Origin of the sequence: Xanthomonas cissicola (assembly GCF_008801575.1) — a bacterium.
GTDB classification, from domain to species: Bacteria; Pseudomonadota; Gammaproteobacteria; order Xanthomonadales; family Xanthomonadaceae; genus Xanthomonas; species Xanthomonas cissicola.
Genome location: NZ_VZPL01000011.1, coordinates 57672 through 103950, shown reverse-complemented (window position 1 = coordinate 103950; position 46279 = coordinate 57672). Strand labels below are relative to the sequence as shown.

Here is a 46279-nt window from a genome sequence, read left to right as displayed (position 1 = left end):
CGGCCTGGCCAAAAACACCGCACACGTGCTGACCTTGTTTGCGCTCTCCAATCTGTGGATGAAGCGAAAGCAGTTGCTGCCGGCTATGGGGAGCGTGCGCCTGTAAACCAGGAAATTCCCACGGAAAGCGCCAGAAATGGCGAAATTCCAAAGATTCAAACGCCACTCTTCGGAACGACGCGACATCCCGCACTCTCAGGCCTCGTTATTCAGACCTTCCCTAACTCTCTGTAAGAGAGAGTATTAGTAAGGAATTTCAGCCAACCCTCAATATCGACCGCAGACCTCTCATTCTAGCTGGCATTGAATTGTGGGGGAGTCGACAGGAGGAATGTATCCCATGTACCCGACCATTGATCGCTACCCTGGCTGTTACGTGGATTACGGCACAGGCGCCGGTTGGTACGAAGTACTAGACACAGCCAGGTCCTGATACGGAATACGTTTGGTCAAGGGAGTGTGGCCGTATCCAAGTTTACGGGCCAGCGCGGGAAGGGCCTCGAAGCTTGCATTCATGCCCTTGACAATTGCCGTTCCCACATGACGAAGGAACTCTCTTCTGGGAGCCAAAATCTGATGCAATTCTTCCGCGGTAATTTCCCGTGCCCCGCTTTCCATTTCCTCGCTTGCTCGCGCCAGAATGGTTTGCACAATCCGTGCGTGCTTTGCATTGTCTGATTCAAATAGCCCAGGAACATGAATGCGCGCTCCAAGCGCCAGTGCGTTCAGAGCGATGGCTTCGATCGGATTAAAGACGGTGCTCCGGAAGATGCGCAGCACCTTTTCAGAGAGCAATCCTGTGGCTTTACTGCCGGCGATCAGCGGGATCATCCCGACAATGGATGCCAGCCCCATAGACTTGACAGCTGTGCTTTCGCCGGGTGCAACATCGAGCGCATGACGCGTCATCTGTTCAATCGCCTCTTCCGGGTCCATCTTCTCGCCAGGGTGCGCCATGACGCCATCCTTCATGCTCTGGAACAATCCAGCTCGCATCAGCTCTTCGCTTTCCTTGACTTCGGGTGGAATGCCAGAGGCAGCGCCAAAAATGGCCGCTTCGGTTGTCGTCGCATTGGCAGCAAGATCACCTAAGCCTGATTTAAAGCCTGTGTACTGCAAGACGTTATTGGGGAATGACACAACTGAGGAGATGGCGCCGGCTTTCATTGCCTTGGGGAGCAGGTCGCGCAAGGACCAGTCCTCACCCTTCATACCCTTGATGATTGCAAGCACACACATGGTGTCCATGGTTTCGATTATCAAAGGGGGAACTGAATCGATTCCGGCCAATTGCAGAGCATACTGACTGGGCGAGAAATTCTTGCCGAAGATGGCTTTTTTCAACAGTTCCGAAGCGCCGAGTTCCCATACGGAGCCGATTACGCTGCTAACGCCGATGCTACCGGCCAAGCCGCCGAGCTGAAACTCTTTCTTGGTCGCCACATATAGCAATTCCTGTGCCCCCAGACGGACCTGGAGGTCCTCATCCCCTTTCAGTTTCTGATTGATGAACGCCGACAGGACATCGTCATTGGACATGACATCGGGGGCACACGAAGCGAGGAACGCTTTCGCACTGATCTGGCTGCCGTCTGCCATCTCGATCAAAGCGCTTGGGCCAAATGCTGCGGAGCCCCGCTCGATCGCCTTAAGCAACAAGGGGATATGAATGTCAGCGTCGATTTGCTCAGCTGTCCGCTCTGAGGAGTTGGCGGCGGGCATTAATTGCGCCGTCTCAACCGTGAATGCGTCCTTGAATTCCTCGAGCGCTTTCTCCGGGTCTCGACGGGACACCAGCTCTAGTCGGACCCCGTCAGTGCTCGCGACCTGTGGTGGAAATGGCTGGTCAACCTGCGCGAAAGATAGCAGCGCGTGCACTACCGGGTCGGCAGAAACAAGTCGGCTCGACTCCCTGCGCACCAATCCCATATGCCTGGGCTTTTGCAAACCTGTTAACGAGATCAGTAGCGGAGTTTCTAACCCACTGTTATCGGTGTGACCGGAACCTTGCACAGTGGACTTGGGGCTAGTAGCCCCGCTACTTGTGCTGCGCCGCCGGGGGGGCCTGGTGGTTGGCAATCTGCTATCTTCGGACTGACAGAAGCCGCTATGTTTGGGCTGTGCGCCAACTTCTAGATCACAGTCGTTACCCATATCAGATTCGGGGTGACGTATGCGCTCGAGTGACGACAGGGAATGGGATCGTGTGAGCTCTGCCTTCATGCCTTCCTCTTCTTTTTTATAAATTGGTTTAAAATTCAGGATCTCTAGAGCGGCTAAAAAACTCCTGCGCGGCCGTTATGCGGGCGCGGCTGGTGATCGGAATCGGCATGTACGACTCGTAAAATCCGGTTCTGCTCGCCGCCCGCAACCATCTGACGATCGCCGGCTACGTTTCATTAGCCGCATTTGGTGTTGGTGAAACCTCGAAATCAATTTTAGAATTATTTCTAAGGATGGTCTGATCAATCTGCCCTATGACGTGGTCGCATAATGTTCAGCTGAGCCTGCACGCGCGGCTTTGAACTACATAGACCCATGTTGATCTCCTGCAGTGAGCATTTAAGAAAGTTTGGCGCAGAGCTCTCTGAATTTCGTTGTTTTCCCGAAGTCATGGTTGGGACGGCGAAGCATTGCGGGGTGAACCGCCCCGCGAAGTAGTCAGCTCGCGATGGGCGATCGAATCGATTCCCGGGAAAAAAATTGGCTGTTCGTCGCAGACGCTGTGTAACTTGGTGCGTCAGGCCGAGCGTGATGCCCACAGCGTCAGGGGGCTGACGACGGACGAGCGGACGCGGATAAAAGCGCTGGAACGCGAAGTGCGCAAGTTGGAGCAAGCCAGCGAGATCCCGCGCAAGGCCAGCGTACTTCACCCAGGCGGAGCTCGACCTAAGCTTCACGCCCTGACCCAGGGTCAGCAACTTGGTCAACCGCCGCTTCGGTCCACGCGCTGCGCGCCACGTTGCCTGGTGCGGGTTCGCGCTGGCGGTGCTGCTGTCGATCTGGCTGGCGACGCCCCGCATCGCGGTGGCCTCGTGCAGCGCCTTCATCGCGGCGCAATTGCTGGACATCAGCGTGTTCGACCGCCTGCGCGACGGCAGCTGGTGGCGCGCGCCGATCGTGGCCACCACCTGCAGCGCCACCCTGGATACCACCCTCTTCTGGAGCATTGCGTTTGCCGGCACGAGCCTGCCGTGGGTCAGCTGGGCCGCAGGCGATCTGGCGGTAAAATTGGGCATGGGCGTGTTCCTGCTCGGCCCGTTTCGCGCCCTGCTGTGGCGGAGTGCGCCGCGTCGGTAGAACGCATGACGCGCATGGATGCGTGGCTTCCCGCCAGGACAGCCAGGCACCGTTGCCGCCATTTGCCGCAGCTGCATCGAAAGCGGCGCACTCACCAGAGCCGTTACAGCGCTGTTTCATCCTTGCCCAGCGGAAACGTCAGGCCCTGCCCGCGTGCTGCGTTGAAGATGATGCCGCGCGCCTGCTGGATGGCCGGCGTCGGTGCGAGCAGGCGTGGGCGGCGGTCCAGCGTGCAGCTCAGGCCGGCATCGACCAGCGTTGCGTGCGCCTGATGCAGTGGTGCGCCGCTCTCGTCCGGGAGCCAGTGCGTGCGCGCCAGTGCGTCGATCAACGCGGGCGTGTCGCAGGCGTCCAGCAGCTGCGGCTGCTGCGCTGCCAGCCCGAGCACGCCGGCCTGCAGCACGAATTCCAGATCCACCAGGCCGCCGGCGCCCTGCTTGAGATCCAGCCGGGCGGCATCGCTGCGATCCAGTTCGGCGCGCATGCGCGCCCGCATCTTGCGCACGTCTTCGTGCAACTGCGCGATGTCGCGCACCCGCATCAGCGTGTCGCGACGCACGTGGGCAAACGCGTCGCAAAGCGCCGCGTCGCCGGCCACCGGGCGTGCACGCACCAGGGCCTGATGCTCCCAGTTCCAGGCGCGATCGCGTTGGTATTCGCGGTAACTGGCCAGCGAGGACACCAGTGCGCCCTTGCCGCCATCCGGGCGCAGTCGCACATCGATGTCGTACAGCCGGCCGGCGCCGGTCTCGGTAGCCAGCAATGCCATCACTTTCTGCGCAAGCCGCGCAAACCAGCGCCCGGCTTCCAGCGGGCGCTTGCCGTCGGAGGCGTCCACCTCAGGCGGATGATCGTAGAGAAACACGAGATCCAGATCCGATCCGAACCCCAGTTCCAGCCCGCCCAGACTGCCGTAGCCGACGATGGCAAAGCTGCCGCCGGGCACGTGTCCGTGTGCGGCCGCCATGTCGCTGCGCGCCAGCTGCAGCACGGTCTGCACGACTGCTTCGGCAAGCCAGGCCAGTTGCCGGGTGCTCTCCACCGCCTGTTGGCGGCCATCCAGCGTGGCCAGCGCAATACGAAAGCTCAGTGCAAGCCGGCGCTCGTTGAGTTCACGCAGCGCCGCTTCGGTGTCGTCGATCTGCAAGGTCTCGGCGCAGGCCGCGTGCAACGCTGCGCGATCCGGTACCGGGCCGCTGATGCGGGTGTCGAGCAATTGGTCCAGCAGCAATGGATACGCCGCCAGCCGCTCGGCCAGCAGCGCACTGCGCGAGAGCACATCGACTAGGCGCGCCAGCGCGCTGGGTTGCTCATCGAGCAAGGCCAGATAGCTGGTGCGGCGCAAGGTGGCCTGCAGCAGGCCGAGCATGCGACGCACGGCCGCGTCGGGCTGGCTGGCGCGGGTGGCCGCGTGCAGCAGTGCCGGCATCACCCGATCCAGCCGCGCACGCGCGCTATCGGACAGCGCGCGCACGCCGGAAGACTGCGCGAAATTGGCCAGCGCCTGATGCGCGCCATCGGGATCGTGCAAGCCAATCCCCGCCAACGGCGCAGCATCGCCTTCCGGCAGCGCGCGCCAGTAATCGGCAAGCGCGTCCGGTGCGGTGGCGCGCACGCGCGGGGCCAGCAGTTCGGCGAATTCCGCGGCCACGCGTGTGCGCTGCGGTGCCAGCGCGTCCAGCAATGCCGACCAATCCGCATACCCAAGGCCCAACGCAATGCGCTCGCGATCCAGCGGCGCCTGCGGCAGTGCGTGGGTCTGCGCATCGCGCAACATCTGCAGGCGATTTTCCAGCCGGCGTAGAAAACGATACGCCGTCGACAGCGCCTGGCCGTTCTCCTGGTCAATCTGGCCTGCGGCTACCAGCGCCTGGAGCGCGGGCAGCAGCCGGCGTTCGCGCAGACCCGGTTCGCGTCCACCACGAATCAGCTGCAGCGATTGCGCCAGGAACTCGATTTCGCGAATCCCGCCGGGCCCGCGCTTGATGTCGTCCAGACGATCGTGCCGCGCCACTTCGGCGGTGATGGCGGCCTTCATTTCGCGCAAGCCATCCAGTGCGGTGAAGTCCAGATACCGCCGGTAGACGAAGGGGCGCAGCGTTTCCAGCCAGGCTTCGCCGGCGTCGATGTCGCCAGCCACCGCGCGCGCCTTGAGCCAGGCATAGCGCTCCCAATCGCGACCTTCGCGCTGGAAATACTGGTCCATGCCGGCGAACGACAACGCCACGCGGCCGGCGGTGCCGAACGGACGCAGGCGCAGATCCACGCGATGGCTGAAGCCGTCGGCCGTGGTTTCGTCCAGCAACCTGGCCAGCTGCTGGCCCAACCGTGCGAAATACTCTTCTGCTGCCAATGGACGCGCGCCATCGGATTGGCCGCCCTGCGGATAGGCGTAGACCAGATCCACGTCCGAGGAAAAATTCAGCTCGCCACCGCCCAGCTTGCCCAGCCCGAACACCACCAGGCGTTGCACGCTGCCGTCTGCAGCAACGACCTTGCCGTGGCGGGTGTGGAACTGCTGCTCCAGCGCTTGCAGGCCGCATTGCAGACAGTGCTCGGCCAGCTGGGTTGCGCCGGCCAGGGTGGCCTCGACGCTGTCCAGACCGAGCACATCGCGCCACACCAGGCGCGTGGACTCGGCGCTGCGATAGCGTCGCAATTGCGCAGGCCACAGCTGCGGCTGCGCCGGATCGAGCAGTGGCGGTGGCAGCGGCGGCGGATCGGGTTGTGCCAGGTGCTGCAGCAATGCCGGTTGCCGCGCCAACGTATCGAGCGCGAACTCGCTGGCCAGTGCCACCTGCGCGAGCTGCCGATCGAACTCGCCGCCCGGCCACGCCTGCTCGACAGGCAACGATTGACGGACACGCGCCACGGCCCGCTCGATCAGGGCGGTGAGCGCAGGAGACATGGAAACGGTCGGCATCGGCATGACCGGATTTTGGCATCCCTGCCGCGCAGGGAGTGCACGCGTGCGCGACATCCCGCATAGCGACTGCAACAGGGCGTGCAGCATTTCGCCGCTTTGAACATCTCGCTTACGCAGCCCTGACGAAACCCATGCTGCACTGCGGCTTTCGCCCGAGGTCCCGCCATGTCGCCCACCACCTTGCCTGCCCACCTGCTGCCCTCGCAGATCCCGCTGGAAACCGATGGCAACGATCCTGCACTACCGCCCAGCCTGCCCTTTCTGCATCTGTGGACCGGGCCGGATGGCAACAGCCGCCTCGACCTCTCGCAGTTGCCCGGCTTCGGCAGCAAGAGCGTGGGTGGCGGTGCGGCACCGCAGTGGTTACGGCCGTTTCCGGGCGAGGTGCTGGGCATCCAGTTCGCGGTGCTGCCGGTGGGCTGGGTCGGCGATTGGCATGAGAGCCCGTACCCGCAATGGGTGATTCCGTTGCGTGGCCGCTGGTTTATCGAAACCGGCGACGGCACCCGCGTGGAGATGGGTCCGGGCGACATCCACTTCGGCCAGGATCAGGGCACCACCGATCGGCGCGGCCACCGCTCCGGCCAATTGGGCGAGACGCCCTGTCTGCAGATGATGGTGCAGTTTGCGCAATCGCCAGGAGCGGCCACCGCGCATCCGTTCGGCCATCCGGCGCCGCGTTGATGGGCCGCCACTGCCGCCTTCGCGCGCCCGGCGCCGCCCAGCCGGCCGAGTGCCCGCCACCCACCACGCATCACGCATCACGCATCACGCCGCGCTGGCAGCGCGGCTGGGCAATGCGCGCCTGCAGACCCTCTACGACCAGGCCACCTGGAGCGAGGGCCCGGCGTGGTGGGAGGCACAGCGCACGCTGGTGTGGAGCGATGTGGTCGGCCGCCGCGTGCTTGGCTGGCGCGAGGACGGCGCGGTGGACGCGCTGCTGGATGCCACCGCCTTCACCAATGGCAATGCGGTGGATGCGCAGCAGCGACTGGTGCACTGCGAACACGGGCGCCGCGCGATCACCCGTAGCGATGTCGATGGCCGGGCGCATCTGCTGGTCGGGCGGTTCGAGGGCAAACGGCTCAATTCGCCGAACGATCTGATCGTTGCGCACGACGGCGCGATCTGGTTCACCGACCCGCCGTTCGGGCTGCTCAAGCCCAGCCAGGGCTGCCCGGGCCCGCAGGAACTGGACCATCACGGCGTCTACCGGCTGCCGCCCGATGGCGGCGCCCTGCAGTGCATGGTCAGCCTGGATCACCCCAACGGGCTGGCGTTCTCCCCCGACGAACGTGTGCTGTACGTGTCGCAGACGCCCGAAGGTGGCCCGACCACGCCGGAGATCACCGCCTTCGACTGGCGCGATGGCGCATTGCACAACCGGCGCCGCTTCGCGGTGGTGCCGGACGGCCTGCCGGACGGCTTTTGCGTGGATCGCCAGGGCTGGCTATGGAGCAGCTCCGGCGCGGGCGTGTGCATCTTCGACAACGACGGCCACTGGCTCGGCCTGGTGCCGACGCCGGAGACGGCATCCAACTGCACCTTCGACCTAGAGCAACGGCGGTTGTTCATCACCGGCGGCAGCACGCTGTGGCTGCTGGAGTTGCAGAAATAGGAACGGCATGACAGGCCAGGCGGACGCGGCCGGTGATCGGTACGGCATGGATCACTCGTACGAATGGTTCCGAGCACCCCGTACACATCCAGCGGCATGATCGCTTGCCGGGTTTTGGGCGCGGCTCCAAGCCATGCAAGTCCGCTCGCCACGATGCGCGCGGCAGCCACCGCCTACGGCACGAGCTTCATCTGCGGCGGATCTTGCGCGGGGTTGGCGCTTGACCCGGCAATCGCCAGGCATAAAAAAGCCCGCTTGCAGCGAACTGCCAGCGGGCTTTGCTCCCTCCCCCACGTCGGGATGCAGGACCATAGTGCGCGCCCCGAATCGGACTTGCACGCTGCACTGCAAAACAATACCAGGCAGTACAGAACTGGTGCTTTTTCTTCACTCCAGCGCGTTCGATGCGGGCGTCAGCGCAATAGCTCCGGCTGCGCGCGATACCACTCCGGAGCGCGTAGCAGATGCCATTCGGGTGTGTCGCCGCGCAAGCCCACTGCCGCGCTCAGCATTCCCCAGCGGGCCAGCAGACTGCCGCTGCGTTGATTGCCCTGCAAGCGCAGGCGCGCATCGACCTGAAAGCGTTCGTTGCGTGCCTGCAACCGATCGACGATGACCGTCTCGCCTTGCCAGTGCGCGCGTGCGGTCAGCTGCGCCTGGCCTGCATCCACCAGCCGGAGCATCCAGTTCGGAATCGAGCGGTCGCGCGCATACAACGCCACCAGAAATGCCAGATCGCGCACCTGGATGCGTACACGCCCATCCACACCCACCGGTTGTCGCCATTGCATGCGCGCATCGTCCAGCACGACGCGCGCCCACCAGCCATCGCGATGTTGTCCATCCGGGCCGGTGAATCCGACATTGCGCAGCTGGATGCTGCTGGCATCGAGACTGAACTGTTCGGCGCGTAGATCGCCGCGCTGCAGGCGTAGATCCGCATCCACATCGCCGCGCAACGCCAGGCCGGCAAACTGCAGTCGCGCTGCACGCGCCCCGATGCGCACACCGCCCTTGCCGATGCGCCCACCCGGCTCGATCTGCAGATCGCCGCTGAGCACGCCGTTGCCGCCGTCGAAGCGCAGTTGCTGCTGCGGCAGATAGCGGTTGTAGGCACGCAGATCCGGCACGCGCGCATTGGCGAACACCAAGTGCGCGCGCGTGGCATCGCGCAGGCTGGTCAAGTTGCGCGCATCGGCGCGCGTTTTCAGATCCAGGCGCAAATCGCGGCCTTGCACGAACGGGCGCGTTGGCGCGTCGGTATGCGCGATCGAAAACTGCTGCATCTGCAGTGCAAGCGCCGGCAGCAACTGTCCGTTGGCATCGGCGTCCACGCGCAGATCTGCACTGGCTTGTCCCGTGATCGCATGCCCCATCACGCCTACCTGCGCTTGCACGTGCGGTACCTGTAGGCGGCTGCCGGCGCCGAGCTGGCCGCGATCGATCCGCAGATCGGCATCGACCAGGCCCTCGCCCTCCAGGGTCAGCCAATCCACATCCGGAAACAGCGCAGCAATCCAGCTCAACGAAGACAATTGCCAATGCAGCCGCGCATGCCCGGAGGTGCGCGGCAACAGGCTGCGCATGGATTGCACTGGCAATTGCCTGCCTTGCACGCGCACGTCGGCGTCCAGCGTCAGTCCGGCATCGGCCGGCTCGGGCATGCTTACCGTCAGCCGCATGTTATGATCGACCTGTAACTGCGCCGTCAATTCGCCCAGCAATGCGGCCTGCGCGCGCGTGCTGTCGTGCAGCGGCGCGCGCCATTGCAGTTGACTCCCGGGCTGCAGGGCACCGCGTATCCAGCGCAGCTCGCCATCTGCACGCCCCTTGCCGGGACGCGTCGCCAGCGTGTGCCGGCCCTGCGCATCACGGGCGACATCCAACGCTGCGGTGTCGCCATGCACGGCGATCAGCGCATCGGTGAACTGCAGCACCGCTTGTCCACTTGCCTGATCCGGTGCATGCCGCGCGATGCTCGCTTCGATACGCAGCTGCCCGTTGCGCATCACTTCGTCCTGCCCCCACCGCACGCGCGTCGATTCGAACACCGCACGCGACGGGAAGATTTCCATCGGCCCGCCACGCAGTCGTTTGAACAGACCCAGTTGCAGTTGGCCCTGCCCTTCGATGTGCAGCTGACGCAGCGACACGGCCTGCACCTGCTCGGCAACGATGCGGTCGAACTGCAGGGTCCAGGCGGCTGGTGGGATGGGTGCGCTGGCGTGAGCGTCGGCGCGCTTGGCTGATTGCGGCGTACTGGTTGTGGGCGTTGTGGGCTTCGCGTTGGTTGCAGTGGTTACGCGCAGATGCTGCGCGGGCGGCTGCGTCGTCGCCGTTTTTTCGACATCGGGCGCTACTGTAGGCGCCTCCTCGTTCGCTGAAGCGGCCGGCGTATCAGCGGCGCCCTTCATCGGAACAACAGCACCCCGCGCCGCTTGCGTCGCCGCAGGCGATGGCGTTGTCGCCGTCCCGGGCGTCACGACCGCAGCCTGCAGACCGCCACGCACACCGCGCGCGTGCAACTCCGGCACCAGCAGTTGGCGGTGCAGCAATGGCAGCAGCCGAATCTGCCCGCTCATCCGCTGCGCGCCGACATTCCAGTTCGTGCGCGTCCAATGGCCTCGCAGATCGACATCCCACAGCACCACACGCCCAGGCCACCAGGTCAGCGCCGGGCCCCAGTGCATCGTGAACTTATCGGGCGAGCGATTCAGCGCAGCCGGGCCGAGCGGCGTGTTGAGCAACAGATTGCCCAGCAGCACATAGCTTGCGTACAGCGCAATCAGTGCCACTAGCGGCCATCGCAGTACGCGTGGCAAGGCGCGCCAGCGGGCGCGAACAGGCATCGTCATGACGGCAGGCTCCTGAAAACCGCGCACGCGGCTGGGCACAGTGTGCCAAGCCAGCCGTGAGCACGGCGCAGCACGATCACGCCAGCGGCCGCATCACTTGGTTTTGGAGACCGCCGGCAACAGTGCCGGCCGCGCGTCATACCACTCGCGTGCGCCCGCCAGATGCCACTGCCGCTGCTTGCCATCGAGTTCGATGCCGACACCCAGCACGCCCCAGCGCAGATACAGATCGCCGCGCCGCTGCGCATCGTTCAAGGCCAGCCGCGCACGCAGCGATAAGCGCGCATTTTCCGCATGCAGGTCGTCGATCAGCACCCGCTGCTTGCGCAAACGCACTCGACCAGTGGCATCCAGTTCGCCCGAATCCAGCAAACCCAGCACCCAGCGCGGATAGTCGGCGCGCTGGGCGAACACCGAGAGCAGTGGGGCGATATCGCGCATACGAAGGGCTGCGTCGGCATCCACCTGGAACGGTGCTTCGGCCTGGATCGTACCGGCACCCACCTGCAAGTCGCCCCACCAATTCGTATCGCTGACTTCGTCCCCCACGCGCATATTGCGCAGGCGTATGCGCGTGCCGCTGAGGTCGAAGAACTTGTGCTTGAAGTCGGCGCGCTGCAGCGTTGCCTGCAACTCGGCATCGCCGCGCATCTGTACGCCAGCCAACGCAAGATGCGCGCCCTGCCCGCGTAGGTTCGCACGCCCATTACCGACCTCGCCGGACGCATTGAGCGCCACATCGCCGGTCAGGCTGCCGCTACCGCCGAGCAGGTGCACGTTATTGCCCGGCAGATAGCGGTTGTAGGCGGTGAGATCGGGCACACGCGCATCGCTGAAACGCAGCTGCGCCTTGAGCGTATCGCTCAGGCGGGCTAGCTCGGCATCGCAATGCATGGCCAGTTGCAGATCGCGGCCATCCAGCAGGAGCTGTCTGGGCGCATCGCGCGGCGCCGCCTTGAAGGTGGGAATGCTCACATCCAGATGCGCCTGCGCCGTGGCGGCATCGTCGATGCGCCCGTGTGCCTTGGCAACGCCGGCCAGGCGCGTGTCGAACACCTGTGCCACGGCCTCCACGCGCGGAATATCCAGCGTGCTGCCGGCACTCAGCCGGCCATGTGCAAGGCGCAGGTCCGCTTCGACCAGACCGCCGCCTTCCAGCTGGAACCACGGCTTGCGCACGAACAGCTCGGCGATCCAGTTCAAGGATTCGAACTTCCAGCGCCCACGCACCTGCCCCGACAGACGCGGCAACAGCTGCGCCGGCTGTTCGAACGGAACGCTGCGCCCGGCGATGCGCAGATCGGCGTGCAGCTCGCTGCCGGTCTTCTCGTCGCGCGGCAGCCGCGCCTGCACGCGGATGTCCTGTGCCACATCCAGCTGCAGCGCGAGCATGCCGCGGTCGGTGGCGCCCACGCCCGCAAGCAATGGCAACCGCCACACCACGCGGCTGCCCGGCTGTAGCGCGCCGCTGGCCAGGCGGATATCGGCCTCCACGCGGGCTGCCGATGGCCCGCTGCCGATGTCCACATGCGGCGCGCCGGTATCGATCTTCAGCGCCACGGAATTGGCCTTCAGCTGTAGCCGGGCGGCAGTGATGCCGAGCTTGCGCAAGCCCGGCGCCTGGTCGCGGTAATGGCGTGGAAACTGGAACTGCGCATCCAGCTGTGCACCGTTGAACACCTGCACCCCGTCGTAGCTGACCACCGCATCGGTAAAGCCCGCTTCGGAAGGAAACAGTTCCGACGGCCCGCCCTTGAGTTGCTTCAGAAAACCGACCTTGCCGTGCCCCTTCCCGGCGATCAGTAATTTGTCCAGGCGGGCACTGCGAATGCTGTTGCTGGTGATTGCATCGAAGCGCAACGTCCAGCCTTGGTTGCCCCGCGGTGGCGGCGGAATGGGCGTATCGGAGGTTTCCACTTCTGCGCTCACGCCGGTGGCATGCAGCCACGGCAGGCGCACTTCGCGCCGAAACAAGGCCAGCAGGGCGATACGCGCATGTGCGCGGTCGGCATGGAAGACATACACGGTACGGTTGGCCTGCCCGCGCATGCGCACGTTCCAGGCGATGACCTCGCCCGGGAACAGCGTCACCTCCGGGCCGGTCTGCATGGTGAACTTGTGCGGCTGCCGATTGGTGCTGGCGTCGAACAGCGGGGTATTGAGATAGAGGTTGCCGGCCAGCAGATACAGCGCGTAGAGCGCCACCACAATGCCCACTGCACGACGCCACGGCCGTGGCCAGCGCTGGAAGCGGTCGCGAAGTGAGAGCATGGGCGCAGGCAGGAAAGAGTCTGCCGCCACTATCCCGGTTGCGCTGACCGCGAAGCGTGAACAAGGCTGATGCCGTTGCGGGAATCGGGCATTGGGAATTGGGAATCGGCGGCGAGCTTGGAGATTGGCGGCCGGCTAATGCCTTAGTGCTGCAAACATCGCAATTCCTGCGGTGCTGCACTGGATACGCTGAACCGCTGCGATTACGCAATCCCGGCATTTAACGCTTCTCGAACTTCATTGCTGCGCACGACATGCAGCGACATCGCAGGGTCACGCGCAGGGCGGATAACGGTCCTGCCCGCTCGCTCCATGTGACAGGAAGGCTCTCTCCCCCTGCTGTCGCTGAGCGAAACGGGCCATCACTGGGTGGTGTCCAATCCGTCGGGCCGGCTCCCTGCGCCGGCCCGACGTTCTTGGTCTGCAGCGGCCCGCAAGACGCCTTCGCGCACGGCCAAGCCGATCGTTGTATCGGTTGGTCGTCGCTGATGGCACCGCTGCGCGCCATGTTGGACGTGCTGCACCTGCGCGACAGCGGCGCACCAGCCAGCCGTCTCGCCTCGGTGAGGAGTGGCCCGAGCGTCTAGCGCACACCCACGTCATTGCCTGCGCAGTTACCGACGCTTGCTGCACCGACGCACGTGCCAGCCGCAAGATCCTTTCCCATTAGCCAAGGTGGCGCATAGCGCCGAATCAGGGACGCGCGACGCGCCACGCTCGCTGCAGACCAGCCAACGCGCTGCCTCGCCGTGATTTCGAGTGGGCGACGCCCCATGCAGCACGAGCAAGTGTTCTGCCGATGCTGCTGCGCCGCAACTCATGCAGCCTCGGCAATCCGGCGCATGCGCCGTGCGCGCACTGCGGTCGCCAGGCGTTCCAGCACCTGCACCGAACTGTCCCAGCCGATGCAGCCGTCGGTAATGCTCTGGCCGTAGGTCAGCTCGCACCCCGGCAAGAGGTCCTGGCGTCCACCGACCAGATGACTTTCCACCATCACGCCGACGATGCGTGTTTCGCCGCCTTCCAGCTGGTTGGCGATGTCCTCGACGACCTTGGGCTGGTTCTCGGGATTCTTGCTGCTGTTGGCGTGGCTGGCATCGATCATCAGGCGCGCGGGCAGGCCGGATGCATTGAGCACCTGGCTGGCCGCTTCCACATTGGCCGCATCGAAGTTGGGCTGTTTGCCGCCGCGCAGGATCACATGGCAATCCGGATTGCCCGCCGTCGCTGCCACGGCGGTATGTCCGTCCTTGGTCACGGCCAGGAAATGATGCGGATGCGAGGCCGCGCCCACCGCGTCCACCGCAATCTTGACGTCGCCACCGGTGCCGTTCTTGAAGCCCACCGGGCATGACAGCCCGGACGCCATTTCGCGATGCACCTGGCTCTCGGTGGTGCGTGCGCCGATCGCGCCCCAGGCCACCAGGTCGGCGATGTATTGCGGCGAAATGATGTCGAGAAATTCCACGCCGGCCGGTAGGCCGAGATTGTTGATATCGCGCAGCAGGCCACGCGCCACGCGCAGGCCCTTGTTGATCTGGAAGCTGCCGTCCAGGTCCGGATCGTTGATCAAGCCCTTCCAGCCGATGGTGGTGCGCGGCTTTTCGAAGTACACCCGCATCACGATCTCCAGCGCGTCGCCGAACTGATCGCGCAACGGGCGCAGGCGTTGCGCGTACTCCATCGCCGCGACCGGGTCGTGGATCGAGCATGGCCCGATCACCACGGCCAGGCGGTCGTCGCGCCCGTGCAGGATGTCGTGCAGCGCGGCGCGCGCGTTGGTCACGGTTTCGGAGGCGCGCTCATCGCAGGGCAGCAGCGACAGCAGCTGCGCGGGCGGTGCGAGGGCTTCGATCTTGCGGATACGCAGGTCATCGGTGACGGGCGGCATAACAGTGTCTCGGTGGGCGGTGTTGCATCAGGGAACCAGGCGCGGCGGCAACAAAAAAGCCGCCATGTGTGCGCTGGCGGCTTTTCGGGAATGCTGCTGAAGTTTCCTTCAGGGTGAGCGCAATCCTTCCTCCGCCAGCGGCATCGGAAAACCGTAGTACCAAAAGTAAAACTGGCTGCGGGGTGCGTTCATGGGATGCATTGATACCACGCACGTTTGCGCGTTGCCACTGTTTCATCGGCAACGGACCGGGCGCAGGTGGAAGCGAACGTCCCTCCACAGGCTCCAGCACAACCCCACGTTGAAATGCATGCGGCCGGAACGGTGAAGTCGGCACAGGTTCCGCGGCGACCGCCAATCCAACGGGCGGCGATAGCGCTGCCGCCAATCGGCGCGATGCAAACAATCGATGACGCGCTGATCGAGCTGGTCATCTCGCCAGGTCTTGCGGCCTGCCAAAAGCAGTGCAGGCACAAGACATCCGCACGCCAAGGCAACCACCGTGGCGTGCACAGGCGCCGCACTCACTCAGAACGTAAACACGTATTCGGCAGCCACCTCGCGACCGATCGGGTTGAACAGGGTGGTGTTGTAGAAGCCGTAACCGTAGAAGCGTTCCTTGTGGTCGTAGCCCACTTCGTTGAAGAGGTTGTTGACGTAGAAATTGACCTTGGCGTGGTCGGTGATCTTGTAGCCGGTGCTCAGGTTCCAGTAGATCGCCGGGCCAACGCGGCCGAAGTAACGCTTGCTGGTTTCGCCCAGATGCACGTTGGCGGTGTCGGTCACCAGGCACGCATCGGAGGCGCTGGGTTGATAGCCGTCGTCGAAGCGTTCGCAGGTGCCCCAGTTGACGGCGCGTATGGAGCCGATCCGGCGGAAGTACACGGTCCAGTCCCAGGCGCCGCCGTTGTCCCAATGCACGCTGCCACGCACGCGGCTGCGCACGCGTTCGTCGCGGCGGTTTTCGTCGCTGTCGGTGCGGTAGATCTGCTCGCGATAGGCGATCAGGTTGTTGTAGTCCAGCGACAACTGGAAGTTGCCCCAGCCTGCGGTGGCCAGGCGATATTTCAGCGCGGCGTCGATACCAGAGGTTTCCATCTGCGCCAGGTTGATCGGGCCGCGCTCGATGCTGGCGATGGTGCCATCGGCATTGCGCATCACGCGCGAGGTGATGGTGTCGCAATAGCCGGCGCCACCCGGATTGTTCCAAGTGCCGCCGCTAATGGTGGTGCCGGTACGGCAGCCGGCTTCGGCCGACAGGATCTCGTCGCGGTCCAGATCCTTGATCATTTCCTCAAGCTGGATGCGGTAGTAATCCACGCTCAACGACAAGCCTTGTGCGATGTCCCACACGATGCCACCGGTGAACGAGCGGCCGGTTTCCGAGCGTAGATCCGGGGTGCCGCGACGTTTGACATCCACGGTGTAGAAAATGTTGTTGTTCTCGTCGTTGCAGCCGCCGGTCAGGTACGCGCCCGAGGAAATGCAGCGGTACTGATCGATCACCGTCTGGTTGGTGGAACTGGGTTCGCCCAGCACGTAATGCATGTCCGGCGCGCGGAAGCTGGTGGCCACCGTGCTGCGCACCAGCAGGCTTTCCACCGGCCGCCATTCCAGGCCTGCGCTCCAGGTGGTGTCGCTCTGCGTGCCCACATCGGTGGGGATGGCGGCCGAAGAACGGTAATTGCCGTAGCGGTCGTAGCGACCTGCCACATTCGCACTCAACGTGGAGAGCAACGGAATCTGGAATTCCAGGCCGGCCGAACTGCGCATGCGTTCGCCACCGCCGCTGTCCACCACATCCACCGGGTAGCACTCGTTGGCGCACGGGTCGGGCGAAAGTTGATAGCCCTGCTTTGCCACTTCGGCCACGGTGGCGAAGCGGATCGGCCCGGCCCAGCCCTGCACCACATCGCCGCTCACGCTGAAGCTGGCTTGATTGACCCACGAATACGCCGAGTTGTGCGATTTGGCGACCAGCGCGTCGTACTGGTCCGACGATAACGGCGTGTACAAGCGCGCTTCGTTGATCGCATAGATCGACGTGCCATCGGCGGCAGTGCCGAGGGAGCTGCCGAGGAAATAGTCGGTGGCGCGCGCGGTGTCCACGGTGCGAATGTATTCGTCGACAGTGTAGCGCGAGCGGCCCACGCTCAATTCCCAATCGAAACGGCCGGCCCACACGCCGCGCAAGCCGGCGCTCAGATCCCAGGACTGCTCCTTGTTGTAGTTGGCAAGCCGGTCCCAGCCGCCGGCTTCGCGCCGGGTCAGCTGGCGGATCAGGTTCAACGAACGCCCGTTGGCCGCGTCCTGGAACGGGCCCAGGTACGCGTACGGCGGGTCGTAGGTCCAGCGGCCGATGCTGCGGTTGGCGGACAGCGTGGCCCAGGCCTCGGTGTGTTCGCCGAACTTCCAGGTGCCGTAGAGATACGCCGAATAATCCTCGCTGCCGGTGACCAGGCCCCAGTCGCCGTAATCGCGCGCCACGCCGCAGTAACTGCCGGCATTGGTGAGCGCGCCGGTGTTCTGGTTGTAGCTCAGCCGCTGCCCGTCGATGAACTCACCGCCAAAGCGCGCGCAGGTGCCGGCGAGCGGTGCCAGACGTTCGTTGGTGTTGGCATCGATCAGGCTCAAACCGGTGAACGGATTGAAGCCGTACAGACGGTTCTGGCCGGTCCAGTTGGAGTAGGACATGTCGTCCGAATCGTCCATTTCAGGGCGATCGCGTCCGCTCAACGGGTCGCGCTTGGTCGCCTGCAGCGCGTAGGTCAGGCTCCAGTTCTCGCCGGTGCGCCCGCCGGCCCAGGACACGTCGAAACTGTCGCGCCCACCTTCGGTGGCGGTGCCGCCGCGCAGGCGCACCTGGTCGCCCTGATAGTCGCGCTTGAGGATCACGTTGATCACGCCGGCCACTGCGTCCGAGCCGTAAATCGCCGACGCGCCGCCGGTGAGGATGTCGATGCGCTCCACCGCAGCGGAAGGAATATTGCTGTAGTTGGAGAAGTTGCTTTCGCCGCCGTAGGGCAGCGGGTAATCGGCCACGCGATGGCCGTTGACCAGCAGCAGCGTCCGCCCCGGCCCGAGGTCGCGCAGGTTGATCGGCGAGGCGTTGGGCGTATGCGAACCCCACTGGGTATCGGCTTCCACCGAGCCCTGCTGATTCATGCTGTTGAGCACGTCGTAGACGGTGGCGAAGCCTTCCTGCTGGATCTGCTGCGCGCTGATGGTGACCACCGGTTGCGCACCTTCGACCTGCGCGCGCTTGATGCGCGAGCCGGTGACGCTGACCGCATCCAGCGTGGAGGTGGCGCGCGTGGCATCGGGTTCGGTTTGCTGGGCCATGAGCGGCGGCGCGCACGCGGCAGTCACGGCAAGGGAGACGGAAATCGACAAGGCAAGGCGATGACTGCGGCAGTTCATAAGATCCCCGGTAGAGGCCGGACGTGGCCGGCGTGGCGATGCGCTGCAACGACGCCTGCCAGCGATGCGTGCATCGCTGCCCCTTGTCCGATGGCCCCCCGACCGCTCGGCAAGCGCCTGCTCTAATTACAACTGCGATGATACCGGTGTCAACAGGATGACATGGATATGTGATAGGCATTTAAAAAAACGCTATTCGACGCTGTGATGCAGGCTTCTGATCGGATCACCGATGCCCATCCATGCGCAGCCGGCTACACCGGGATGAATGCGTTGGTGGTCGCTGCCGTTGTCATCGCTATCCGGGAACTTCCGATGGCGGCGCGCCAGTTCGCAAATCCACTTGAGCTGGGTGTTCTGGTGGAGATCATGAAAAGAACACGAAACCTGCGATTTGGTGCACCCCACCTAACGGAGATATCCCATGGAGATCAAGAAAGCGTCGTCGGAGGGCCCATCCTCGCCGGTCGTGCTGCAGAACGCTCAAGAACGTGATGAACGTACCGTGGAACTGCAGACTGCGGCACCACCTTCACCGACTCCGGTCAACCCGGCGTTGGCGGCGCTTCCCTCGCGCATCCGGTCTGGCGCCTCATCTGCCACATCGGCTCCGGCAACTATCACTGCGCACGCGAATTCCGCGCTGGCAGAAGGCGTCCGTTATGCATCCAACGCTGTATCGCGAGCCACGTCCAACCTGTGGTCGATCTCCGACCTGCGCACGATGCTGCAGATGCACGCAGACGATCCTGCATTTCTGGCGATCCTGCACGGTAGCGATCCGGAACGCGCCACGCCGCACACCTTGGCGTCCTGTAGACAGCAAATGGAGGAGCTCGGCGAGCTCATCAACAATGCAGAGGGGCTGGAAACACATCAGCGCAAGCAGTTGCTGGGCGACATCCAGAAGGTAATTCAAGCCCTGCAGCCGTTCGACCACCCAACACCGGCCACCTCACGTGTATTGAAGTCGATCAGCAATCTCATCAATTACTGGCCAGTCGTGGTTCCCAGCCCGCTGATGGGCAAGCAGGCAAAAACCTTCGCCTTCACGATGTCCACGGCCACTAAGGGCGTGCTTGCGGTGTCGACTTCGGCGTTGCGCCCCAGCGCCGATGGATTGCCGTTCCCGTTCGCAGGAGGCCAGCTGGGGCGCGACGCAAACGAAATGCATCTCTACAACGCACTGATCAACGCATTGTTCCTCACCACCGAAGTCCCAAAGAAATTCGGCGATCAGGGGTTACGCAAAAACGCCGAGGCGGTTAGCCAAAGTGTGGGATATGCCGCAGGCATTTCTGTGGCATTCACTGCGATTATGTTGACTCCATTCCTGTGGAACAGCCTCAGAAAACTCGGCAGCACGATGCTAGACAGCACAGCGCGCCTGGGCGCGGCCGCAGCACAGGCAGCGGGTCTGAACAACCAGGCGCAGCAACTGCGTGCCCGCCTGACGCCGGCACGAATCAATCAAGAGTTGCGCTTACAGCTGCAGGAAATCCGTGCACAACTGGACGCCTCCTGCGTCGCCTTTCAGCAGGCGCGCAGCAGCTTCGTCAATCAGGATGGAGGGCGTGAACTCACCAGGACGGTGAATGCACAAGTCACGCACCTGCTGGAAACCTTGGACGCGTGCAGCAAACGGCTCGCCAGCGTCCTGCATCTGGATGGCGAGCAGACGGCGAGTCTGCCGCGCGAACTACACAACCAGGATCTATCCTCAAAGGTGGCACTGATGATACTGGCCACTGCGGTGACCGGCTCGACGATCTACCTTATCCAACCAGATCGTTTAGGCACAATCAATCTGCTAAGCGACACTTGCATCGTCACGGCCGTGATGGCGCAGTCGGCATGGAACAAGCAGGCCACGCGGCAGGACGCAATGGAACGTTTCAAGGGCATGTGCGGCGGCAGCATGGTCATCGCGCTTGCCCTGGGCGCAGAGAAATTGTCCAAGACGTTCGCGGACAAGAGCCTGATCGAGTCCTCGCCCAACGCGCAGTTCTATGCCGGCGCCATCATGTCACTCATGGCGGTCACGATGCCGGGCCCGATCGCACGCGGCGCGGAGTTGGCGATGAACTTCGCAGGAGGCAAACTCAAGCGCCTGTTCACCGGACCGGAGGGAACTCCGCTGGCAACCACTGCTCCCTCCTCTGTCGAAGAAATGCAGGAGAGGGCACGAACCACGTTGGCGTATCTGATCAGCCTGACACCGGAACAGTTGGATCAGTACGAGCAGATCGCGGGGGAATCCATGCTGGAAACGATCCAGGAAGCCAGAGACGTGGCGCAAGCCGGGCCTAGCAGCAGCGTCACCATCACCGAGATCGATGACACCGACCCGCCTCTTGAAGCTCAGACCGGCTGTGCACCAGCTGAGGGCCCCGCGCGGGAAGTTCCGTCCCTGCAATCGCGGCCAAGCCAATAGCACCACCCGCGCGCCGATGTGGCCACATGCAGATTGGTCGCCATTGGCCTGCACCACTCTCATCGAAACCCATCATTTTTCAAACTTAAGGAATCTTCTATGTACGTCAAGCAGGTACACCCGTCGGCGGCGGCCGACGGAGCAGCTGGCGAACTTCAACAGGAGACAGCACCGGCGACATCGCAGCCGTCCTCCAGCGATGCGTCGGCCGAGGTCGACCAAAGCTTGAGCGCTAGCCCGGCCCACTAGCCGGCGTTCTTCGCCTGCCGATCGCTCCGCTACCGAGATCGCGCCGAAGTCGGCGCCTCCAACGTCGATAACGGTGCGATACAGGACCAGATCAACAGCGGGCAGACCACGCCGCCGTGGCGATGCGCTGCAACGACGCCTGCCAGCGATGCGTGCATCGCTGCCCCTTGTCCGATGGCCCCCCGACCGCTCGGCGCAAACGCCTGCCCAGCGACACAAGGCTGCGATGACATCGTTAACAAATGATCTTGGAGTTTGGCGGCGATCGACTATCCGGCAGGTTGGGGCTACCCCCACCGCGATTTTTGCGCTCCCAGCGCACTCGACCATGCGCCGGCAGCAACCTGTCATGCGATCACAAGTTGCCAACGTCCTGCCTGGTCGGTTCTTTCTGCAACGCAGTAGTTCGCACCGTGCTATGCCGGCCGGGCAGGCTTGTTCGAATGATGCATGTGCGCCAGCCAGTAAGAGTTGGCCGCTCCTCTTCATCAAGGAAACCCACCATGGAGATCAAGCAACAGCAAACCGCAGGCCGCTCTTCTCTGGCGCCATCGCAGGACATCCATACCGACAATGCTCCCGTCTCCGACGCCACGTCGCCGACGCAAACGCCGCTCCACCCCAGCCTGTCGGTGCTCACTCCGCGCAGCCGTTCGCGCGCGTCCACCGCCGACTCCGAGCACGGCGCTTCGCCGGTGCCCTCGCACGACGCTGAACCGCCAGCCCATTCACCCGAACGCGCCGCCGGCCCGTCCACCGCCCCCTCGCTTGCCGCCCCCTCGCTTGCCGCACGCGCAAACGCGGCATTGGCAAGCGGCGTTCAGCAGGCTTACGATGCGGTCTCGAAGGGGGCGTCCAATCTCTGGTCGCTAGCGGATCTGCGCACCATGCTGCAGATCCATGCGGACGATCCCGCATTCCTGCAGATGGTGCGCCACACCGACCCGGAACAGAGCACCCCGCACAGTCTGGCCGCGTGCCGCCAGCAGATCACGCAGCTGCGCGACGCCATCGAAGCGGCAACCGGTCTGGAAGCACGCTTCCGTCAGCAAGTGCTGGGCGACATCAAGGCCGTGGAAGACGCGCTGCAGCCGCTGGAGCACGGCACACCTGCGACCGGGCGGGTGCTGAAGTCGCTGGCCAACCTGGTCAATCTCTGGTCCCTGGTGGTCCCCAGTCCGTTGCTGGGCAACCAGGCCAAGACCTTCGCCTATTCCATCGCCGCCGCAACCAAGGGCGTGATGACGCTCTCGGCATCTGCGCTGCGTCCCACCGCCGACGGGCTTCCGTTCCCGCTGATGGGCGGGCAGCTGGGGCGCGACGCCAACGAAATGCACTTTTATTCCGTTCTGCTCAACGGATTGTTTCTCACCACCGAACTGCCCAAGAAATTCGGCAATCCATCCGTGCGGCACCAAGCCGAAACAGTGGAAAACAACCTGGGATTTGCCGCGGCCGCATCGACGGCGTGCGCGGCGATGGTGCTGACGCCCTTCCTCTGGAACAGCCTCAACGTGCTTGGCAATCGACTGCAGCACAAGCTGTCGCATCTGGGCGCCGGCATTGCAGAAAACGCCGGTTTTCAGCGCCAGGCGCAACGGTTGCGTGCACGCCTGACGCCCGGCCAGATCAGCGCGCAACTGCGCACGCAACTCAACGAGATCACCGCCGCTCTGGAGAGCGGCCGGGAAGCGTTTCAACAGGCGCGTCGCGAGTTCACCGACCCAAGCCAAGGGCGCGAGCTCACCCGCACTCTCAATGCCCAGTGCACGCATCTGCTGGAGACGCTGGACCAATGCAGCAAGCGACTGAGCACTGCGCTGCAAGTGGACCAGGACGAGCCAGCCACCATCCCGCGCCAGGTGACCAACCACGACATCGCGCCCAAGTTGGCATTGGCATTGCTGGGAGCCGGAGTGACCGGGCTGACGGTCTACCTGATCCAGCCCGACCGCCTCGGCACGGTCGACCTGGTCGCCGACTCTATCGTTGTAACGACCGTGATGATGCAGTCGGCGGTCAACGCACATGCGACCCGTCAGGACGCAATGGAGCGTTTCAAGGCCATGTGCTCCAGCAGCCTGGTGATGGCGCTGGCCCTGGGCGTGGAGAAACTGGCCAAGACCTTCGCAGACAAGAGCCTGATCGAAGCCTCATCCTCATCGCCCTACTACGCTGGCGCGATCATGTCGCTGATGGCGATGACCATGCCTGGCCCCATGGCGCGTGGCGCAGAGCTGGCGATGAACTGGGGCGGCGGTCAGATCATGCGTATGGTCAAGGGCCCCGACGGTACCGCGCTCGCAACCCGCATGCCGTCCTCGCCCGAGGAGCTCATCCAGAACGCGCAAGACACCGCGAGATATGTGCAGAGCCTGTCGCCGGAACAGGCGCAGGAGTATGCGCAGAGCGTTGGCGATATCGCCCTGCAGGCGATCCAGGACGCCGGCGCGCAGGCGCAGGCCAGGCCCAGCAGCAGCGTCACCATTACCGAGATTGATGACAGCAACCTGGCGCGTCCGGAGCATGTGCCGGAGGGCGCTAACTAGCCGCGATTCAATTGAGCGCTTCTGCGCGGAAGGTCCCGTCCAGCAATCCCGGCCAAGCCAATAGCACCAGGCCGCGCGCCGATGTCGCGGCGCATATGTCGGTGGTTATTAGGATTCAATCGCTTCTTATCGAAACGCATCATTTCTCAAACCCTACCTACTGCCCTCATTTTTACCGAAGAGGTTTCATCGCCGACCGGACCGATCTACATCACTCACCAACCAAGAGCGGCTAACAAGACGTAGCGAGCAGTCGCCAGGCGGGGGAGACGGCGCGGAGGAACCGGAGTGTACGGGTTGGGCATGAGGATTCCGAGTACCGACCGCGCCCGCCTAGCGGGTATCACAGTAGTTGTGTCAGCCACGCTTTAGCATTCCAAGGAGGATATCTCCCATGTACATCAAGCAAGCGCTTCAAACGGCGACGAATTCTGACAACCGGACATACGAGCAAACCCAGAAGGAAATGCAACAAGAGAAACAGCAGCCGACCGGCAGCAGTGCGACACAAGAATCCCAAGGCGGTCAAATATTGGCCGGGCTCCGCCCGCGCAGCAGGTCAGGCACTTCGTCTGACTGTTCCGCGCCGACTTCGCCCATTGAGCCATCCTCGCCAGCACCGCAGGCGTCGCAGTCGGCACCGACGACCGTCCTGTCCACTGCCGCAACGCGCAACTCGGCGCTGGCGGCCGGGGTACGGCGCGCGTCTGCTGCGGTGTCGCAGGCAGTATCCGATCTATGGTCACTCTCTGATCTACGGACCATGCTACAGATTCATGCGAGTGATCGCGCATTCTTGGACCTTGTGAGTAATACCGACCCGGAGCAGGTGACTCGCCACTGCTTGGCTGATTTCGACCAGGCAATGAGGCAACTCCGCGATTTAGTCACGAATGCTGGTGGACTGGAAGAACGCTTTCGGAACCAAGTGCTCGACGACGTCAAAGCGGTGCAAGACGCCCTGCAACCGCTGCAGAATATGACGCCAGCAACCAGGCGCGCGTTGAATGTGCTGATCAGCCTGGCAAATTTGTGGCGCGTGGCCGTACCAAGCCCGCTCTTGGCCAATCAGGCCAAGACCTTTGCCTACACCATTGGCGTTGCATCCAAGGGCGCGGTAATGCTCGCGACCTCGGCACTGCGTCCAACCGCCGATGGCCTGCCTTTACCGCTGTTTGGCGGGCAGTTGGGGCGCGACGCCAACGAGCTGCATCTCTACGCTAGCGTACTAAATGGAATGTATCTGGGCCCTCAAGTTGCCAAGAAATTCGGCGGCCCGTCCACACGGCATCAGGCCGAAGCAGTGGAAAGCAACATCGGATTTTCTGTAGCCGCATCAACGGCATGCGCAGCGCTGGTAATCACGCCCTTTGTCTGGAGCAGCGTGAGGGCAGCCCGTAATCGGCTGCACAACTGGGCAGTTCAACGGGGGGCCGATCTTGTGCAACGCATCGGCCTGGGTGCGCACGCGCAGCAGATGCGTAATGGCCTGACGCCCGGCCATATAAGCGGCGTACTGAGAAACGAGCTCGACAGGATCGCTTCGGCGCTGGTAACCGGCCGAGAAGAATTTCAAAAGATACGCCGCGAGTTCACCGGACCGAGCCAAGGGCACGAACTCACCCGCACGCTCAATGCCCAATGCACCCACTTGCTGGAAAGACTTGATCAATGCAGCAAACGCTTGAGCGATGCCCTGGGCAATGATCAGGACCGCCACGCTGCGATTCCACAGCAAGTGCCCAACCACCACGACTTCTCATCCAAAATGTCGCTGGCCTTGCTGGGCTCAGGCTTGAGCGCATTGGGTATCTATCTGGTCCAGCCGGACAAGATCGGCACGGCGGACACGGTGGCGGACACAACCATCGTGACAGCGGTGATGATGCAGTCGGCATTTAATAATCACGCGACCCGCCAGGACACGATGGAGCGCTTCAAGGCCATGTGCGGCGGCAGCCTGGTCCTCGCGCTGGCGCTAGGCGCGGAGAAACTGTCCAAGACATTCGCAGACAAGAGTCTCATCGAAGCATCCTCTTCATCGCCTTACTACGCGGGCCTCGTCATGACTCTGATGTGCTTGACGATGCCGGGCCCCATGGCACGCGGTGCGGAGTTGGCGATGAACTGGGGCGAACGCCAGCTTGGCCGCATGTTCACCGGACCGGATGGCGCACTGCTGGCAACCACTGCGCCCTCGTCTGTCGAAGAAATGCAGGAGAGGACACGAACCACGTTGACGTATCTGATGAGCCTGACACCGGAACAGTTGGATCAGTACGAGCAGATCGCGGGGGAATCCACGCTGCAAACGATCCAGGAAGCCAGAGACCCGGCGCAAGCCGGGCCCAGCAGCAGCGTCACCATCACCGAGATCACCGAGGCAAACGAGAACGCAGAATTGGCCGCAACCAGCGCATCGCTTGAGCAAAGCGCGCCTGCGCGCACGCATCCGTCGCCCGATCAGGCCGCAGCCAGCACCGCGCATTCGCCCTGAAGGTAGGACGCCAGCAATCGGCCACCGCGCGTGCACGCGCGGCGGTAAAGCGCATAAAAAGACCCCGCCTTTCGGCGGGGTCTTTTTTGCTGCACCAGCGCAAGTGGCCTGGATCAGAAATCCATGCCGCCCATGCCGCCCATGCCACCGCCGGCCGGCAGTGCCGGCTCGTCCTTCTTCGGTGCATCGGCCACCATGGCTTCGGTGGTGATCATCAGGCCGGCGATCGAGGCGGCGTTCTGCAGCGCAGAGCGGGTCACCTTGGTCGGGTCCAGGATGCCGAATTCGACCATGTCGCCGAACTCGCCGTTGGCGGCGTTGTAGCCGTAGTTGCCGCTGCCTTCCTTGACCTTGTTCAGGATCACGGAGGGCTCTTCGCCGGCATTGGCTACGATCTCGCGCAGCGGGGCTTCCATGGCGCGCAGGGCGATCTGGATGCCATGGGTCTGGTCTTCGTTGGCGCCCTTCAGGTCACCCACGGCCACCAGCGCACGCACCAGGGCCACGCCGCCGCCCGGGACCACGCCTTCTTCGACGGCTGCACGGGTGGCGTGCAGGGCGTCTTCGACGCGCGCCTTCTTTTCCTTCATTTCGATTTCGGTCGAGGCACCCACCTTGATCACTGCAACGCCACCGGCCAGCTTGGCCACGCGCTCCTGCAGCTTCTCGCGGTCGTAATCGGACGAGGTGTCTTCGATCTGGGTCTTGATCTGGCCCACGCGCGACTCGATCGCGGCCGAATCGCCAGCGCCGTCGATGATCGTGGTGTTTTCCTTGGAAACCTGCACCTTCTTGGCGCGGCCCAGGTCCTTGATGGTCGCCTTCTCAAGCGCCAGACCCACTTCCTCGGAGATCACGGTACCGCCGGTCAGCACGGCCATGTCTTCCAGCATCGCCTTGCGACGGTCGCCGAAGCCCGGGGCCTTGACGGCCACGACCTTGACGATGCCGCGGATGGTGTTGACCACCAGGGTCGCCAGCGCTTCGCCTTCGACTTCTTCGGCGACGATCAGCAGCGGCTTGCCGGCCTTGGCCACGCCTTCCAGCACGGGCAGCAGGTCACGCACGTTGGAGATCTTCTTGTCGTGCAGCAGGATGAACGGGTCGTCCAGATCGGCCGACTGGCTCTGCTGGTTGTTGATGAAGTACGGGGAGAGATAGCCGCGGTCGAACTGCATGCCCTCGACCACGTCCAGCTCGTTTTCCAGGCCCGAGCCTTCTTCAACGGTGATCACGCCTTCCTTGCCGACCTTCTTCATCGCTTCGGCAATGATGTTGCCGATCGACTCGTCCGAGTTGGCCGAGATGGTGCCGACCTGGGCGATCGCCTTGTCGTCGGTGGTGGGCTTGGAGATGTTCTTCAGCTCGACGACCGCAGCCTTGACGGCCTGGTCGATACCGCGCTTGAGGTCCATCGGGTTCATGCCGGCGGCCACAGCCTTGGCGCCTTCGCGAATCAGGGCCTGGGCCAGCACGGTGGCGGTGGTGGTGCCGTCGCCGGCGTTGTCGTTGGTCTTGGAAGCGACTTCCTTGACCATCTGCGCGCCCATGTTCTCGAACTTGTCAGCCAGTTCGATTTCCTTGGCGACGGAGACGCCGTCCTTGGTGATGGTCGGCGCGCCGAAGCTCTTCTCGAGCACGACGTTGCGGCCCTTCGGGCCCAGGGTTGCCTTCACGGCATTGGCAAGCACGTTGACGCCACGAACCATGCGGGTACGTGCGTCTTCACCGAAACGAATGTCTTTAGCAGCCATTGGTTGTTACTCCGGAAATTGGAAATGGGAAATGGGGAATCGGTCAATCAAAGGCGGATATCGGGGCTGGGTGGGATGGCGAGGGCGTTGGCCGCTCTACCGATTCCCGATTCCCTACTCCCGATTCCCGGCGCGTAGCGCCTGATCAGCCGATGACGGCCAGGATGTCGTCTTCGCGCAGCACCTTGTACTCGACGCCTTCGGACTTGTAGCTGCTGCCGGCGTACTGGCCGTAGATGACCTTGTCGCCAACCTTGACCACCGGCGCGCGCAGGCTGCCGTTGTCCAGCGGCTTGCCGGCGCCGATCGCGACGACTTCACCCTTGGTGGACTTTTCCTTGGCGGAGTCCGGAATCACGATGCCGCCGGCGGAAACTTCGTCGGCTTCGATCGGCTTGACTACAACGCGGTCGTGAAGCGGCTTGATGCTCATAGAGAAGACCTCTTAAGTGTTTGATTGGCCTGGAAATTATCGGCGATGTTAGCACTCGCACATGACGACTGCCAGCACAGCGCGCGGAAAAAACCCGACAAAGCGGGTGCGGGCCAGAGATTGTGCTGCGTGGGCGGCTTTCAAGGGCTGGCGGCAAAAATTTTTCGCTGACCGCTTCTCTCCGAACGCCGAGGGCGGCAGACAACACAGAGCGAGCGGTCGTCAGGTGGGCGCGGACGGCGCGCGGAACAGGCGTGTACGCGTGGTACATGCCGGTTCCGGGCGCCGGCCGCGCCCGCCTGGCAGACGCGCAGCAGTTTGTTGAGCGCTCTAGAAATGGAACCAGGTTCCATCGCTTGTCATGCGCGCGCCTTACAGTCGGGAACGCATTCCCCGATCACAAGGAGCTGTCGATGAGGTTGCCGTCCCGTTTCGTGTCCCTGCGCTGCACCCTTCCCCTGGCCTGCGCGTTCGCGCTCGGTGCCACCTCCGCCGATGCGGCGGTCTTCATCAACGAACTGCACTACGACGACGCGGGCGCCTCCGGCGACAGCGGCGAAGGCGTGGAAGTGGTGGCCACCGCCGGCGAGTCGCTGAGCGGTTACCGCATCTACCTGTACAACGGCGCTGCCGCCAGTGCGGCAGTGGTCTATGCCAACACGACGCTGCCGGCCGGCACGGTGGTGAGTTGCGGCAGCCAGGTGCGTCTGGCCACGGTGAGCTACGCCAGCAACGGCGTGCAGAACGGACCCAACGACGGCGTGGCGCTGGTCGACCCCAACGGGCAGTTGGTGCAGTTCCTCAGTTACGAAGGCGCCATCACCGGCAGCGGCGGCCCGGCGGCCGGCGTGACCAGCCAGAACCTGCCGGTGAGCGAGAGCAACAGCACCGCGGTCGGCAGTTCGCTGCAACTGACCGGCACTGGCAGCAGCGCGGCCAACTTCAGCTGGGCCGGCTCGGCGGCGCAGACCTTCGGCGCCTGCAACCGCGGCCAGACCTTCACCGGCAGCGACGGCGGCGGCAGCACCGGTGCTCCCAGCATCAGCAGCACCACACCGACGCAAGGCGCCACCGGCTTCCCGGCCGCCGGCGATCTGGCCGTGGGCTTCAGCGAGGCGGTGACGCTGGGCAGCGGTGCGTTTGCGCTGAGCTGCGCCAGCTCCGGCAACGTGGCATTGACATACCCGACCAGCGGCACCCGCTTCACCCTGTCCACCAACACCGCCCTGGTCGGCGGCGAGCGCTGCACGCTGGCCATTACCGCCAGCGCCATCCGCGATGCCAGCGGCCTGAGCCCGGCCGCCAACCAGTCCATCGCCTTCACCGTGGCCACCGCCAGCGGCGGCGGCACCGGTTACTACGCGCGGGTCAATACCACCAACGCCAGCCAGCTGCGCTGCTCGCTGCACGCCACCATCAAGGGGCACACGGTCTACCCGTACAGCGGCAGCGGCACCAGCACCTGGACCATCCTGGAAATGGCCGACGAGGATCCCAACAACAGCGGCCGCATCCTGGACGCCTACCGCAACCGCAGCTACGCCAAGGTCAGCGACCGCGCCGGCACCGGCAGCGGGCTCACCTACAACCGCGAGCACACCTGGCCCAACTCGCTGGGCTTCGGCAGCGCCACCGGCGACCGCGGCCTGCCGTACGCGCCCTACACCGACACCCACATGCTGTACCTGACCGACACCAGCTTCAACGCAGACCGCGGCAACAAGCCCTATGCCACCTGCACCAGCAGCTGCGGCGAGCGGGTGACCGAAGTCAACGACGGCAGTGGCGGCGGCAGCGGGCGTTACCCAGGCAATTCCAACTGGGTACGCACGCCCGACGGCAACAGCGGCACCTTCGAGGTGTGGGCCGGCGCAACGGCGACATGGCGCGCGCGGTGATGTACATGGCCATCCGCTACGAAGGGGGCCTGGATGCGACCACCGAGCAATCCGAGCCGGACCTGGAGCTCACCGACGACCGCAGCAAGATCGTGCAGACCGCGGCCTCGCCGGCGTACATGGGCCTGCTCTCCACCCTGCTGGCCTGGCATCAGGCCGACCCGCCGGACGACGCCGAGCGCGCCCGCAACGAGGTGATCTTCAGCTTCCAGGGCAACCGCAACCCGTTCGTGGATCACCCCGAATGGGCCACCGTCAGCCTGTTCAACTCGGCCAGGCCGGCCAGTTGCCAGTTGCTGAACTGAGGACGATCACCGGCGCTCCGATCGCGGCGCGCCGGGTGTCTTGCGAGCCACTGCCAGCCCACTGCAATAAATCGCATTCCCCTTAACATCATGACTTGGCATTTGATCAGCGCAAGCCAGCTCCGTTCTCAGCGCGTCTGGCTCAGGATGATGCGGTCGAACATGCGATCGCCGAGCCAGACGCGCATGCGGATCAGCATCCTGGCGAACTTGCCGGCCGCATAGCGCGTACGCGGGTTGTTGCTGGCCACCGCCCTGGAGACCACGTCTGCGATCACGCGCGGATCGCTGCCCTTGCCATGTCCGTACGTGGTGTCGATCGATTTGGTCACCATCTGCACCAGCCGGCCATAGGGGCCGCTGGCCGAGCGCTTGGCGATGCTGTCGGTGGCGGCATCGCCGAAGCCCGTCTCGATCACGCCAGGTTCGACGATCACGACCTTGATGCCGAACTCGGCGACCTCCAGGCGCAAACAATCAGACCAGCCTTCCAGCGCATGTTTGGTCGCGTGGTACCACGCACCCAGGATGCTGTACATCTTGCCGCCCATCGAGGTGATGTTGACGATATGCCCGGCGCGCTTGGAGCGCATCGCGGGCAGCAGCAGTTGGGTGAGCCGGGCGGCACCGAACAGATTGACTTCGAACTGGTAGCGCGCTTCGTGGATCCCGATTTCCTCGATCGGCCCGTACAGTCCAAAGCCTGCATTGTTGACCAACACATCCACGCCGCCCGTCTGGGCCAGGATCGCGTCGACGCCGGCGACGATGTCGTCGTCCCTGGAGACGTCCATGCACAGGGGGTGTGCGCCCAGCAGGGCCAAATCCGCCATCCTGTCGACGTTGCGCGCCGCTACGTAGACCTGATAGCCATCCTGGATGAGACGGTGCGCAATGGCTTTGCCCATGCCCGACGACGCACCGGTGACCAAGGCGGTTTTCTTTCCTTTGACGAACATGTGAGACCTCGATTGAATGGATGAGGTCCATTCTCCGGATGCGCGAGCAGACTCGACTTGCAATCGGCGCCAGAGTGCTGACATTTCGCGCCATGCATCGCAACCATCGCATTCGGTGGACCCGGCGATCTGGTCGAGCCGTCCGTCCAGACATTGCAGCCCGCTGTTCTGCTTTGGGCGCGGTCACTGGTTGGTGCAGGCCTTCATTCGGTAGCAGGCCGGTGGCTGCTGGGGGCAATGGCTGCAGCCCTCCAGCTAGTGTTTTGAAGAACGACCCGATGCTGCCGGGTTCGGCACCGGCATCACCACGGCCCGATCTGCATGACGGTGCTCTGCATCGAGCCGAACCAGCGCTGCCGTATAGGGCACTGCACGTCGCTCGGCGAATCCGTCGATCAGTAAACCAATGGCCCCCAGCAGCACCAGCGTCGAACCCAGACCGCGCCCCCATTCCGGGCCGGCCACGTAGTGCAGGATCAGCCCCAAGGCAGCCACCAGCCCCAGGACGTAGTAGGTCATGCGAAAATTGGCATTGACCTTTTGCATGCGTGGCAGCTCTTTTTGCACCAGCATCGAAGGGCTTTCCTGCAGGCCGCTTTCAATCGCGGCGACCTGTTTGTCGGTGCGCAGGCCAACGCCGGCGCCTACGCCGACCAGCACGATTCCAAACAGGATCGAGGGTATGGCGACGCTCCATGCATACCCTCCGCGCTCGGCCTTCAGGGCCGCGACTCCGAAGATCACGAGCAACAGGCCGGTGACGGCGATGAAATAGATCGCCTCGATTTTTTCCCCTCGAAAGTACATGTGCATGGCATCGATGAATGGCATGTGCTTGTCCTGTGGCGTCATGGAGTTGATCGCTTCGTCCGCATGGAAACATTGGGTGCGATTGGAATGGCAGCGTTACTGGCCAAGCCATTTTCTTCAGACATCGAAAAGCCGACGACCAGCGCTCTTTGCCTTCGATGTATCCGTGAAATCTTTCGCTGCCGAACAGCTGGCCGACACGACGTTCATGGGCCTGGTCAGTGGGCTTCCTGCAAGTGGCTTCGCAGCGCCTTGAGCGTCCCGAAGGGCGTCTCCACCACCGTCTGGTTGGCCAGCCAGCTCGGAATGGACCCACCAGGCGAGGCGTGCATCTGGTAGGTGACGTCCACGCCATCCGCGTCCGGCACCAGCGTCCATTGACCCTTGGCCCGGGGAATGCGCACCTTGCCCTTGCGCAGTGGCAAGTAGTCCGGGACTGCCTCCACACGCACGGTGATGGCACCGTCGCCGGCCTTTTCATAGATGAAGTGGTAGACGCCGTCGCGGTTGGATACCGGCCAGGGCGCGCTGTTGTCCAGATAGTGGTACTGCTCGGTGTCGGTGGCCTTCAGCAGTTCCGAAGCGGCCACGTCCGGCATCCACTGGCGGAAGGCATTCGCGTCGCGCAGCACCTTGACCACATCGTCCGCAGCGGCCTTCAATTGCACCTCGCCCCGAAATTCGCGTAAGGGCGAGCCCTCGACGTTGCGCACGTAGACCTTGATGCCTTCGGCATCCTTGGCCAGCGACCAGCCGTCCTGCGCGAATGCCGCCTGGCCAACCAGCAACCCCACCAGCATGGCGATGGGAAGAAGAAAGCGCCGAACGTTCATGGTGACACCTCAAGTGGAGGAATGAACTGACGATAGAGCGCCTCGCCTTGCGATGAACTCGCCATTCGCGCCAGAGGAACGGCAATGTGCGCCAACCTCATTCGCCTTAGAGCGTGCCGCTTTTACCTGCTCCACCCGCGTCACCTGGGCCGTCAGGGCATGGCGTTGCGGCACCGGACGCAAGGTCTGCAGTTGCGCGACAGCAGCCTCGCGCCCCAGGCGCCGAGCCCCTCTTGCCGCTCGGCATCGTGCACACCAGCCGGCTCGATCAACAGGCTGACGCGCATGAGGTGGGCGCGCTCGAGATCCTTGGCCATAGCGGCGAAACGCACAGGGCAGCGCTCGATGCACCCCTCTCAAGGCGTTCGGCGCCTGATCGGCTCAGCGCATGCAACGGAGCCTCATGAGACCAGGACCCTGTCGCTTCTCAGTTCAGGCGCATGGCGTTGCGCGCGGTATCCGGCGTCTGGCCCGTCCATTCCAAGAAGGCGCGATAGAACGAGTTGGGGTCTTCGAACCCCAACAGGAACGCGATCTCCCCGCCGGTCATCGTGGTGCTGCCGAGGTAATGGCGGGCAAGGCTCTCCCGGGTCGCATTGACCAAGGCGCGAAAATTCGCCCCTTCGTCTTCGAGGCGGCGCTGCAACGTGCGCTTGCTGAGCCCCAGGCGTTCGGGGGCCTTTTCGATGGTGGCCATGTTGCTGGGCAGCAACTCCAGCAGCACCGCACGCACGCGCTCTACCGTCGTCGCCGCCGCATCGAGTTCGCTGAGCCGGCGGCGCAGATCGGGTTCGAACACGCGCCACATGCCTTCGTTCACGGTCAGGAACGGACGCAGCGCGTCGGCGGCGCCGAAGGTGATGGCCGGAGCCTCGCCGTGTCGAACGGGGACGCCGAAGAAGCGCTCGTAGCGCCGCGCATAGGCGCCGGGCGGAAGCCGCGGCAGTACCACGCGCAGCGCCTGCACCGGCTCGCGCGTCGCCAGCCGGGCCAGCCGCAGGAAGAACGCGACCTCTGCGACCTGCAGCGAGTAAGGCACTTCGGTCTGCACCGACAACCAGCGTGGCGACACCGTCAGTGCTCCCGCACGGTCCACGTCCACCTCCAGGCCCATGGGCGCCACGAGTTGCTTGTACTTGGCCAGGCGCTGCACCGCCTGCATCAGGTTGGCGCTGCACAGGGCGGCGAACAAGGGCGGATCGAACACCTCGGCCGACACCATCTCGACCAAGTGCAAGGGAAACATGGCATCGCCCGCTTCCAGTTCCAGCGCCCGCCAGAAGCGGAAATACTCGTCCGTGTCGAGCCCGCGGCCGACGCGCGCGAACAGATCTTCGGGCAGCCCGGCCTTGCGCAGCACGTGTTCGGGCTTCAGGCCGAAGTCCTTCAGCAGCGTGCGCCAGCCGATGTCCAATGAAAACGTGAGGTTGCGTGCCATGCGAAAGCGACCGGGGGTCGATGGTGACCAGGCTGGGACGAGGACGGAACTAGCGTAGCGCCGAACCGAAGCGCGGGACATGCAATACACGCCAAAGTGATTGCAATGCGTGCCAGGGGCTAGGATTGCCAACCGCACCAGTTGGAGTGTGTCCGCGCCTGCACCCTGCCCGGTCGTCGCATGGGCCTGCAACCAAGTCCCCGCGGCCCCGGACCTACGTCCGAACCAGGCCCGGCAAAGCCCTGCCGGCGTCCCTATACTGTCGGTCGCATGTCTTCGCTCCCACCCCTCCGCCTGCTGTTCAGTACCTGCCCCGATCCGGCTAGCGCCGCGCGGATCGCCCAGGTCCTGGTCGAAGAGCGCCTGGCCGCGTGCGTGAGCCGCCTGCCCGGCGTGCATGCTACGTATCGCTGGCAGGACGTGGTGGAACAGGCCGAGGAAGTGCTGCTGCTGATCAAGACCGCCGCCGACCGCATCCCCGCGTTGCAACAGCGGCTGTGCGAGCTGCACCCCTTCGACGTCCCCGAACTGATCGAGCTCGAGGTCGCCGGCGGCTTGCCTGCCTACCTGCAGTGGGTGTACGCCGAAACCCGTGAGGAACCGTAAGCCGATGACCGTGCTGCACCGTATCGCCGCCCTGTGCCTGCTGGCCCTGGCCGCTTTCCCCGCCCTGGCGATCAGCGAAAAGGATCTGCTGCCAGTGGACCAGGCCTTCGCGCTGAGCGCCACCGCCGACAGCCGCGACCGCATCGCGCTGAACTGGAAGATCGCACCGGGCTACTACCTGTATCGCCACCGCATCAGCGTCAAGGCCGGAAAGGGGTTTGCCGCAGGCGAACTGGCGCTGCCGGAGGGCGAGAGCAAGCACGACGAGTTCTTCGGCCAGGTGCAGACCTACCGCAAGCAACTGCAGGCCACCCTGGCCGGCAAGGCCGACCCAGCGGTGCAGACCGCCGTCCTGCAGGTGCAGTACCAGGGCTGCGCCGATGCCGGCGTGTGCTATCCGCCGCAGCGGCGCGAAATCCGCGTCGACCTGCCCGCGGCCGATGCCAGCGTGGCGCAGGCCACTGCTGCGCCACGCGAAAATCTGGGCGCGCTGGTGCCACGCAGCGCCGCCGGCCCGCGCCTGTTCGGCGCCCCCGGCCAGACCGCCGGCGTGGATGCGTTGCCGCTGCCGGCCGAGCAGGCCTTCAACTTCGAAGCCATCGTCGGCGACGGCAACAGCCTGCTGCTGCGCTTCACCCCGGCGCCGGGCTACTACATCTACCGCGACCGCACCTCGCTGGCACTGGAAGGCGCCAGCGGCGTGCGCACCGGGCTGCCGCGCTGGCCGCAAGGCAAGGCCCACCGCGACGAGCACTTCGGCGATGTGGTGGTGTATTTCGACCGGGCCGAAGTGACCTTGCCGCTGCTGCGCGACCACCCTGATCCGGCCCACGTGACCCTGGTGGCCACCTTCCAGGGCTGCCAGACCGACGGTATCTGCTATCCGCCGATGACCCGCCGCGTTGCCCTCGATGTGCCGGCCGGAATCGTGTCGCCGCAGAACCAGGCCCAGGCTGCGCCGTTGATGATTTCGCCGCTGGCTGCCGGTCAGGCACCGGTCGAGCCCGCGCCTGCCGCCAGCACTGCCAGTCCGGTCGCCGATGCCTCGGCCGGCAATCCGGAGCGCACGCCGCCGCCGCATACCGACAAGGGCCTGCTGGGCATGCTGGTACTGGCGCTGCTTGGCGGGTTGGTGCTGAACCTGATGCCCTGCGTGCTGCCGATCCTGTCGCTGAAGGTGCTGGGCCTGGCGCACAGCGGCGAGAGCCGCGGCCACGCACGTAGCCATGCGATCTGGTACTCGCTGGGCGTGCTGGTGTCCTTCGCCGCCATTGGCGGGCTGGTGATCGGCTTGCGCGCCGCCGGGCAGGCCGCCGGCTGGGGCTTCCAGTTGCAGCAGCCGTGGTTCGTCGCCGCGCTGGCCTATCTGATGTTCGCGGTGGGGCTGAGCCTGTCGGGCGTGTTCACCTTGGGTACCAACCTGGGCGGCATCGGGCAGTCGCTGGCCGCCCGCAACGGACCGCTGGGCGACTTCTTCACCGGCGTGCTGGCCTGCGTGGTCGCCAGCCCCTGTATCGCGCCGTTCATGGGCACGGCACTGGCCTACGCCTTCACCGCGCCGGCGTTGCTGGCGATGCTGGTATTCCTGGCGCTGGGCCTGGGCCTGGCGTTGCCGTTCCTGCTGATCGGCTTCGTGCCTTCGCTGGCGCGGCGCCTGCCCACCCCCGGGGCGTGGATGGAAACGCTCAAGCAGGTGCTGGCGTTCCCGATGTATCTCACCGCGATCTGGCTGCTGTGGGTATTGGGCAAGCAACGCGGCGTGGATGCGCTGGCCTTGATGCTGGTGGGCGCCACCCTGCTGGCCTTGGGCCTGTGGTGCTTCGAGCGCAGCCGCTGGAAGAGCCACCGCCTGGGCATGGGCCTGGCCACGGCGATGCTGGTGCTGGCGCTGGTGCCGGTGGTCGCGGTCACGCGCCTGAGCCTGCCGGCGGCCACCGCGACCGAGGGCGTGGTGACGTTCTCCCCGCAGTTGCTGGACCGCCTGCGCGCCGACAACCGCGTGGTCTTCGTCAACATGACCGCCGATTGGTGCGTGACATGCAAGGCCAACGAAAAGAACGTACTGAGCAGCGCCGAATTCCGCGACGCGTTGCGCCGCGTCGATGCGGTCTACATGAAGGGCGACTGGACCAATGTCGACCCCGCCATCAGCACCTTCCTCGACCAGCACCAGGCCGTCGGCGTGCCGCTGTACGTGGTCTACGGCCCCGGCGCCCCACCGGCGATCCTGCCGACCGTGCTGACCGGCGCCATTACCGAAGATGCCTTGCTGCGCGCAGCGCGGTGAGGCAGCGCCTTCGCTGCAGCTGGTGACCTCGGCGGCCGTCTGTTGGCGGGCTAGGTCGAAGATGTTGCGAATCATGTAGACCGGCACCCGCGCCACAAGGCGCGTTGCGGCACGTCCAAGCGCGGGTTCGCTGCCCCTCTTGGCCGTCAGTCTGCGTGCCCCGCGCTCTGCTGGCGTCCTGCAGACCGGACTGGCCGGTGCCGGCATGGGCAGGCGCGGCGTCAGGCTGCGCGCGGTGTCGCCTGTTCAGTGCCTCCGACACCTGCGCCGCCTTGATGCATGCGATGTGCAGCAGGCGACAGTGGCCGCGGCCGGCATGACGGGCAGCTGCACGAAGCGAGGCAGCAGACGGGATCGATCGCGCCGATCGCCCTTCATCTGACACGTCGGCCCTGTCAGGCCCGGCGCCTCGTTGTTGGCGCCTGGATCTGCGCGCAAAACGTAGATCGCGGCCCTGCCGCAGCATCACCTCCTGCGCCCTTGCCACAAACAGGCCGGACACCCACCGAATTGCTGCCGCCGGCACAACATTCTGACGCCCGGCAGGAGAGGATGCCGACAGCGCGACCGGCCGGGACGGCGCCTCCAGCGCGCCAGAGCGCAAACGCTGCGCGACGGGTGCGCACGGCCGGCTACCGGTTCGGCTCGCATCGGGCTGGGGCTATTCAGAGCCGGCACTATGACCTTTGGCGCACTGATGCCTGCCACCATTAGCCACCGCCCAAACCACTCGAAATTTAAAACAATCGTTTTAAACAGACCTAAGTTCGTCGAACTGGACAGCATCGACGACATCGCGCAGACTTCCGGCCTTTCCGCTCTTGCCGATCCCATGGCCCATCTGCTGCTGTTGCATGGCCCCAACCTCAACCTGCTCGGCACCCGCGAGCCGGAGGTTTACGGGCGTACCACGCTGGCGCAGATCGATGCGGCCCTGGTGGACCGCGCGCAAGCGGCCGGGCACGTGCTGCACTGCCTGCAGTCCAATGCCGAGCACGTGCTGGTGGAGCGCATCCACGCCGCGCGCGAGGACGGCACCGCCTACATCCTGATCAACCCGGCTGCCTTCACCCATACCTCGGTGGCGCTGCGCGATGCGCTGCTGGGCGTGGGGCTGCCGTTCGTGGAAATTCATCTGTCCAACCCGCACGCGCGCGAGCCGTTCCGGCACCACAGCTATCTCAGCGACAAGGCCGACGGGGTCATCTGCGGCTTTGGCGCAGACAGCTACCGGCTGGCCCTGGAAGCGGTGATCGCGCGCCTGGAGCGCGACGCATGACCCCTGCCGCATCGACCTCGGCCAGCGCGCCGGCGTCCTGATCCCATTCCGCCGGCACTCCCCACCGTTTCACTTCCAGAGGCCCTTATGGATCTCCGCAAAATCAAGAAACTGATCGACCTGCTCGAAGAATCCAATCTCGCCGAAATCGAGATCAAGGAAGGCGAAGAAAGCGTGCGCCTGGCGCGCGTGCCCAAGGGCGCGGCCATGCTGAGCGCGCCGGTGCAGCAGCAGTACGCGCCAGCCCCCGCCGCCCAGGCGCCGGCCGCCGCGGCCACCATGCCGATGCAGTCGCCCACCGAAGCCTCCACCGGCGGCGCCAAGCAGGCCGCCGCACTGCCGGAAGGCCACGTGCTGCGCGCCCCGATGGTCGGCACGTTCTACACCTCGCCCTCCCCGGACAAGCCGGCGTTCGTCACCGTCGGCCAGCAGGTCAAGGTCGGCGATACCTTGGCGATCATCGAGGCAATGAAGATGTTCAACCCCATCGAAGCCGACGCCTCCGGCACCATCGTCGCCATCCTCGGCGAAACCGGCCAGCCGGTGGAATTCGATCAGCCGCTGTTTGTGATTGGCTGAAGCGCCGGGATTAGGGAATCGTGACTCGGGATTCGCAAGAGCGACCGCACGAGCGCCTGACGGTGTGGCGCGATGCGATGTCGCTTGTCGAAGCGATCTACCGCCTGAGCCACGACTTTCCTGATTCCGAACGTTTTGGGCTGACGGCACAGATGCGCCGCGCCGCGATCAGCATTCCGTCGAACATCGCGGAAGGGGCCGCACGTCGCTCTACGGCCGAGTACTTGCGCTATCTGTCGATCGCGCGCGGCTCGCTGGCAGAGTTGGACACGCAGTTGCAGATCGCCACACGGCTGCAGTTCACCTCGTCCGATGTGGCAATAGCCGACCTACTGAACCGCACGTTTGCCAAGCTCAACGCATTGATCCGCACGTTGGAGCAGTCGCGACATCTCCGCGAACCCAGCGCCTTGTACGAATCCCCAATCCCCAATCCCGAATCCCCAATCCCATGCTCGATAAAGTCGTCATCGCCAACCGAGGTGAAATCGCGCTGCGCATCCTGCGCGCGTGCCACACGCTCGGCATCCGCACGGTCGCGGTGCATTCCACGGTCGACCGCAACCTCAAGCACGTGGCCATGGCCGATGAGTCGGTATGTATCGGCCCGGCCGCCTCCAGCGACAGTTACCTCAACATCCCGGCGTTGATCGCCGCGGCCGAGGTGACCGATGCGCAGGCCATCCACCCCGGCTACGGCTTCCTCTCGGAAAACGCCGATTTCGCCGAACGTGTGGAGCAATCCGGCTTCATCTTCATCGGCCCCAAGGCCGACACCATTCGCCTGATGGGCGACAAGGTGGAAGCGATCCGCGCCATGAAGGCTGCCGGCGTGCCGTGCGTGCCCGGCTCGGGCGGCCCGCTGGGCGATGACATCGTCGCCAACACCAAGGTGGCGCGCGAAATCGGCTACCCGGTGATCATCAAGGCCGCCGGCGGCGGCGGTGGGCGCGGCATGCGCGTGGTGCATTCGGAGGCGGCGCTGAAGGCTGCCATCGAAACCACCAAGTCCGAAGCCAAGGCCGCTTTCAGCAACGACCAGGTCTACATGGAGAAGTTCCTGGAAAATCCGCGCCACGTGGAAATCCAGGTCCTTGCCGACGGCCAGGGCGGTGCGATCCATCTGGGCGAACGCGATTGTTCGATGCAGCGTCGCCACCAGAAGGTGGTGGAAGAAGCGCCGGCGCCGGGCATCACCGAAGAACTGCGCAACGAGATCGGCAAGGTCTGCGTGGACGCCTGCATCCGCATCGGCTACCGCGGCGCCGGCACCTTCGAGTTCCTGTTCGAGAACGGGCGCTTCTACTTCATCGAAATGAACACGCGCATCCAGGTGGAGCATCCGGTCACCGAGCGCATCACCGGCATCGACCTGGTGTGCGAACAGCTGCGCATCGCCGCCGGCCACAAACTGAGCATCAAGCAAAGCGACATCGTGCTGCGCGGGCATGCGATCGAATGCCGCATCAATGCCGAGGACCCGGAAACCTTCATGCCCAACCCGGGCCTGATCACCGCCTTCCATCCGCCAGGCGGCCCTGGCGTGCGCGTGGATACCCACATCTACGCAGGCTACAAGGTGCCGCCGAACTACGATTCGATGATCGGCAAGCTGATCGTGCACGGCCCGGATCGCGAAACCGCGATTGCGCGCATGCGCGTGGCGCTGAGCGAGATGGTGGTGGACGGCATCAAGACCAACATCCCGCTGCAGCAGCGCATCATGCGCGACAAGGGCTTCCAGGCCGGTGGGCAGAACATCCATTACCTGGAAAAGCGCCTGGCCGAGCGCAAGAACAAGTCGATCGCCCTGACCTGATCGCGCCTGCCCTTGCATCGATGAAGCAGAAAAGGCCCGGGAAACCGGGCTTTTTCGTTGTGTTGCGGTACTGCGCCGCGGTGGCTAGCAAGGCCCCAGATGCCACGCCGACAGTCGTGTCGGCGCGGGACCTGCTGCGCCACTCACCGCCGCGGCGCAGGCGCCTGCTGGCTGCCCGGCACCGGCACGATGCCGCTGGCCGATGATGGGTCGACCACGGTCATGGTTTCGGTGGAGCCGTCCGGCCACACCACCTGGAAAGTGGAGCCAGCCGGCAAGGTGGAAAACGGCATGGCACTGCTGGCGCGGTAGACCGCAGCGACCTGGCTTGCGCCATGCCGTCGCTGCTGTTCGTCGGCGGTGACGCTGGTGGACTTGACCGACAGCGGCTGGTACCGGTGATCGGCGGTGTCGATCATCACGATGCTCACTGCCGCCGCCGAATACGCCACGAACAACGCCACCCATAACCAGAACTTGGCGCCGTGCGCCAACCGACGGTAATTCATGACTGCGCTCCCGGATCGGAGACCAATGTATCGACCATCTCATCCACCCTGTCTGCTCCCTGCCGCGGCACCGCGGCATCGAATACGAACGACACGAAATCCTGTGCGCTGTCGCGCGAGCAGATGCCCGCGTTGGCGCAATAACTGGTGACCAAGGTGCTGCCGGCGCTGCAATCGAGCCCCAGCCGGCATGCAGCCACCTGCCAGGCCAGCTCGGCGAACTGATCGCCGGCCACATAGCCTTGGAGACTGTCATCGCCGCTGGCCCGCGCGCCCATCGCCGGGGCCAGGGCCAGATAGGCCTCGGGATCGCGCGAGGCCAGCACGCGTTGCACCAGCGCGCGCTTGTAGCCGGGCGATGCGTGCAACGGTTCGCCCAACGCCAGCATGGCGGCCTCGGCGGCCAGGCTGCCGGCGCGCGCCGCGACCAGGCGTTGCTGGGCAACCATGCGCGGACTCAGCCCGTCGGTGGGGGCGAAACCGGCGCAGCGCTGCGCCAGGCGCGCGCGTGCGGCATGCATCGCTGCCACTCCCGGCGTGTGTTGCGCGGCGATCCATGCGCTGTCGGCGGCATAGCCGGACGGACTGGCCGCATAGGGCGCGCAGTAATCGTAGACACGGCTCAACCGCCACCCGGCCTGTGCATCGCCGGCACGCACCTGCTGCTGCAATTGCTGCGCGTAGCGATACAGATCCGGTTGCGCGTCCACTGCATCGCGATGGGGCAGCTGCAACGCGGCACCGTGCTCGGTCGCCGTGTGCGGCTGCGGTGGGGCGGCGCTGACCGGGATCACCTGTGCAGCAACCGGCACTGCGCGGTCGGCATCACGCCCGGCCGGTTGCGCGCGCACATGCCACCACGCGGCCGCCGCAAGCGCAGCGGGAGCGAGCAGCAGCCAGAGATGGCGGGCACGAGCAAGCGGCATGGATGGCGGCGACCCTGCTGCGGAACCACCCGCAGCGACGGCGCGGAGTCTAGCACCCACCCACGCGCACAGCTGCCGCCAAGCAGACGCTGCCAGTGGAAGTGGCGAGAAAGGGGCGACATGCGGTAACGGCCTGCGCGGGCTGCAGGTGAGTAGCGCGCTGCAGGCGTTCGGTTGCGCAGTGCTGTGGGATGTTTGCTTTTGCTGTGCTGTGCTGTGCTGCGTGTTGGTGTTGGTGTTGGTGTTGGTGTTGGTGTTGGTGTTGGTGTTGGTGTTGGTGTTGGTGTTGGTGTTGGTGTTGGTGTCGATGTTGATGTTGCTCAGCTGCTTGCCGGCTTGCTGTTGAGTTGATCGGTTGCGGATGCCGGATGCGGCATCGATTTTCGCGGGTTGAGCATCCGACAGCAGCGCATGTCGAAAGCTCCTGCTTGGCCCGAGTCTGGCGTTGCGCTATCGCCTCGACGACGCTGCGTTGCCCAGTTGCAGCGCTGTCGAGTTGTGAGTGGACCCACGCACCGCACACATCGCGGGGCACGACAGCACGACAGCACATATGCAGCCGTCTACGCGCGCGATTGCGCCTGCTCGCAAAGATGCAACGCCTCTTCCTGCTTGCTCGCCTCGGCCCTCACCCAAAGACCTTGTTCGATGACTCAACGGCATCACCGGTTCGCTCCCACGTGTGGCGGCATCGGCCACAGCCATGGGCAGGGCAACACATCCACCGCAGACGCGCTTCCAGACAGCGTCACACCGGGCCATCGTCCAATCGCCGACAGCACGCCGTCTGCCTGGCAGCGGACGCATCCTGATCGGCGAAGCAGGGTTTTTCCACCTCACGCATGAGTAGGACATACCGCCGGAGCCGACGGCGCCTGCGAATGCAATCGCCTGTAGAGCGGCAGGCACGCCGGCACGAATGGTCTAGGATGCGTGGTTTCGAATTGCCCGACCGCCCCGATGCCGTTTCTTGAACTGACGCTTTCCTGTTCCGAGGTCACCCTGCCCCGTTTCCAGAATGCACTGGACGATGTGGGCGCACTGGCGGTGACCATGCTCGACGCCGATGCCGATACCAGCAACGAGCGCGCCATTCTCGAACCCGGTGTGGGCGAGATGCCGCTGTGGGACCGACTGACGATGACCGCGCTGTTCGATGGCGACAGCGACGCGCTGGTGGTGCTGGCGGCGCTGGAAGCCTTCGATCCGGGCCTGGACTGGAGCCAGGTGGCGTTTCGTATGGTCGAAGACAGCGACTGGGAACGTGCCTGGATGGACCTGTTCAAGCCGATGCAGTTTGGCGAACGCACCTTTATCGTGCCGTGGAATCACGCGCTGCCCGAAGCCGCGGACACCCCGGAAGCCGCCGTGGTGCGGCTGGACCCGGGCCTGGCATTCGGCTCGGGCACCCATCAAACCACCGCGCTGTGCCTGCGCTGGCTGGACAGCCTGGCGGGCAACGGCGGGCTGCAGGGCCGCAGCGTGCTCGATTTCGGATGTGGCTCGGGCATCCTGGCAGTCGCCGCGCTGAAGCTGGGCGCCACCCACGCGGTCGGCGTGGACAACGACCCGCAGGCACTGCTGGCGACCGCCGACAATGCGCAACGCAACGGCGTGGACGCCCAGCTGGCGGTCTACATGCCGCAGGACGAACCGGTGCAGACCTACCAGGTGGTGGTGGCCAACATCCTGGCCTCGGCACTGGACGCCCTGGCCGACACCCTGGCCGCGCGCGTGGCACCGGGCGGACGGATTGCGCTGTCGGGCATCCTGCACGGCCAGGAAGACGACTTGCTGAAACGCTACGCCCCCTGGTTCGAACAGTTGCGCTGCGAACGCGACGAAGACTGGATGCGGATCGACGGCGTGCGCCGCGGCTGATCCAGCACGTCATCCACGCCGGCTAGCGCTGTGGCCGGCCGGCGCGGATCTGCGCGGTAGTCACTGCATCGGCCACGCTGATCGCCCGCAACCGGGTCACCAGTTGCCAGCCGGTGCGTTGCAGCGCCGCCGTGCGCCACGGCCCGGCCTGCCGGGCCACCCAGACCCGCAGCAGCACCTCAGCCACCAGCAGCGCCGTCCAGGCCACGGGCGACCACCCCTGCACACCTGCAAGCGCCACTGCGCCGGCAACCACAAGCATCGGCGCGCTCACCGCCAGCACCGGCCATTGCCGCTGACGTAGCGCCCAGATCCGCGGTGCCAGCGCTGCTGACCACTGCGGACCATCGGCCACGGCAGTCCACTCGGCGCCACGCCGCCAGATCGCATACCGGGCCGCGCCACGAAACCGTCTGACCGCAGGGTCCACTGGCGAATGGGCAGGCCACGGCGCATCTGCGGGCGCGGCGGACGGGTGCGGAGTGCGCCGCTGTGGGTCGGGTTTCCGGCCGGCAGGCTCGACCATGAACATCCTCCTTGAGTTCGCTGTGATGTGACCATCACCGATTCGCCGACAGTATCGCAAACATATGGCTATATGAAAGTTATACGAACTATCTCGAGGCGCTGCTAGGGCTATATCTCCCGCCCCTGCCTGCCCTCCAACGGTGCCGTGTGAGCAAGCTGTACGAACGAGTACGCGAAGCCCGCAGCCTCACCAAGCTGACCCAGGAAGCCCTTGCCGGCGAGCTGGGCGTCACCCGCAGCGCGGTGGCGCAATGGGAGATGGCCGAAGGCACCGCACCGTCGGTGGAAAACCTGATCGGCCTGGCCAAGCGCAGCGGGATGGCGTTCGAATACCTGGCCACCGGCCGCGGCGACCGCGTGTTCGGCCCGCCGGTGTCGGCCATCGCCGAAGAACCGGCGCAGTACCGCCGCCTGGATGACCAGCAACGCGTGCTGCTGACGCGCTTCGACACCCTGACGCCGCGCCAGCGCGCCGGCCTGCTGGATCTGTTGCTGGCTGAAGGGAAGACGCGGCGCAGGCGGTGAATCGGGAATCGGGAATCGGGAATCGGCGAGTTGACGCACCCGGCACCGAGATCTCAAGGCGATGTTCCGCTAGCTGTAGCCTCCTGATCCTGGATGCGCCCGGGCGTATCGCCGGCTTGCGTTGCTGTCGCGGCGGCCGTTTTCGGAGACGGCATGCGCTGCGCGCGTTGCGTCGGCATCGACGCAGACGGCGCCATGACCACTTGGGTCGGGTGCGAGAACCTGCAGGCATGCGCGCTGCGGGTTGATCGCATCGCCGCCGGCACAGGTTCGCCGTTGGACGTGCGCGTGGTTGAATAAGGGTCTTCCCGCTGCACGCCTGCCGATGTCCGAGACTCCGCCACCGCGCCGCCCCCTGGCCACGTTCCTGCGTGCGACGCCGGCCGCTCCGCCGCTGGTGCCCACCCCGCTGGTTCCGGCTGTGGAGCCGCCGGAGCAGGCCATACCGGCCCCAGGCTCTGCGTTGCCGCCGGCAACACCGCCGCCGGTGGACGCGCAGCAGGCGCCGCGCGTGCCATCGCCTGCCGCCGCGGTGGCTGCGTCGCCGCATCGCGCGACGGGCACGCCCGGACACGATGGTGTCCAGGCGCCAGTGTCCGGCGAGGCGCGACTGCCCGCGCCCGGCACCACGATGCCGTCCGCTTCGGCGACCGCACTCGCGGCCGGACGCGTCTCTGATGCGCTGGGCGATCCACCTCGCCCGGCGTCGGCCGCCAGCGACGCCCACGCCAGCGATGACGGGCTGGCCCCGATCGATGCCGCGACCGATGACGCCCTCCAAGACCCAACCGCGCGGACTGCACCTGTCCCGCTGAATTCAGCGCAGCAACGTGCGCCACGTGCGTCGGCGGATGCAGAGCTGCCGTCCCGGAATGCGCCGGGCACGTCGAAGGCGCTGAC

Annotated in this window: 27 protein-coding genes, 3 other RNA genes and 8 pseudogenes (1 of these 38 running past the window's edge); 20 read left to right on the top strand and 18 right to left on the bottom strand. The window is 64.8% G+C overall.

The features are described 5' to 3' along the window. Positions 1 to 106: pseudogene (locus F7R02_RS07275) on the top strand (IS5/IS1182 family transposase); the annotation flags it as partial. A gap of 275 nt (positions 107 to 381) precedes the next feature. On the opposite strand, the gene xopB reads toward F7R02_RS07275, so the two are convergent. Beyond that, entirely contained in the window at positions 382 to 1929 is a 1548-nt protein-coding gene (xopB, locus tag F7R02_RS07265; RefSeq protein ID WP_059027921.1) for a XopB/HopD1 family type III secretion system effector, read from the bottom strand. Between the two features lie 401 nt (positions 1930 to 2330). On the opposite strand from xopB, the gene F7R02_RS07260 reads away from it, so the two are divergent. From F7R02_RS07260 to F7R02_RS07255, 3 genes and pseudogenes are all read left to right on the top strand, one after another. Continuing rightward, positions 2331 to 2405: non-coding RNA, sX9 sRNA (locus tag F7R02_RS07260), on the top strand. A 261-nt stretch (positions 2406 to 2666) separates the two neighbouring features. Continuing rightward, positions 2667 to 2891: pseudogene (locus F7R02_RS26870) on the top strand (transposase); the annotation flags it as partial. 22 nt (positions 2892 to 2913) lie between these two features. Further along, positions 2914 to 3300, top strand: a pseudogene (locus tag F7R02_RS07255) (VUT family protein); the annotation flags it as partial. Positions 3301 to 3403: 103 nt separating this feature from the next. Here the strand turns inward: F7R02_RS07255 and glnE are convergent. Next, on the bottom strand, positions 3404 to 6229 hold the full coding sequence (glnE, locus tag F7R02_RS07250; RefSeq protein WP_078590161.1) for a bifunctional [glutamate--ammonia ligase]-adenylyl-L-tyrosine phosphorylase/[glutamate--ammonia-ligase] adenylyltransferase: 2826 nt from the start codon (positions 6227 to 6229) through the stop codon (positions 3404 to 3406). Positions 6230 to 6391: 162 nt separating this feature from the next. Here glnE and F7R02_RS07245 point away from each other — a divergent pair, with 162 nt between their 5' ends. Both F7R02_RS07245 and F7R02_RS07240 read left to right on the top strand, forming a co-directional pair. Continuing rightward, positions 6392 to 6910 carry a cupin domain-containing protein gene (locus tag F7R02_RS07245; protein WP_005929373.1) on the top strand — a complete coding sequence of 173 codons (519 nt, stop codon included), beginning with the start codon at positions 6392 to 6394 and terminating at the stop codon, positions 6908 to 6910. Then, positions 6910 to 7844: pseudogene (locus tag F7R02_RS07240) on the top strand (SMP-30/gluconolactonase/LRE family protein). Before F7R02_RS07245 ends, F7R02_RS07240 begins: the two are co-directional and overlap by 1 nt. Before the next feature lie 413 nt (positions 7845 to 8257). Here F7R02_RS07240 and F7R02_RS07235 read toward each other — a convergent pair. From F7R02_RS07235 to F7R02_RS07220, 4 genes are all read right to left on the bottom strand, one after another. Further along, the gene (locus tag F7R02_RS07235) at positions 8258 to 10699 is read right to left on the bottom strand and encodes a hypothetical protein (protein ID WP_078590162.1); all 2442 of its coding nucleotides are present in this window, start codon (positions 10697 to 10699) and stop codon (positions 8258 to 8260) included. Positions 10700 to 10792: 93 nt separating this feature from the next. After that, positions 10793 to 12970 carry a translocation/assembly module TamB domain-containing protein gene (locus F7R02_RS07230; RefSeq protein WP_167520984.1) on the bottom strand — a complete coding sequence of 726 codons (2178 nt, stop codon included), beginning with the start codon at positions 12968 to 12970 and terminating at the stop codon, positions 10793 to 10795. Positions 12971 to 13787: 817 nt separating this feature from the next. Continuing rightward, the gene (locus F7R02_RS07225; RefSeq protein ID WP_011050379.1) at positions 13788 to 14861 is read right to left on the bottom strand and encodes a 3-deoxy-7-phosphoheptulonate synthase; all 1074 of its coding nucleotides are present in this window, start codon (positions 14859 to 14861) and stop codon (positions 13788 to 13790) included. Positions 14862 to 15389: 528 nt separating this feature from the next. Beyond that, complete coding sequence (locus tag F7R02_RS07220; protein WP_167520983.1) at positions 15390 to 18203, bottom strand: TonB-dependent receptor plug domain-containing protein; 2814 nt, start codon at positions 18201 to 18203, stop codon at positions 15390 to 15392. Between the two features lie 502 nt (positions 18204 to 18705). Here F7R02_RS07220 and xopX (F7R02_RS07215) point away from each other — a divergent pair. Together xopX (F7R02_RS07215) and xopX (F7R02_RS07210) are read left to right on the top strand one after the other, a co-directional pair. Then, on the top strand, positions 18706 to 20715 hold the full coding sequence (gene xopX / locus F7R02_RS07215) for a XopX family type III secretion system effector (RefSeq protein ID WP_235857417.1): 2010 nt from the start codon (positions 18706 to 18708) through the stop codon (positions 20713 to 20715). Between the two features lie 752 nt (positions 20716 to 21467). Then, positions 21468 to 23468: pseudogene (gene xopX / locus F7R02_RS07210) on the top strand (XopX family type III secretion system effector); the annotation flags it as partial. Between the two features lie 275 nt (positions 23469 to 23743). Here xopX (F7R02_RS07210) and F7R02_RS07205 read toward each other — a convergent pair. Next, positions 23744 to 23818, bottom strand: a non-coding RNA gene (locus tag F7R02_RS07205) — sX9 sRNA. Positions 23819 to 23907: 89 nt separating this feature from the next. Between F7R02_RS07205 and xopX (F7R02_RS07200) the strand changes: the two genes are divergently transcribed. After that, positions 23908 to 26010: a XopX family type III secretion system effector gene (gene xopX, locus F7R02_RS07200; RefSeq protein WP_425478537.1), complete on the top strand. Its 2103-nt coding sequence runs from the start codon at positions 23908 to 23910 to the stop codon at positions 26008 to 26010. Positions 26011 to 26123: 113 nt separating this feature from the next. On the opposite strand, the gene groL is transcribed toward xopX (F7R02_RS07200), so the two are convergent. The 3 genes from groL to F7R02_RS07185 all read right to left on the bottom strand — a co-directional run bounded on the left by groL (position 26124) and on the right by F7R02_RS07185 (position 28468). Continuing rightward, positions 26124 to 27764, bottom strand: a complete 1641-nt coding sequence (gene groL / locus F7R02_RS07195; protein WP_033483940.1) for a chaperonin GroEL — start codon at positions 27762 to 27764, stop codon at positions 26124 to 26126. Between the two features lie 145 nt (positions 27765 to 27909). Then, complete coding sequence (locus tag F7R02_RS07190) at positions 27910 to 28197, bottom strand: co-chaperone GroES (protein WP_003483210.1); 288 nt, start codon at positions 28195 to 28197, stop codon at positions 27910 to 27912. 196 nt (positions 28198 to 28393) lie between these two features. Then, positions 28394 to 28468, bottom strand: a non-coding RNA gene (locus F7R02_RS07185) — sX9 sRNA. 142 nt (positions 28469 to 28610) lie between these two features. Between F7R02_RS07185 and F7R02_RS07180 the strand changes: the two are divergent. Beyond that, positions 28611 to 30400: pseudogene (locus F7R02_RS07180) on the top strand (endonuclease). Positions 30401 to 30528: 128 nt separating this feature from the next. On the opposite strand, the gene F7R02_RS07175 reads toward F7R02_RS07180, so the two are convergent. From F7R02_RS07175 to F7R02_RS07150, 5 genes are all read right to left on the bottom strand, one after another. After that, positions 30529 to 31359 carry an oxidoreductase gene (locus F7R02_RS07175; protein ID WP_005920149.1) on the bottom strand — a complete coding sequence of 277 codons (831 nt, stop codon included), beginning with the start codon at positions 31357 to 31359 and terminating at the stop codon, positions 30529 to 30531. Positions 31360 to 31614: 255 nt separating this feature from the next. Continuing rightward, positions 31615 to 32190 (bottom strand): hypothetical protein, encoded by a 576-nt coding sequence (locus F7R02_RS07170; RefSeq protein WP_005920148.1) that lies wholly within the window; start codon positions 32188 to 32190, stop codon positions 31615 to 31617. A gap of 197 nt (positions 32191 to 32387) precedes the next feature. After that, positions 32388 to 33002, bottom strand: coding sequence for an START domain-containing protein (locus F7R02_RS07160; protein ID WP_033483944.1), 615 nt, complete (start codon positions 33000 to 33002; stop codon positions 32388 to 32390). A gap of 152 nt (positions 33003 to 33154) precedes the next feature. Beyond that, positions 33155 to 33319: a hypothetical protein gene (locus tag F7R02_RS26325; protein WP_167520982.1), complete on the bottom strand. Its 165-nt coding sequence runs from the start codon at positions 33317 to 33319 to the stop codon at positions 33155 to 33157. A 110-nt stretch (positions 33320 to 33429) separates the two neighbouring features. Beyond that, positions 33430 to 34440 (bottom strand): AraC family transcriptional regulator, encoded by a 1011-nt coding sequence (locus F7R02_RS07150; RefSeq protein WP_078590159.1) that lies wholly within the window; start codon positions 34438 to 34440, stop codon positions 33430 to 33432. Positions 34441 to 34710: 270 nt separating this feature from the next. Between F7R02_RS07150 and cutA the strand changes: the two genes are divergently transcribed. From cutA to accC, 6 genes and pseudogenes are all read left to right on the top strand, one after another. Further along, positions 34711 to 35046, top strand: a complete 336-nt coding sequence (cutA, locus tag F7R02_RS07145) for a divalent-cation tolerance protein CutA (protein ID WP_033483946.1) — start codon at positions 34711 to 34713, stop codon at positions 35044 to 35046. 37 nt (positions 35047 to 35083) lie between these two features. Next, positions 35084 to 37333: pseudogene (locus tag F7R02_RS07140) on the top strand (protein-disulfide reductase DsbD family protein); the annotation flags it as partial. A gap of 832 nt (positions 37334 to 38165) precedes the next feature. Beyond that, positions 38166 to 38612 (top strand): type II 3-dehydroquinate dehydratase, encoded by a 447-nt coding sequence (gene aroQ / locus F7R02_RS07135; protein WP_003483185.1) that lies wholly within the window; start codon positions 38166 to 38168, stop codon positions 38610 to 38612. Positions 38613 to 38699: 87 nt separating this feature from the next. Beyond that, entirely contained in the window at positions 38700 to 39191 is a 492-nt protein-coding gene (gene accB, locus F7R02_RS07130; RefSeq protein ID WP_003483182.1) for an acetyl-CoA carboxylase biotin carboxyl carrier protein, read from the top strand. A gap of 77 nt (positions 39192 to 39268) precedes the next feature. Beyond that, a pseudogene (locus F7R02_RS07125) lies at positions 39269 to 39634 on the top strand (four helix bundle protein); the annotation flags it as partial. A gap of 8 nt (positions 39635 to 39642) precedes the next feature. Further along, entirely contained in the window at positions 39643 to 41010 is a 1368-nt protein-coding gene (accC, locus tag F7R02_RS07120) for an acetyl-CoA carboxylase biotin carboxylase subunit (RefSeq protein WP_007961984.1), read from the top strand. Between the two features lie 143 nt (positions 41011 to 41153). On the opposite strand, the gene F7R02_RS07115 is transcribed toward accC, so the two are convergent. Both F7R02_RS07115 and F7R02_RS07110 read right to left on the bottom strand, forming a co-directional pair. Further along, the gene (locus F7R02_RS07115) at positions 41154 to 41519 is read right to left on the bottom strand and encodes a hypothetical protein (RefSeq protein WP_003483177.1); all 366 of its coding nucleotides are present in this window, start codon (positions 41517 to 41519) and stop codon (positions 41154 to 41156) included. Then, complete coding sequence (locus F7R02_RS07110; RefSeq protein ID WP_078590160.1) at positions 41516 to 42445, bottom strand: hypothetical protein; 930 nt, start codon at positions 42443 to 42445, stop codon at positions 41516 to 41518. Before F7R02_RS07110 ends, F7R02_RS07115 begins: the two co-directional genes overlap by 4 nt. Before the next feature lie 216 nt (positions 42446 to 42661). Between F7R02_RS07110 and F7R02_RS27220 the strand changes: the two genes are divergently transcribed. After that, positions 42662 to 42796 (top strand): hypothetical protein, encoded by a 135-nt coding sequence (locus tag F7R02_RS27220; RefSeq protein ID WP_268892704.1) that lies wholly within the window; start codon positions 42662 to 42664, stop codon positions 42794 to 42796. A 609-nt stretch (positions 42797 to 43405) separates the two neighbouring features. Further along, positions 43406 to 44326, top strand: a complete 921-nt coding sequence (gene prmA, locus F7R02_RS07100) for a 50S ribosomal protein L11 methyltransferase (protein ID WP_078588869.1) — start codon at positions 43406 to 43408, stop codon at positions 44324 to 44326. A 22-nt stretch (positions 44327 to 44348) separates the two neighbouring features. On the opposite strand, the gene F7R02_RS07095 is transcribed toward prmA, so the two are convergent. Beyond that, complete coding sequence (locus tag F7R02_RS07095; RefSeq protein ID WP_033483951.1) at positions 44349 to 44858, bottom strand: hypothetical protein; 510 nt, start codon at positions 44856 to 44858, stop codon at positions 44349 to 44351. A gap of 143 nt (positions 44859 to 45001) precedes the next feature. On the opposite strand from F7R02_RS07095, the gene F7R02_RS07090 reads away from it, so the two are divergent. Continuing rightward, a complete protein-coding gene (locus tag F7R02_RS07090; RefSeq protein WP_003483164.1) occupies positions 45002 to 45379 on the top strand; it encodes a helix-turn-helix domain-containing protein in 378 nt (125 codons plus the stop codon). Between the two features lie 325 nt (positions 45380 to 45704). Further along, a protein-coding gene (locus tag F7R02_RS26865; protein ID WP_235857267.1) for a DUF3426 domain-containing protein crosses the window boundary here: on the top strand, positions 45705 to 46279 show its 5' portion. The gene runs 808 nt beyond the window's last position; the window shows 575 of its 1383 coding nt (coding positions 1-575); its start codon is at positions 45705 to 45707; the stop codon falls past the right edge of the window.

What these genes read in the sequence shown, in the direction of transcription:
- xopB (WP_059027921.1), bottom strand. Translation starts at nt 1,929, where the DNA reads ATGGGATTGGTGCGCAGGGAGTCGAGCCGACTTGTTTCTGCCGACCCG.
- glnE (WP_078590161.1), bottom strand. Translation starts at nt 6,229, where the DNA reads ATGCCGATGCCGACCGTTTCCATGTCTCCTGCGCTCACCGCCCTGATC.
- F7R02_RS07245 (WP_005929373.1), top strand. Translation starts at nt 6,392, where the DNA reads ATGTCGCCCACCACCTTGCCTGCCCACCTGCTGCCCTCGCAGATCCCG.
- F7R02_RS07235 (WP_078590162.1), bottom strand. Translation starts at nt 10,699, where the DNA reads ATGACGATGCCTGTTCGCGCCCGCTGGCGCGCCTTGCCACGCGTACTG.
- F7R02_RS07230 (WP_167520984.1), bottom strand. Translation starts at nt 12,970, where the DNA reads ATGCTCTCACTTCGCGACCGCTTCCAGCGCTGGCCACGGCCGTGGCGT.
- F7R02_RS07225 (WP_011050379.1), bottom strand. Translation starts at nt 14,861, where the DNA reads ATGCCGCCCGTCACCGATGACCTGCGTATCCGCAAGATCGAAGCCCTC.
- F7R02_RS07220 (WP_167520983.1), bottom strand. Translation starts at nt 18,203, where the DNA reads ATGGCCCAGCAAACCGAACCCGATGCCACGCGCGCCACCTCCACGCTG.
- xopX (WP_235857417.1), top strand. Translation starts at nt 18,706, where the DNA reads ATGGAGATCAAGAAAGCGTCGTCGGAGGGCCCATCCTCGCCGGTCGTG.
- xopX (WP_425478537.1), top strand. Translation starts at nt 23,908, where the DNA reads ATGTACATCAAGCAAGCGCTTCAAACGGCGACGAATTCTGACAACCGG.
- groL (WP_033483940.1), bottom strand. Translation starts at nt 27,764, where the DNA reads ATGGCTGCTAAAGACATTCGTTTCGGTGAAGACGCACGTACCCGCATG.
- F7R02_RS07190 (WP_003483210.1), bottom strand. Translation starts at nt 28,197, where the DNA reads ATGAGCATCAAGCCGCTTCACGACCGCGTTGTAGTCAAGCCGATCGAA.
- F7R02_RS07175 (WP_005920149.1), bottom strand. Translation starts at nt 31,359, where the DNA reads ATGTTCGTCAAAGGAAAGAAAACCGCCTTGGTCACCGGTGCGTCGTCG.
- F7R02_RS07170 (WP_005920148.1), bottom strand. Translation starts at nt 32,190, where the DNA reads ATGCCATTCATCGATGCCATGCACATGTACTTTCGAGGGGAAAAAATC.
- F7R02_RS07160 (WP_033483944.1), bottom strand. Translation starts at nt 33,002, where the DNA reads ATGAACGTTCGGCGCTTTCTTCTTCCCATCGCCATGCTGGTGGGGTTG.
- F7R02_RS26325 (WP_167520982.1), bottom strand. Translation starts at nt 33,319, where the DNA reads ATGGCCAAGGATCTCGAGCGCGCCCACCTCATGCGCGTCAGCCTGTTG.
- F7R02_RS07150 (WP_078590159.1), bottom strand. Translation starts at nt 34,440, where the DNA reads ATGGCACGCAACCTCACGTTTTCATTGGACATCGGCTGGCGCACGCTG.
- cutA (WP_033483946.1), top strand. Translation starts at nt 34,711, where the DNA reads ATGTCTTCGCTCCCACCCCTCCGCCTGCTGTTCAGTACCTGCCCCGAT.
- aroQ (WP_003483185.1), top strand. Translation starts at nt 38,166, where the DNA reads ATGGCCCATCTGCTGCTGTTGCATGGCCCCAACCTCAACCTGCTCGGC.
- accB (WP_003483182.1), top strand. Translation starts at nt 38,700, where the DNA reads ATGGATCTCCGCAAAATCAAGAAACTGATCGACCTGCTCGAAGAATCC.
- accC (WP_007961984.1), top strand. Translation starts at nt 39,643, where the DNA reads ATGCTCGATAAAGTCGTCATCGCCAACCGAGGTGAAATCGCGCTGCGC.
- F7R02_RS07115 (WP_003483177.1), bottom strand. Translation starts at nt 41,519, where the DNA reads ATGAATTACCGTCGGTTGGCGCACGGCGCCAAGTTCTGGTTATGGGTG.
- F7R02_RS07110 (WP_078590160.1), bottom strand. Translation starts at nt 42,445, where the DNA reads ATGCCGCTTGCTCGTGCCCGCCATCTCTGGCTGCTGCTCGCTCCCGCT.
- prmA (WP_078588869.1), top strand. Translation starts at nt 43,406, where the DNA reads ATGCCGTTTCTTGAACTGACGCTTTCCTGTTCCGAGGTCACCCTGCCC.
- F7R02_RS07095 (WP_033483951.1), bottom strand. Translation starts at nt 44,858, where the DNA reads ATGTTCATGGTCGAGCCTGCCGGCCGGAAACCCGACCCACAGCGGCGC.